General features: G+C 72.3%; 46 protein-coding genes and 1 pseudogene (2 of these 47 only partly in view). 19 read left to right on the top strand and 28 right to left on the bottom strand.

The features are described 5' to 3' along the window. Positions 1-749 carry the 3' end of an amino acid permease gene (locus CP975_RS27885; RefSeq protein WP_055532766.1) on the top strand. It extends 754 nt beyond the left edge of the window, so 749 of the gene's 1503 nt are visible here — the last part of the coding sequence; the start codon falls outside the window, past its left edge; the stop codon is at positions 747-749. A gap of 84 nt (positions 750-833) precedes the next feature. After that, complete coding sequence (locus CP975_RS27890; protein WP_055532772.1) at positions 834-2330, top strand: ArnT family glycosyltransferase; 1497 nt, start codon at positions 834-836, stop codon at positions 2328-2330. 27 nt (positions 2331-2357) lie between these two features. Here CP975_RS27890 and CP975_RS27895 read toward each other — a convergent pair whose 3' ends face one another. The 3 genes from CP975_RS27895 to CP975_RS27905 are packed head-to-tail and all read right to left on the bottom strand — an operon-like array spanning position 2358 to position 4598. Beyond that, on the bottom strand, positions 2358-3044 hold the full coding sequence (locus CP975_RS27895) for a GAF and ANTAR domain-containing protein (RefSeq protein ID WP_150477471.1): 687 nt from the start codon (positions 3042-3044) through the stop codon (positions 2358-2360). A gap of 52 nt (positions 3045-3096) precedes the next feature. After that, positions 3097-3825: a GAF and ANTAR domain-containing protein gene (locus tag CP975_RS27900; RefSeq protein ID WP_055531002.1), complete on the bottom strand. Its 729-nt coding sequence runs from the start codon at positions 3823-3825 to the stop codon at positions 3097-3099. Next, positions 3822-4598: a GAF and ANTAR domain-containing protein gene (locus CP975_RS27905; RefSeq protein ID WP_150477472.1), complete on the bottom strand. Its 777-nt coding sequence runs from the start codon at positions 4596-4598 to the stop codon at positions 3822-3824. The genes CP975_RS27900 and CP975_RS27905 overlap by 4 nt, the downstream gene beginning before the upstream one ends. Before the next feature lie 390 nt (positions 4599-4988). On the opposite strand from CP975_RS27905, the gene CP975_RS35155 reads away from it, so the two are divergent. Next, on the top strand, positions 4989-5582 hold the full coding sequence (locus CP975_RS35155) for an ANTAR domain-containing protein (protein ID WP_167532742.1): 594 nt from the start codon (positions 4989-4991) through the stop codon (positions 5580-5582). A 182-nt stretch (positions 5583-5764) separates the two neighbouring features. Continuing rightward, positions 5765-6121, top strand: a complete 357-nt coding sequence (locus tag CP975_RS27915) for an STAS domain-containing protein (protein ID WP_246201651.1) — start codon at positions 5765-5767, stop codon at positions 6119-6121. Between the two features lie 39 nt (positions 6122-6160). On the opposite strand, the gene CP975_RS27920 is transcribed toward CP975_RS27915, so the two are convergent. Then, on the bottom strand, positions 6161-7141 hold the full coding sequence (locus tag CP975_RS27920) for a hypothetical protein (protein WP_246201653.1): 981 nt from the start codon (positions 7139-7141) through the stop codon (positions 6161-6163). A gap of 26 nt (positions 7142-7167) precedes the next feature. Here CP975_RS27920 and CP975_RS27925 point away from each other — a divergent pair, with 26 nt between their 5' ends. From CP975_RS27925 to CP975_RS27945, 5 genes are all read left to right on the top strand, one after another. Then, a complete protein-coding gene (locus CP975_RS27925; RefSeq protein ID WP_055531010.1) occupies positions 7168-8370 on the top strand; it encodes a CapA family protein in 1203 nt (400 codons plus the stop codon). Positions 8371-8591: 221 nt separating this feature from the next. Further along, complete coding sequence (locus CP975_RS27930) at positions 8592-10829, top strand: HAMP domain-containing protein (protein ID WP_055531029.1); 2238 nt, start codon at positions 8592-8594, stop codon at positions 10827-10829. Between the two features lie 6 nt (positions 10830-10835). Then, positions 10836-12470, top strand: coding sequence for a poly-gamma-glutamate synthase PgsB (pgsB, locus tag CP975_RS27935; protein WP_055531012.1), 1635 nt, complete (start codon positions 10836-10838; stop codon positions 12468-12470). Beyond that, entirely contained in the window at positions 12467-12949 is a 483-nt protein-coding gene (locus tag CP975_RS27940) for a poly-gamma-glutamate biosynthesis protein PgsC/CapC (RefSeq protein WP_055531014.1), read from the top strand. Before pgsB ends, CP975_RS27940 begins: the two co-directional genes overlap by 4 nt. A gap of 16 nt (positions 12950-12965) precedes the next feature. After that, entirely contained in the window at positions 12966-14039 is a 1074-nt protein-coding gene (locus CP975_RS27945; protein WP_055531016.1) for a C40 family peptidase, read from the top strand. A gap of 71 nt (positions 14040-14110) precedes the next feature. Here the strand turns inward: CP975_RS27945 and CP975_RS27950 are convergent, their stop codons facing one another. Continuing rightward, on the bottom strand, positions 14111-14482 hold the full coding sequence (locus CP975_RS27950; protein WP_055531018.1) for a PIN domain-containing protein: 372 nt from the start codon (positions 14480-14482) through the stop codon (positions 14111-14113). A gap of 67 nt (positions 14483-14549) precedes the next feature. Here CP975_RS27950 and CP975_RS27955 point away from each other — a divergent pair, with 67 nt between their 5' ends. Beyond that, the gene (locus tag CP975_RS27955; RefSeq protein WP_055531020.1) at positions 14550-15620 is read left to right on the top strand and encodes a PLL family lectin; all 1071 of its coding nucleotides are present in this window, start codon (positions 14550-14552) and stop codon (positions 15618-15620) included. A 64-nt stretch (positions 15621-15684) separates the two neighbouring features. Here CP975_RS27955 and CP975_RS27960 read toward each other — a convergent pair whose 3' ends face one another. From CP975_RS27960 to CP975_RS27980, 5 genes are all read right to left on the bottom strand, one after another. Then, positions 15685-17817 (bottom strand): 3-hydroxyacyl-CoA dehydrogenase NAD-binding domain-containing protein, encoded by a 2133-nt coding sequence (locus CP975_RS27960; protein ID WP_055531022.1) that lies wholly within the window; start codon positions 17815-17817, stop codon positions 15685-15687. Then, on the bottom strand, positions 17814-19040 hold the full coding sequence (locus tag CP975_RS27965) for a thiolase family protein (protein WP_030779788.1): 1227 nt from the start codon (positions 19038-19040) through the stop codon (positions 17814-17816). Before CP975_RS27965 ends, CP975_RS27960 begins: the two co-directional genes overlap by 4 nt. A 180-nt stretch (positions 19041-19220) precedes the next feature. Further along, positions 19221-20495 (bottom strand): HRDC domain-containing protein, encoded by a 1275-nt coding sequence (locus tag CP975_RS27970; protein ID WP_055531024.1) that lies wholly within the window; start codon positions 20493-20495, stop codon positions 19221-19223. 78 nt (positions 20496-20573) lie between these two features. Next, positions 20574-21236 carry a response regulator transcription factor gene (locus CP975_RS27975; protein WP_150477474.1) on the bottom strand — a complete coding sequence of 221 codons (663 nt, stop codon included), beginning with the start codon at positions 21234-21236 and terminating at the stop codon, positions 20574-20576. 276 nt (positions 21237-21512) lie between these two features. After that, positions 21513-22175, bottom strand: a complete 663-nt coding sequence (locus tag CP975_RS27980; protein ID WP_055531779.1) for a DUF3000 domain-containing protein — start codon at positions 22173-22175, stop codon at positions 21513-21515. A 151-nt stretch (positions 22176-22326) separates the two neighbouring features. Between CP975_RS27980 and hemE the strand changes: the two genes are divergently transcribed. Next, the gene (hemE, locus tag CP975_RS27985) at positions 22327-23334 is read left to right on the top strand and encodes a uroporphyrinogen decarboxylase (RefSeq protein ID WP_425474336.1); all 1008 of its coding nucleotides are present in this window, start codon (positions 22327-22329) and stop codon (positions 23332-23334) included. 62 nt (positions 23335-23396) lie between these two features. On the opposite strand, the gene CP975_RS27990 is transcribed toward hemE, so the two are convergent. The 3 genes from CP975_RS27990 to CP975_RS28000 all read right to left on the bottom strand — a co-directional run bounded on the left by CP975_RS27990 (position 23397) and on the right by CP975_RS28000 (position 27273). After that, positions 23397-24323 carry an NAD-dependent epimerase/dehydratase family protein gene (locus CP975_RS27990; RefSeq protein WP_055531774.1) on the bottom strand — a complete coding sequence of 309 codons (927 nt, stop codon included), beginning with the start codon at positions 24321-24323 and terminating at the stop codon, positions 23397-23399. 535 nt (positions 24324-24858) lie between these two features. Further along, complete coding sequence (locus CP975_RS27995) at positions 24859-26265, bottom strand: FAD-dependent oxidoreductase (RefSeq protein ID WP_055531772.1); 1407 nt, start codon at positions 26263-26265, stop codon at positions 24859-24861. 117 nt (positions 26266-26382) lie between these two features. Beyond that, positions 26383-27273 (bottom strand): DUF4349 domain-containing protein, encoded by an 891-nt coding sequence (locus CP975_RS28000; RefSeq protein WP_055531770.1) that lies wholly within the window; start codon positions 27271-27273, stop codon positions 26383-26385. A 124-nt stretch (positions 27274-27397) separates the two neighbouring features. Between CP975_RS28000 and hemG the strand changes: the two genes are divergently transcribed. Both hemG and hemQ read left to right on the top strand, forming a co-directional pair. Continuing rightward, a complete protein-coding gene (hemG, locus tag CP975_RS28005) occupies positions 27398-28861 on the top strand; it encodes a protoporphyrinogen oxidase (protein WP_055531768.1) in 1464 nt (487 codons plus the stop codon). 4 nt (positions 28862-28865) lie between these two features. After that, positions 28866-29585 carry a hydrogen peroxide-dependent heme synthase gene (hemQ, locus tag CP975_RS28010; RefSeq protein WP_055531766.1) on the top strand — a complete coding sequence of 240 codons (720 nt, stop codon included), beginning with the start codon at positions 28866-28868 and terminating at the stop codon, positions 29583-29585. 24 nt (positions 29586-29609) lie between these two features. Here hemQ and CP975_RS28015 read toward each other — a convergent pair whose 3' ends face one another. The 7 genes from CP975_RS28015 to CP975_RS28045 form a co-directional block, all read right to left on the bottom strand. Then, a complete protein-coding gene (locus CP975_RS28015; RefSeq protein ID WP_055531764.1) occupies positions 29610-31223 on the bottom strand; it encodes an alpha/beta hydrolase in 1614 nt (537 codons plus the stop codon). Positions 31224-31332: 109 nt separating this feature from the next. Continuing rightward, positions 31333-32106, bottom strand: a complete 774-nt coding sequence (locus tag CP975_RS28020; RefSeq protein ID WP_055531762.1) for a TIGR04222 domain-containing membrane protein — start codon at positions 32104-32106, stop codon at positions 31333-31335. Between the two features lie 39 nt (positions 32107-32145). Further along, complete coding sequence (locus CP975_RS28025) at positions 32146-32985, bottom strand: DUF4142 domain-containing protein (protein ID WP_150477475.1); 840 nt, start codon at positions 32983-32985, stop codon at positions 32146-32148. A gap of 119 nt (positions 32986-33104) precedes the next feature. Further along, positions 33105-34208: a TIGR04222 domain-containing membrane protein gene (locus CP975_RS28030; RefSeq protein ID WP_150477476.1), complete on the bottom strand. Its 1104-nt coding sequence runs from the start codon at positions 34206-34208 to the stop codon at positions 33105-33107. A 19-nt stretch (positions 34209-34227) separates the two neighbouring features. After that, positions 34228-35850: an MbnB/TglH/ChrH family RiPP precursor modification enzyme gene (locus CP975_RS28035; RefSeq protein ID WP_150477477.1), complete on the bottom strand. Its 1623-nt coding sequence runs from the start codon at positions 35848-35850 to the stop codon at positions 34228-34230. A gap of 108 nt (positions 35851-35958) precedes the next feature. Then, on the bottom strand, positions 35959-36726 hold the full coding sequence (locus CP975_RS28040; protein WP_150477478.1) for a DUF4142 domain-containing protein: 768 nt from the start codon (positions 36724-36726) through the stop codon (positions 35959-35961). A 144-nt stretch (positions 36727-36870) separates the two neighbouring features. After that, entirely contained in the window at positions 36871-37602 is a 732-nt protein-coding gene (locus CP975_RS28045) for an aminoacyl-tRNA hydrolase (protein WP_055531561.1), read from the bottom strand. 74 nt (positions 37603-37676) lie between these two features. Here CP975_RS28045 and CP975_RS28050 point away from each other — a divergent pair. Continuing rightward, positions 37677-38531, top strand: a pseudogene (locus CP975_RS28050) (ABC transporter ATP-binding protein); the annotation flags it as partial. Positions 38532-39016: 485 nt separating this feature from the next. After that, on the top strand, positions 39017-39685 hold the full coding sequence (locus tag CP975_RS28055; RefSeq protein ID WP_055531563.1) for a hypothetical protein: 669 nt from the start codon (positions 39017-39019) through the stop codon (positions 39683-39685). A gap of 72 nt (positions 39686-39757) precedes the next feature. Here CP975_RS28055 and CP975_RS28060 read toward each other — a convergent pair whose 3' ends face one another. From CP975_RS28060 to CP975_RS28070, 3 genes are all read right to left on the bottom strand, one after another. Then, entirely contained in the window at positions 39758-40666 is a 909-nt protein-coding gene (locus CP975_RS28060; RefSeq protein WP_055531565.1) for a polysaccharide deacetylase family protein, read from the bottom strand. A gap of 673 nt (positions 40667-41339) precedes the next feature. Then, the gene (locus tag CP975_RS28065) at positions 41340-42032 is read right to left on the bottom strand and encodes an alpha/beta hydrolase (protein WP_055531567.1); all 693 of its coding nucleotides are present in this window, start codon (positions 42030-42032) and stop codon (positions 41340-41342) included. A gap of 93 nt (positions 42033-42125) precedes the next feature. Next, positions 42126-43391: an MFS transporter gene (locus CP975_RS28070; RefSeq protein ID WP_055531570.1), complete on the bottom strand. Its 1266-nt coding sequence runs from the start codon at positions 43389-43391 to the stop codon at positions 42126-42128. 292 nt (positions 43392-43683) lie between these two features. Here CP975_RS28070 and CP975_RS28075 point away from each other — a divergent pair, with 292 nt between their 5' ends. Genes CP975_RS28075 through CP975_RS28085 form a run of 3 tightly spaced genes read left to right on the top strand, consistent with a single transcriptional unit; the run spans position 43684 to position 49513 of the window. After that, positions 43684-44664 (top strand): ABC transporter permease, encoded by a 981-nt coding sequence (locus CP975_RS28075; protein WP_246201654.1) that lies wholly within the window; start codon positions 43684-43686, stop codon positions 44662-44664. Further along, positions 44661-47762, top strand: a complete 3102-nt coding sequence (locus CP975_RS28080; RefSeq protein WP_070321229.1) for a dipeptide ABC transporter ATP-binding protein — start codon at positions 44661-44663, stop codon at positions 47760-47762. Before CP975_RS28075 ends, CP975_RS28080 begins: the two co-directional genes overlap by 4 nt. Before the next feature lie 23 nt (positions 47763-47785). After that, positions 47786-49513 (top strand): ABC transporter family substrate-binding protein, encoded by a 1728-nt coding sequence (locus tag CP975_RS28085; protein WP_167532743.1) that lies wholly within the window; start codon positions 47786-47788, stop codon positions 49511-49513. A 10-nt stretch (positions 49514-49523) separates the two neighbouring features. Here the strand turns inward: CP975_RS28085 and CP975_RS28090 are convergent, their stop codons facing one another. Genes CP975_RS28090 through CP975_RS28100 form a run of 3 tightly spaced genes read right to left on the bottom strand, consistent with a single transcriptional unit; the run spans position 49524 to position 52623 of the window. Further along, entirely contained in the window at positions 49524-51446 is a 1923-nt protein-coding gene (locus tag CP975_RS28090) for an AMP-dependent synthetase/ligase (protein ID WP_150477480.1), read from the bottom strand. Beyond that, positions 51443-52015: a winged helix-turn-helix domain-containing protein gene (locus tag CP975_RS28095; protein ID WP_150477481.1), complete on the bottom strand. Its 573-nt coding sequence runs from the start codon at positions 52013-52015 to the stop codon at positions 51443-51445. The genes CP975_RS28090 and CP975_RS28095 overlap by 4 nt, the downstream gene beginning before the upstream one ends. Continuing rightward, on the bottom strand, positions 52012-52623 hold the full coding sequence (locus CP975_RS28100) for an ATP-binding protein (RefSeq protein WP_150477482.1): 612 nt from the start codon (positions 52621-52623) through the stop codon (positions 52012-52014). Before CP975_RS28100 ends, CP975_RS28095 begins: the two co-directional genes overlap by 4 nt. 197 nt (positions 52624-52820) lie before the next feature. Between CP975_RS28100 and CP975_RS28105 the strand changes: the two genes are divergently transcribed. Then, complete coding sequence (locus CP975_RS28105; RefSeq protein WP_070321232.1) at positions 52821-55676, top strand: ATP-binding protein; 2856 nt, start codon at positions 52821-52823, stop codon at positions 55674-55676. 37 nt (positions 55677-55713) lie between these two features. Here CP975_RS28105 and CP975_RS28110 read toward each other — a convergent pair whose 3' ends face one another. Beyond that, positions 55714-57162 carry an MATE family efflux transporter gene (locus tag CP975_RS28110; protein ID WP_055531588.1) on the bottom strand — a complete coding sequence of 483 codons (1449 nt, stop codon included), beginning with the start codon at positions 57160-57162 and terminating at the stop codon, positions 55714-55716. Positions 57163-57167: 5 nt separating this feature from the next. Further along, a protein-coding gene (locus CP975_RS28115; protein WP_055531584.1) for a cysteine synthase family protein crosses the window boundary here: on the bottom strand, positions 57168-57671 show its end. 528 nt of this gene lie beyond the right edge of the window; only the last 504 of its 1032 coding nucleotides appear in the window; its start codon lies off the right edge, out of view — the gene reads right to left on this strand; its stop codon occupies positions 57168-57170.

The raw sequence follows: 57671 nt of genomic DNA on the forward strand, positions 1-57671 counted from the left end.
CCGCCTCGGTCGTCTTCTTCGCCTTCATCGGCTTCGACATCGTGGCCACCGCCGCCGAGGAGACCAAGCTGCCGCAGCGCGACATGCCGCGCGGCATCCTCGGCTCCCTCCTCATCTGTACGGTCCTGTACGTCGCCGTGTCGATCGTCGTCACCGGAATGCAGCACTACAGCGAACTCTCCGTGGACGCCCCGCTGGCCGACGCCTTCAAGGCCACCGGACACCCCTTCTACGCCGGCATCATCAGCTTCGGCGCGGCCGTCGGCCTCACCACCGTCTGCATGATCCTCCTGCTCGGCCAGACCCGCGTCTTCTTCGCGATGAGCAGGGACGGGCTGCTGCCCCGGTTCTTCTCGCACGTCCACCCGAAGTACAAGACGCCACACCGGCCGACCATCCTGCTCGGTGTGCTCATCGCCGTGCTCGCGGGTTTCACCAGCCTGAACGAACTCGCCGAACTGGTGAACATCGGCACGCTCTTCGCCTTCGTCGTCGTCGCCCTGAGCGTCATCATCCTGCGCCGCACCCGCCCCGACCTGGAGCGCGCCTTCCGTACCCCGATGGTGCCCCTGGTGCCCATCCTCTCGGTGGCGGCCTCGGTGTGGCTGATGCTGAACCTGCCCGCCGAGACCTGGCTGCGGTTCGGCATCTGGATGGCGCTCGGCTTCGTCGTCTACTTCGCGTACGGGCGCTCGCACAGCCAGTTGGGCCGGCGCGGGAAGCAGCTCTCCACCGACGACGCACGGTAGTCGCCCGCCGTTCGCCAGGCATTCCTCACCGGCCCCGTATGTCCCGATCCGATCGGAACTGCGGGGCCGGATAGCGTGCACCGTATGCTCGCCGCGCCCTCCACCTCACTACGCTCCGTACGCGACCTTCGGGTGCCGGGCCCGCGCAAGGAGTACGTCCCCGAGCCCTCGGCCGCCTACTGGGTACGACTGCTCCCGCTGCTCGCCGCCCTGGCGTGCGTGACCCGCCTGCCCTCCTTCCGGTGGCCGCTGTGGAACCCCGACGAGGGCTATCTGGCCGTCCAGGCGCGGATGTTGGCCGACGGCGGCGAGCTGTACGAGACGGTGGTCGACCGCAAGCCGCCGCTCGTCCCCTGGCTCTACGCGGGCGCCTTCGCGCTCTTCGGCGACTCCTCGCTCCTGCCGCTGAAGGTCCTCGCGGTCGCCGCGCAGCTCCTGACGGCCGTACTCCTGGCCTCGCTGGCCCGGCGCCGCTGGGGGGACGGCGCGGGCCGCACGGCGGGCGTCCTGTACCTGCTGATCTCCGTCGGCCTCAACCCGGAGGACGCCCAGGCGGCCAGCTTCGAGGTCTTCACGCTGCCGTGCACGGCAGCGGCGATGTGGTGCGCGGACCGGCGCCGGTGGGGCGCGGCGGGGGCCGCGGTCGCCTGCGCCTTCCTCGCCAAGCAGACCGGGGGAGCGGTGCTGCTGCCGGTGGTCTGGCTGCTGTGGCGGGGCGGGCCTGCCCGGCGGGACGTCCTGCGCCTCGGCGCCGGTCTGTGCGCCCCTGTCCTGGCCGCGGCCGCCCTGACGACACCCTCGGGGTTCCTGTTCTGGACGGTGACGGGCTCGGGCGCGTACGCCTCCTTCACCGGCTCCGAACTCCACGTCCTGGCGCGGGGGTTGGTGAACGCCGCGGTCCTCGCGACGGCCTGCGCGGGCATTCTCCCGCCGGTCGTGCGCGTGCTGCGCATCGCCCGCACCGGAGCGGCGGAGCTGTGGCTGTGGCTCGCCTCGTCGCTGGCCGCGGTCCTCCTCGGCTTCCACTTCTTCGGCCACTACTACCTGCAACTCATCCCGCCCCTTGCCCTGTTGGGGACGGCGGCGCTACAGACCCTGCCGCGCGAGCGTACGACCCGCGCGGTGGCGACCTCGGGGTGCGCCTGTGCGCTCTTCCTGGCCTGGGGCCTCCTCGCGCCGCGCCCCGAACTGGCCCACGCCACGCGCCTCGCCGAGACCGTCAGGGCGCACACCGGCCCGCAGGACCGGGTGCTGCTCTGGGGGATACACCCGGAAGGGTACTGGCTGGCCGACCGCACCCCCGCGAGCCGCTTCCTCACCGCGGGTCTGCTCACCAACTACAGCGGCGGCCGCAACGGCCCGCAGGTGGGGGAGAAGTACGCGGTCCAGGGCGCCTGGCCGGCCTTCCGCGAGGAGTGGCGGGCCCACCCTCCGACGCTGGTGGTCGACGACTCGCGAGGCAAGCCGTACGCCCCTGCCCGTGTCCCGTCCCTGCGCAGGGCCCTGGCGGCGGGGTACGAGCCGGTGCTGTGGGTGGAGGGGGCGGTGGTGTACGAGCGGGTGGATCAGCGGGCGCGGTGAGGGCGGCGCGGGCGGCGCGGGCGCCCCTCAGTCGAGGGTGTGGTGGGTGAGGACGTAGTCGGCGGTCTGGTGCAGGGGCTGGTCGTGGCGGAACGCGTGGGCGCGCATCCGGGCCAGGGCGTCGTCCGGTAGCAGCTGGTACGCCTCGGCGAGGACGCCCGCGGCCATGTGGACACTGGGCGGGTAGCCCGGCGGGCCGGGCCGGGCGGGACGGTATTCGGCGGTGGCCAGGTGGGGGTGTTCGTCGACGGCGAGCAGGGCGAGGATACGGGCGTAGCCGCGTGCCAGGGCCTTGTGCCGGGCGGTGAGGAGGCCGGGCGCGGCGCGGTAGAGGTTCACGGCGCCGACGCGCAGGGGGCCGGTGGTCAGGGGGAGGGCGGTCACGGAGCGCAGGCGCTGCTCGGCGGCGGTCTGGGTGAAGGCCGGCCAGCGGCAGAACGCCCGCTCCAGGTCCGCCTCCTCTACCAGGGCGCGCCGGACGTAGGCCTCGGTGCAGGGGCCCTCGCCGGTGGTGAGCTGGGCGTCCTCCAGGCGCCGGGCGCGCTCGTCGGTGACGTGGGCCAACAGGCGCAGTTCGCCGCCGACGACCAGGGTCACACCGAGGCAGTCGATGTCCAGATCCGCCGCGCAGGCCCGGCAGGCCGTGGCGAGGGTGATGCTGCCGTCGGCCGAGCCGATCCTGCGCCAGGCGGCGGCGTGTTCGTCGTCATCCATGGGATGTCCCGGTGAGAGGTCGCGGAGAGCGGGGCCCGGGGGGGGGGCGGGGTCAGGCGTGCGCGATGGAGTTGGAGTCGAGGTGCCCGTCGATGAGCTGGCGGCACAGCTGGGTCAGGCCGAGCTGGTGGGAGCGGGCGTGGCGGCGCAGGGCGTCGAAGGCCTCGTCGACGCTGGTGCCCCAGCGTTCGGCGAGGATGCCCTTGGCCTGTTCGATGGTGACGCGGCTGGTCAGGGCCGCGTGCATCTGGGCGCGCTGCTGGTTGGCGTAGGCGACGGTGCGGTGCTGGAGGATGGCGATGGTCGCCACGTCCGCCAGTGCCTGCGCGACCCGCGCGTCGGCGGCGGAGAGGCTCTGCGGGCGGGTGTCGAAGAGGTTCAACGCGCCGATGACCGCCTCGCGCAGGCGCATCGGCAGTGCGTGGGTGACGACGAAACCGGCCTTCTGGGCCCGGGCCGCGAAGAGCGGGAAGGGGCCGGTCTCCACCGGCGAGGAGAGGTCGATGTTCAGCCGGACCGTACCGCTGCGGTGGCATTCCACGCACGGCCCCTCGTCGTGCTGGAGGGCGAACAGCTCCAGCAGGCGGGTGTGCTCGTCGGAGGCGGCGATCAGCTGGAGGTTGCCCTGCGGGTCTTCGAGCATCACTCCCACCGCCGACACATCGAGCAGCTCCGCACAGCGATCGCACAGCGTGTGCAGGAAGTCGATCAGATCGAAGTCGTCGACGAGCGTGTCGACCGCGTCGATGACGGCTGCCAGCAGGTGTTCTTCTCGAGTCATGGCCCTTCAGTCCCTCCGCCGGCCAAGCGCGCCCGGCCGTCCCCATCATCCTGACGAAAATGCACCCGCCGGGCCACCACGTCCTCGGCGACCTCGATCAACGGCCGGCCGTGGCGGAAGGCATGGGCCCGCAGCCGGACCAGCGCCTCGGCCAGGGAGACCCCGGCCTGCACACTGATCATCCCGGTCGCCTGGTGCACCGCGGCCCGGTAGAGGTGCGAGCCGTCCTCCGCGGCGGCGAAGGCGTCCCACTGCCCGCTGTCCCGCACCAGTGTGGCGGTCAGCGCGTGCGTGACGATCCACGCGTCGGCCAGGGACATCTCCTCCAGCGGGCCGGGTCTCGCGCGTTGCAGGGTCATCGTGCCGAGGCAGGCGGTGCCGGCCAGCAGCGGCAGGCAGAAGACCGCCCTGATCCCCAGCTCCAGGGCCTCGGGCAGCAGGGCTGGCCACCGGCTGGCCGGCTCACGCGCCAGATCGGGCACCGAGACGGCCGTACCGGACTCGGCGACCTGCGGGCCCGGCCCCTCGCCCAGGGTGAACTGGAGGTCTTCCAGCCGGGTGCTGACGCCCGGGGTGGCCCACAGCAGTTCGTTGAGGCGGCTGCCGACCGTCACGGACACCGCCACACCGTCGACCCCCAGCGCACGGGCGCACCGCGGCGCGTCCGCACCGAGCAGGCCGCCGCTGTCGGGCGCCGGGCGCAGGCTCTCCAGGACAGCGGCGAGGTCGCCCTCGGAGCCCACTGGTGTCACCTCCTGCCTGGCCGAATCCATCCGGGACTCGGCACGCTCAGTCTATGGGGCACGTTCATTCCGGGCATGGGCCGTGGTCGGCGGCGCCAGGAGCGTAGGGTGGAAGCAGGCCACCCGCCCCGAACGCTGGTTTCGTCTCGTACGGCAACCATGACATTGGCTTCCGATCATGGGTGGCATCGGCAGTTGAGTGCCAAAAATCGGAAGCACGGCCATGTGCACACTTCCCCGCGCGCTCTCCCTGTCCGCGCCCCACGTCTGTTCCCCGTGAAGGGCGCCCGGCCGTCGGCCGTCGAGCTCGCAGCCCTCCACGTCGACCGCCCCGACCCCGCGAGCAGTCTCGCGCGCGCGTGCAGGGCCGCACTGAGCCGACGCTGCTCGGTCGGACTGACGTTGGCTGCGGACGCGGCCTTGGCTCAACGCGTCTCCCTTGCCGCCGTCGGCCCGCTGGCCGGCCGGGGGGAGACCCTCCAGATAAACCTGGGCGAAGGCCCCTGCGTCCAGTCCCTGAGCCGTCTCGCGCCGGTCCTCGCCCCCGACCTCGACGACACGGACGTCACCGGGGCGTGGCCCGTCTTCGCCGCGCAGGCCCGAGCCGACGGGATCCGGGCCGTCTTCGCGATCCCCGTCGTCGGCGCCCGCCCGGCCGTTCCCCAGCCGGGGCTCGTGCTGAGCCTCTACCGCGACCGGCCCGGTGACCTGCCCGAAGCGGACCTGCGCACCGCCCGCACGCACGTACTAGCCGCGGAACTGCTGCTCCTGGCCGCTCCGGTGCCCGGCGAGGACTCCGCCGCCGACGCCTGGCTGCTGCCGACCGATGCCGTCGTCCACCAGGCCACCGGCATGATCAGTTACCGCCACGCCCTCACCACCGGCCAGGCCCTGGCGCTGCTGCGCTCGCACGCGCACATCCGCGGCACCGACCTGACCGACCTCGCCCACGCCATCGTCCACCGCGGCCTGCGCCTGCCCGATCCGCCCCCGCCCGACCCCGCCGGGCCGTGAGCCCCGGCCTCGTGACCCGGGCTCCTTACCAGCGCGGGGCCGGGCGCCGCAGGTGTTCTGCCGAACCGGCTCCACGGCGGGCGGGCCGCCCTACGGTGGAGTGTCGGCCAGGACCCCGTCGGCAGTCCGCTCCCCACGGGGGATCCGCTGCACTTCGCCGAGCGAGAGTCATGCCCTTCCCGTTGCCAGCAGCCCGCTGTATCGCGTCCGTACACACCCATGGCACCGGCGTCCTGGTCCGCCTGTGCGGTGAGATCGACCTTGCCACCGCACCCGACGTCACCGCCTATCTCGACACCCTGTCCCACGCCGGTTCCGGCGAGCTGCTGATCGACCTGCGTCAGGTGGAGTTCATGGACGGCTCCGGAGTACGCCTCCTGAACCGGGCCCGCGCCCGCGCCCGGGGCGACGGACGACTGCGTCTGATCTGCACGGATCCGGTCACCCTTCGGCTGCTCCGCCATCCGAGCCTGCACTTGTGGTTCGAGATCCTGGACCACTTGCCTCCGCCGACGGTTCCGCCGCGCACGGCGGCCTGAAGTCCTGAGGCGGGGGGCCGGGTCCGGGAGGTGGCCGGGCTATACGCCTCGCCGCCACGTCCGCGTGACATCGGCCAGCGCCTCCACCGCCTCCTGCGCGCGGTCGCGGTCCTCGCGGAGCATCGGGCCGAACTCAACGTGCAGGAACGGCACGTCGCGGGCCGTCGCCGAGCGGCCCTGGACGTTGGTGCGGCCCGCCAGGGGGCAGGACCTGGCCCAGGCGCGGCATACGTCGTAGCCGCGCTTCCTGAGGTCGTCCGCGAGGGCGCGGCCCTCGGTGACGGCCTCCCTGCCCCGGCCCGTCGAGGCGACCACATCGTGATCCGGAGCGGAGTCGTCCGCCATGCCGTGCAGCTGTACGCCGGGCAGCCCACGGCGCACCAGCTCGTCGCAGACGGCGTGGAAGACGCTGTCCCTGCGGTGCGCGACGTCCGCCTCGTCACCGCGGCCGGCTTTGCGATGTGCTCCCGCGATGATCAGTACGCCGCCGGGGGCGCGGCTGAGGAGCTGGGCGCCGAGCCGTTCCGTGTGCTGGTCGGCCACGGGGTGGGGGACCTGGACCGACCAGCGCGCGGGGGAGTCGAGGTCGACGTAGACACGCCCCCAGCCGCGCGGTGCGGCGCCGCTCTCGGCGCGGTCGGCGATCTCCGCGTACCGCCGCCCCGTGGCCTCTTCGGTGACGGTGCGGACCGCGAAGTCCACGTCGGCCAGGCGGTGTTCGGCCTCCGCCCGGCGGCCGTCAAGGAGCAGGCCGACGCCCGCGGCCACCGTGCTGCGGTCGGTGCGCGAGGGGCGGCGGTAGCCGGTGTCCTCGCCGAAATCGGCGGTGTAGGCCGTGATCTCCCGCTCCAGGCCGGGCCGGGGGGCCGTGGCGGACGGGCCCCGGTGCTCCCGCGAGGGCGCCCGGCCCTGGTCCGAGGAGCTGCCGGAGCACTGCGCGAGGCTGAGCACGCAGGCGGTCACGGCGGTGAGAATCCCGAGCTTCTTCGCTATCGCTACCGGCCGAGTGTGGGAGTTCATCATGGTTGTATAAAGATAGCCCTGTGATGACACGTCCCTCCCGCAGGCATTTCGTGACCTGTGCGGCCTCCGCGCTCCTGCTGCTCGCCACCGCCGCCTGCGGCCCTTTCGGCGACGACGACAAGGCCGCCGACGCCGGTCCCTCGTTCACCGTCGCCGCCGCGGGCGACATCCTGATCCACCCGCAACTCACCGACCAGGCCCGCAAGGACGCCAAGGTCACGGGCAAGGGGGAGAAGGGCATCGACTTCCGGCCGATGATGGCCGGGGTCAAGCCGGTCATCAGCAAGGCCGACCTCGGCATCTGCCACTTCGAGCCGGTGGTGGGCAAGCCCGGCGGCCCCTTCCAGAGCTACCCGGACTTCCTCGTGCCGCCGCAGATCACCACGGCCATCAAGGACATCGGCTACGACCAGTGCTCCACGGCGTCGAACCACACGCTCGACCACGGCCCCGCCGGCGTCACCCGCACCCTGAACGCGCTCGACAAGGCGGGCCTGCGCCACACCGGTTCGGCGCGAACCGCGGCGGAAGGCGGCAAGCCGCTCATCACCGAGGTGAAGGGCGTCAAGGTCGGCCAGATCGCCTTCGCCTTCGGGTTCAATGGCCGCGAGGTCCCCAAGGACAAGCCGTGGATCGTCAACCAGAACGACTTCGGCGCGATCGCCGCCGCCGAGAAGAAGGCGCGCAAGGCGGGCGCCGAGGTAGTGATCCTCAGCATCCACTGGGGCCGTGAGAACCAGCCCAACGCCAGCGCCCCCCAGATCAGGCTCGCCCGCCAGATCGCCGAGAAGACCGGCATCAACCTCGTCATCGGCCACCACGCGCACGTCGTCCAGCCGATGGAGAAGGTCGACGGCACCTGGATCGCGTACGGACTCGGCAACCAGGTCGCCCGGCACGACGTGCCCAGCGGTCTGACCGAGGAGGGCGTGATCGGCTGGTTCGAGTTCGTCAAGCGCGGTGGCGAGTGGGACGTCGACGCCAAGTACGTCCCCACGTTCGTGGATATCCCGCCGGATCCGGACGAGACCGGCGCCCTGCCCAAGGGGGCCGTCGAGGACCACCGGCTCCTCGATGTGGCCGCCACCCTGCGGGACGGCGAGGGCCTCAGCGAGCAGCAGCGCTCCCGCTACCGCCTCGCCTTCGAACGCACCCAGGGCACACTCCTGAACAGGGGTGCGAGCAAGGACGGCCTCGAACCGCTGGAAGAGCTGCCCGCCGACTGACCGGAAGGACCGCTTCCAGCTGATCCGAGGGGCAAACCCTCGATCGGTGCGAGCTAGCTCACATTTCGAGTACTTCGTACATCCCTCCGGACGAGTCGCGGGTCAAAGCTCTCCGGAACGCATCACCCTGCGCTTCCGTACCCCGCGTCATTCCAGGAGAGGAGCACCCCTTGGCCGCTTCGCGTTCGAAGCGGCGGCACAAGGTCCGCCGAAGGACCGACATGTCCCTGCTGGGTGGCATACGTCCCCCCATCGCCGTGCTGTCGGTCCTGCTCCTCGCCCTCGCGGGCATCACCGCCCTCACCCTCGGCCGCGTCGGACAGGAGGCCGTCCCCAAGGCGGTCAAGCTGTCCCAGCAGCACTTCGCCGAGGACGGCGCCATCGCGCTGCGCGCCTCCATCGACGAGTCCGTCACCGACCTGACCCGGACCGCCGAACTCTTCAGCGCGGGCGAACCGGTCGCCCCGGACGCCGTCCTCGACAAGATCGGCAGCGTCTACCAGAAGTGGATGGGCACCGCGGTCGTCGAGATCTCCTCCGGCAAGCTCCTCGCCGCCCGCGGTGAGAACCTGCCGCTGACCGCCATCGACCGCGGCGCGCTCGCCGACGAGGACGGCCTGGCCCCGCGCATGGTGCGCCTGGAGAACGGCGAGACCCGCCTGCTCTCCTTCGCCCTGCTCACCTGGAAGGGCCAGCCGCAGCAACTCCTCGTCGCCTCCAGCAGCCTGCGCTTCCCCGGCATCAGCCTCGGCAAGTTCCGCTCCATCGCCGTCGTCGGCCAGGACGGCCACGTGCTGAGCACCGACGGCATCCCGGAGCCCGAGCAGGTCCTCACCGACCTCCAGCGCGAGGAGGTAAAGCAGTCCAACAAGCAGCTCAAGGCGTTCGCGGAAGCCGCCGCGAAGAAGACGCGTACGCATCCGCTCATGTCCAAGGAGCCCGGCTCGGGCGGCTTCCTCGGGGTCAGCGGCCACCTCACCGGCGAGCGCTACCTCGGCGAGCGCGCCATCGGCGGCTACGCGAGCCTCGCCGGACCCGAGGCGGGCAAGCCCACCGTGGCGACCCGGCTCGGCCTCTCCGTCGTGGCGATGGTCCCGGTCGCCGAGGACCCGAGGGCGACCAACAGCTCGGCCTTCGGGCTGCTCGCCGCGGCCGCTCTGCTGCTCATCGGCGGAGTCACCGTCCTCCTGCTCGTACGGACCGTCCAGCGCCCGCTGATCCGGCTCTTCCTGGAAGGCCGCCGCCTGAGCCGGGGCGACCTCGACCGGCCCGTCCCCGTGCCGAAGTCCGGCGAGGCCGCCCGCATCGGCGCCGCCCTCGAACGCCTGCGCCGCCAACTGCTCGGCGAACCCGCGCGGAAGCAGGACGCCCCCGGCCACCGCCGCAGGTTCGGCAGCCGCACACTGATCGCCGTCTGCGGAGTGCTCCTGCTCGCCTGGTCCGCGCCGCTCATGCTGCTGCTCAACCGCGCGGGCGACACCGTCGTCGTACCGCAGCAGATGGTCAACGACCAGCGCGAGCGCACCGACACCCTCACCGACCGCGTCCGCCGCGCCCTCAACGAAGGCCACGCCGACCTCACCTCCGTCGCCTCCCTCATGGGCGACCGCACCGAGGCCTCGGACATGTCCAAGGTCCTCGAAAGCACCCTGAACCAACACCCCCGCTACCAGTCCCTGTACGTCCTGGACGCCCGGGGCAAGGTGCTGGCCAAGGCCGGCGCGGACCCCCGCAGCCCGTCCGGCAAGGGACCGTCCGACCAGCCCATCCGCGTCCTCGACGAGGGCGGCAAGGAGCCGGTCATCCTCGGCACCGCCGAGGTGCAGGGGCGCCAGGGCGCCGCCGTGGTGGGCGAGTTCCGCATCGACTTCCTCAACTCGCTGCTCAAGCGCCCCGGCCTCGGCGAGGTCCGCGTCGTCGACGCCAAGCGCAAGGTGATCGGCGCCAACACCGGCTACCGCGAGTTCGAGGGCCTGCCGAGCGGCCGCCTCGACGCGCTCGCCGAGGGCACGGGCCAGAAGGTCGGCCTCAGCCCGCGCCCCAGCGGCGTCCTCTACCGCCACGGCGACGACATCCAGATCGCGGCCGCCGCGCCCTTCGTCGGCGGCGGCGCCGCCCACGCGCTCGGCTGGACCGTGCTCAGCTGGCAGCCCGCGTCGGGCCTCGCCATCCCCGAGTACAGCCTCCAGAACCGCACCGTCCTCGCCGGCCTCCTCGGCATCACCGCGGCGGCGGCCTGCCTGGGCTGGCTGCACATCGTCGTCGTGCGTCCGCTGCGGCACCTCGCCGACCAGGCGGAGGCGCTGGCCGACGGGGACCGCCGCACCGTCCTCTACCCGCGCCACCACGACGAGGTCGGCGCGGTCACCCGCAGCCTGGAACTCATCAGGCAGCAGCTGCCGACGGGCACCCAGCGCAAGCGGGACGGCGTCACCGCCGGCCTCGCCGGAAGGAACTGAACCGCCGTGCTCTTCCTCTACACCGTGCTCGTGGTGTGCTGCGCCATCCTGCTGACGGCCGGCGTCGTCGAACAGCGTCGGCACTTCACCAACCTGGAGCACATCCCCACCCGGGTCCTCGTCAACGGCATCCGCGGCAAGTCCTCCATCACCCGCCTGTGCGCGGGCGCGCTGCGCGGCGGCGGGCTCACCACGGTCGCCAAGACCACCGGCACCGCGGCCCGCTTCATCCACCCGGACGCCACCGAGGAGCCCGTCTACCGCAAGTTCGGCATCGCCAACGTCGTCGAGCAGATCGGCATCGTGCGGCGCGCCGCCGCGTACGACCCGGACGCCCTGGTCATCGAGTGCATGGCGGTCATGCCGGCCCTCCAGGAGATCAACCAGTCCAAGCTGATCCGCTCCACCATCGGCGTGCTCTGCAACGTCCGCGAGGACCACCTCGCGGAGATGGGCCCGACCCTCGACGACGTGGCGCGGTCGCTCTCGCGCTCCATGCCCGAGGGCGGCATCTGCGTCACGGCGGAGAGGGACCGCTACGCCATCCTCAAGGAGGAGGCCGACGCCCGGGACTGCAAGCTGATCTACGCGGACCCGGAGTCGGTCACCGACGACGAGCTGCGCGGCTTCAGCTGGTTCACCTTCAAGGAGAACGTGGCGATCGCGCTGACCGTCGCCGAACTCCTCGGCGTGGAGCGGGAGACGGCCCTCAAGGGCATGTACGACGCCCCGCCGGACCCCGGTGTCCTCTCCGTCGAGCGGTACGCCACCGAGGACGGCAGGAAGCTCCGCTTCGCCAACGTCTTCGCGGCGAACGACCCCGAGTCGACGCTGATGAACATCAACCAGCTGCTCGACCTCGGCGCCATCCACCGCCCGCTCAACGTCGTCATCAACTGCCGCCCCGACCGCGTCGAGCGCAACGGCCAGATGGGCGAGATCATCCCCGAACTCCGGCCGGAGAAGGTCTTCGTCATCGGCCACCCCGCCAAGTCCGCGATCGACGCGATCCCCGCCGAGTGGCGCTCGCGCGCCGTCGACCTCGGCGGCGACCGGCGCGACCCCGAGGAGTTCATGCGCGAGATGCTCGGGCAGCTCGGCCCCGACTCCTCGCTCGTGGCGATCGGCAACATCCACGGCCAGGGCGAGCTGCTCCTGGAACACCTCGCGGAACTGCCGCCGGACGAGAGCGAGGAGCAGGCCGCGGAGGAGCCCGCGCCCTTCTACGAGCCGCACGTCGACCCGTACCAGCACTACCCCGAGGCGTACGAGACGCGGTACACGGGCACCGGCCAGCATCCGCAGGTCCACGTGCCCGCCCAGCGCACCACGGACCGGTCCTACGAGGCGTACGCGCCGCACGACGCGTACGCGCCCCAGCAGGCGTACGCGCCCCAGGAGACGTACGAGCCGTATGCGCCGTATGAGCCGTACGGAGCCCACGGGTCCTATGAGCAGCAGGCGCCCCAGCAGCACGTGTACACCCCGCAGGAGACGTACGCCCCGCAGGAGACGTACGCCCCCAGGGAGCCGTACGCAGAACCCCCCGCCCCCCGCGGTCTGTTCGAGCCGCGGGTGCCGCCCGCACCGCCCGCCGCAGACGACACCCAGCAGTGGCACAGCCCAGGAGAGCCCCGTTGATTCACTCCGTCCTCACCCCTGAGATCGCCGCGATCGGCATCGCGCTCGGGCTGCTCTTCTCCCTGGTCTGCTATCTGACGACCAACCTCTCGCCCGGCGGCATGATCACCCCGGGCTGGCTGGCGCTGACCCTCGTCGAGGACTTGCAGCGCGCGGCCATGGTGGTCGGCGTGACCGTCCTGACGTACGCCGGCACCCTGCTGATGCAGAAGTTCGTGATCCTCTACGGCAAGCGGCTGTTCGCCGCCGTCGTGCTGCTCGGCGTGACGCTCCAGGCGACCGTGATGATCGTGCTGTCCATGGAGTTCCCGCTCATGTACGCGAACCAGACGCTCGGCTTCATCGTCCCCGGCCTGATCGCCTACCAGCTGGTCCGCCAGCCCAAGGGCCCCACGCTGCTCGCCACCGGCTCGGTGACGCTCATGGCCTACGTCGTCCTCACCGCCGGGATCCTCCTCGGCTTCATGCCGTCCGCCTGATTCCCAGGAGTCATTCATGCCACCCAAGAAGAAGCGTCCCGTCCTGCACGCGGCGACCGTGCTCGCCCTGCTCGCCGGCAGCGCCTATCTGACCGTGGAACTGCGCGAGGACGAAGCGGCCAAGGCGCCCAAGGTGCAGGCCGTCACCGACACCCCCGAGCTGCACAACAGCACGGGCCAGCAGGCGAGCGGGAAGCAGACGTGGGAGCGCCTGAAGAACCCCGAGCGCTCCGTCCTGCGCACCGACGGCGGCAAGGTCCTCGCCACCTTCACCGACGGCGCCCGCACCGCGACGCTGACCGGCCCGAGCCGCACCTTCACCGAGCCCGCCAACACCAAGTCCCGGGTGGTGACCAACGACTGGGTGCGGCTGATGCCCGAGGTCTGGCGCGAGGGCGCGGAGAAGGAGAAGTGGTTCAAGGACTGGTACAAGGAGTTCTCCGGCAGCGAGGAGGACGACATCTTCGCGATGGCGTTCCAGTACGTGGAGGGCGCGCCGGTCAAGAAGGACGACGAGGGCATCGCGTACGCGGGCGACGCCAACTTCGGCCCGCTGAACCCCGACGGCAGCTCCGGCAACGACCTGCGCCTCGAACAGTCCGACTTTTTCGACTACCTCGGCATCCCGTACACCTTCCGCAACGGCACCACCGCGCAGCCGGAGAAGGCGCGCGCCCGCTCCATGGACTGCTCCGGCTTCATCCGGACCGTCTTCGGCTACCGCGCCCGCTACCCCCTGATGGCCGACGACCGGTCCGGCGACGGCCTGCCCCGCACCGCCAACGGCATGGCGCGCGGCAAGGCCGGCACGGACGTCATCGAGCTGAAGGGCGTGGGCGCGGCGGACCGCCCCAAGTCCATCGACGTGGTGCAACCCGGCGACCTGGTCTTCTTCAAGCTGGACGCCCGCACCAAGCAGCGCCTGGACCACGTCGGCATCTTCCTCGGCCACGACGCCGACGGCCACAAGATCTTCATCTCCAGCCGCGAAGAGGTCAACGGCCCGACGATCGGCGACAAGGGCGGCACGTCACGCCTCGACGGCAACGGCTACTACGCCACGACGCTGCGCAGCGCCAAGCGGCTCTAGCGCTCCGCGGGGCGGGGCGGTTCCCCACCCTGCGGGTCGGTGGGGGATGGTCGCGCAGTTCCCCGCGCCCCTCAAGGGGCGCGTACCGTCCTGGGGCCCGCGCACGCTGCGCCCACCTCGCCCACCCTGCGGCGCAGCTCGCGGTCGGCCGTGATCACTACGCACGGCCGGCCCGCCGCCCCGGCGGCCACCTCCACGATGTGGTCGTCGCCGCTGCCGGGCGCGCTCTCCACGCGTACGCCCGGCACGGACTCCACGCCACGAGCGGCCCCCTCGACGACGAGCACGACGTCCAGCGGACCCGGATGGTCCGCGATGCCTTCTTCCGCGTACGCGACGAGCGCGTCCCGCAGCCGTTCCGCGGCCCCGCGGCGGTCCTTCCACCATCCGTCGGGCACGGATCCGACGACGTTCGCGGCATCGACGACGACGAGAGTTCTCATGCGGCAAACGTAAACTAATAGGCAAAACGCTGTGCGTCCGTGAACGTGGAAGGGTTGGCGCCGAGTCATGCCGTCGAGGTCCACCAGCACCGGTGCCCCGGATACCGCCCGCTGGCTGCTGCGCGGTCACGACGGCCGCCTCACCGCCTACGCCCGCGCCGCGGGAGGCCTCCTGCGCTGGACGGAGACGCGGCCCGGCGGCCCGGAGTGGAGCGGCCCCGACTTCTTCGAGGCGCCCGACCTCACCTACCTCACGCTCGCCCAGGGCACCGACGGATACGTGCACTTCGTGGCCCGGCGGGAGCGGCCGGGGGACGACGGCAAGGCCGTCGTCGACCTCGTGCACTCCATCCAGTACCAGACGGGCCGCCCCCTCATGGACTGGCGCTCGCTCGGCAACCCGCACACCAAGCTCGTCGAGCGCGCCCCGTACCTCGGCGCGCCCGCCGCCGCGGTGGACACGGCGGGCACCGTCCACGTCTTCGTGCGGGACGCGGTGGGCAGCGTACGGATGCGCCGCGAGGGCAAGGGCGGCAAGTGGGAGGGGTGGAAGGACTTCAAGGTCCGCGACACCCTGGACGGCATGGCCGCGGTCGCCACGTCCACGGGCCGCGTGGAGGTCCTCGCTCCCTCGGGCAAGGCCACCCTGCGCTGGGCCCAGGAGCAGCGGGGCGGTGAGCCGCAGCGCGCCGACGACGTGCCGGTGGTCGCCGCCCCCTGCTCCGGCACGGCCCTGGAGACCGCCCCCGACCGCCTCACGTACTTCGCGGCCGACGCGCTCGGCGACGGCGTCGTCGCCCACCGCCCGGCGAGCGGCGGCCCGCCGCTGCCCCTCGGCGGCGCCCCGGGCCCCGGCCCCACGGCGGCGCTGCGGACGACCATAGACGGCTACGACTGCACGGTCCTCGCCCACCGCACGAGCAACGGCCGCCCGGCGCTCGCCGCCTTCCCCACCGAGGACGAGGACGCGGGCCTGTGGTGGGCCGAGACCGGCGAACCGTGCCTGGGCGCACCGGCCTTGGCGCTCGACGCGCGGGGCCGCGTCGTCATGGCGGCGATCGGCCTCGACGGCTCACTGCGCCTCGCCCGGCAGAAGGCCGAGCCGGGCCTCGCGCTGGAGGCGTGGACTCGCGTGTGAGCGCACGAAGACGGGCCGTACGGGACAAGTCCCGTACGGCCCGCCGACGTTGGTGCGCGAGAGGTTACGCCGGGACGCTCGCCACGCCCTGCGCGAGGAACCGCTTGCCGTTCACCCGCTCGCTGACGCCCTCACGGTCCAGGTACGGCGTGATGCCGCCCAGGTGGAAGGGCCAGCCCGCGCCGGTGATCAGGCAGAGGTCGATGTCCTGCGCCTCGGCGACGACGCCCTCGTCGAGCATGAGCCCGATCTCCTGCGCCACGGCGTCGAGCACGCGGTCGCGCACCTGCTCCTCGGTCAGGACGGAGTCGCCCTGCTTGAGCAGAGCGGCGACCTCGGGGTCCAGCTCCGGCTTCCCGGAGTCGTACACGTAGAAGCCGCGCTTGCCCGCCTTGACGACGGCCGCGAGGTTCGGCGAGACGGTGAAGCGCTCCGGGAAGGCGCGGTTCAGGGTCTCGGAGACGTGCAGACCGATGGCCGGGCCGACCAGCTCAAGGAGGACCAGCGGCGACATCGGCAGGCCGAGCGGCTCGACGGCCTTCTCGGCGACGGCGACCGGGGTGCCCTCGTCGATGACGTTCTGGATCTCGCCCATGAAGCGGGTCAGGATGCGGTTCACGACGAACGCCGGGGCGTCCTTCACGAGCACCGCGGTCTTCTTCAGCTTCTTGGCGACGCCGAAGGCCGTGGCCAGCGACGCGTCGTCGGTCTTCTCGCCGCGCACGATCTCCAGGAGCGGCAGGACCGCGACCGGGTTGAAGAAGTGGAAGCCGACGACCCGCTCGGGGTGCTTCAGCTTCGACGCCATCTCGGTGACCGACAGCGAGGAGGTGTTCGTGGCGAGGATGGCGTGCGCCGGGGCGACCGCCTCCACCTCCGCGAAGACCTGCTGCTTGACGCCGATCTCCTCGAAGACGGCCTCGATGATGAAGTCTGCGTCGGAGAAGCCCTCGGCCTTGTCCAGGACACCGCTGACCAGCGCCTTGAGGCGGTTGGCCTTGTCCTGGTTGATACGGCCCTTGCCGAGCAGCTTGTCGATCTCGGCCTGGACGTAGCCCACACCCTTGTCGACGCGCTCCTGGTCGATGTCGGTCAGCACGACCGGCACTTCGAGGCGGCGCAGGAAGAGCAGTGCCAGCTGCGAGGCCATCAGACCGGCGCCGACGACGCCGACCTTGGTGACCGGGCGCGCCAGGTTCTTGTCCGGGGCACCGGCGGGGCGCTTGCCGCGCTTCTGCACGAGGTTGAACGAGTAGATGCCCGCGCGCAGTTCACCGCCCATGATGAGGTCGGCGAGCGCCTTGTCCTCGGCGTCGAAGCCCTTCTGGAGGTCGCCGTCCTTGGCGGCCTCGATGATCTCCAGAGCGCGGTAGGCGGCCGGGGCGGCGCCGTGCACCTTGGAGTCCGCGATGGCACGGCCGCGCGCCACGGCGGCGTCCCAGCCCTCGCCGCGGTCGACCTCGGGGCGGGTGACCTCGACGGAGCCGTTCAGGACGGAGGCCGTCCAGATCAGCGACTGCTCAAGGAAGTCCGCGCCCTCGAAGAGGGCGTCGGCGATGCCCAGCTCGAAGACCTGCTTGCCCTTGAGCTGACGGTTCTGGTTGAGCGAGTTCTCGATGATGACCGAGACGGCCTTGTCCGCGCCGATCAGGTTCGGCAGCAGCGCGCAGCCGCCCCAGCCCGGGACCAGGCCGAGGAAGACCTCGGGCAGCGAGAACGCGGGCAGCGCCTTGGAGACGGTGCGGTAGGAGCAGTGCAGACCGACCTCGACGCCACCGCCCATCGCGGCGCCGTTGTAGTACGCGAAGGTCGGCACGGCGAGCCCGGAGAGCCGCTTGAAGACGTCGTGGCCGCCCTTGCCGATGGCCAGCGCGTCCTCGTGGCGCTTGAGGATCTCCACGCCCTTGAGGTCGGCACCGACGGCGAAGATGAACGGCTTGCCGGTGATGCCGACGCCGACGATGGCGCCCTCGGACGCCTCCTTCTCGACCTGGTCGATCGCGGCGTCGAGGTTCGCCAGCGAGCCAGGGCCGAAGGTGGTCGGCTTGGTGTGGTCGAAGCCGTTGTCGAGGGTGATGAGCGCGAAGCGGCCCGCGCCCTGGGGGAGGTCGAGGTGGCGTACGTGCGCCTGCGTGACGACCTCGTCGGGGAACAGCTCGGCCGCACCCTTCAGAAGCTCAGCGGTCGTGGTGCTCACTTGTCGCCTCCGGCGTCCTTGTGGTTCGGGTTCTCCCAGATGACCGTCGCGCCCATGCCGAAGCCGACGCACATGGTCGTGAGGCCGTAGCGCACCTCGGGCTGCTCCTCGAACTGCCGCGCCAGCTGCGTCATCAGACGCACACCGGAGGAGGCGAGGGGGTGGCCGAACGCGATGGCGCCGCCGTACTGGTTGACGCGCGCGTCGTCGTCGGCGATGCCGTAGTGCTCCAGGAAGGCGAGCACCTGCACGGCGAAGGCCTCGTTGATCTCGAAGAGACCCATGTCGGAGATGGAGAGCCCCGCCTTGGCGAGGGCCTTCTCCGTGGCCGGGATCGGGCCGTAGCCCATGACCTCCGGCTCGACGCCCGCGAAGGCGTACGAGACGAGGCGCATCTTGACCGGCAGGCCGTTCTCCCGCGCGAACTCCTCGGAGGCGATGAGGGAGGCGGTGGCGCCGTCGTTGAGACCCGCGGCGTTGCCGGCCGTGACGCGGCCGTGCGTACGGAACGGCGTCTTCAGCCCGGCGAGGTTCTCCAGGGTGGTGCCCGGACGCATCGGCTCGTCGGCGGTGGCGAGGCCCCAGCCGGTCTCACCGGCCTCCTCGTTCGTACGGCGTACGGAGATCGGGACCAGGTCGGCCTGGATCTTGCCGTCGGCGTACGCCTTGGCGGCCTTCTCCTGCGAGCGCACGGCGTACTCGTCGGCGCGCAGCTTGGTGATGCTCGGGTAGCGGTCGTGCAGGTTCTCGGCGGTCATGCCCATGAACAGCGCGGACTCGTCCACGAGCTTCTCGCTCACGAACCGCGGGTTCGGGTCGACGCCCTCGCCCATGGGGTGGCGCCCCATGTGCTCGACACCGCCGGCGACGGCGATGTCGTACGCGCCGAAGGCCACGCTGCCCGCGACCGAGGTCACGGCGGTCAGCGCACCGGCGCACATGCGGTCGATGGAGTAGCCGGGCACGGACTGCGGCAGACCGGCGAGGATGCCGGCCGTGCGGCCGATCGTCAGGCCCTGGTCGCCGATCTGCGTGGTCGCCGCGATGGCGACCTCGTCGATCTTGGCGGGGTCGAGGTCCGGGTTGCGGCGCAGCAGCTCCCGGATGGCCTTCACGACGAGGTCATCGGCACGGGTCTCGTGGTAGATGCCCTTCGGACCCGCCTTGCCGAACGGGGTGCGGACGCCGTCCACGAAGACGACGTCCCTGACGGTACGAGGCACGATGGCTCTCCTCCAGGGTGCGGTTGCGCCACACCTGCGGCGCGCTTCCTCCGCCCACCCTACTTGCCGGTAACTATGCGGCCAAGGGAGGTCTCGGCGAGGCGAAGGTCACACTTGCCGCACCGCTCGGCGCAGGGGCTCTCCCCGGGGCCCGGGGCGGGCACCTCCCGTCGGCCCGGGTCAGGAAAGGGCCGCCACCAGAGGGGCCGTCACCTGGGAGATCTGCCAGCGCCGCGCCCCGTGCGCGGCGAGCGCCGACGCCACCGAGTCGGCGTCCACCAGAGCCGGCGGCTCCCAGCAGACCCGGCGGACGGTGTCCGGGGTGATCAGGTTCTCCTGCGGCATGTTCAGCTCCTCGGCGAGCGAGGAGACCGCCGTCCGCGCGGCGGAGAGCCGGGCCGCGGCGGCGGGGTCCCGGTCCGCCCAGGACCGCGGCGGGGGAGGCCCGCTCACCGTCTGTCCGGGCTGCGGCAGCTCGGAGTCCGGCAGTGCCTTGGCTCGGTCCACCGAGGCCTGCCACTGCTCCAGCTGGCGTCGCCCCATACGGTGTCCGAATCCCGGGAGGGCGGCGAGCGCGTGCACGTTCGGCGGCAGGGCGAGCGCCGCCTCGACGATCGCGCCGTCGCTGAGCACCTTGCCCGGCGACACGTCACGCCGCTGCGCGATGCGGTCGCGCGCGGTCCACAGCTCCCGCACGACGGCCAGCTGCCGGCGCCGCCGCACCTTGTGCATGCCGGACGTCCGGCGCCAGGGGTCCTTGCGGGGCGGCGCGGGCGGCGCGGAGGCGATGGCGTCGAACTCCTCGCGGGCCCACTCCAGCTTGCCCTGCCGGTCCAGCTCCTTCTCCAGGGCGTCGCGCAGGTCGACGAGCAGCTCGACGTCCAGCGCGGCGTACCGCAGCCAGGGCTCGGGGAGCGGCCGGGTCGACCAGTCGACCGCGGAGTGCCCCTTCTCCAGTACGAAGCCGAGTACGCCCTCGACCATCGCGCCGAGCCCCACGCGCGGGAACCCGGCGAGCCGTCCCGCCAGCTCGGTGTCGAAGATCCGCGACGGAACCATGCCTATCTCCCGCAGGCACGGCAGATCCTGGGTGGCGGCGTGCAGGACCCACTCGGTGTCGCCGATCGCCGCGCCGAGGCCCGAGAGGTCGGGGCAGGCGACGGGGTCGATGAGCGCGGAGCCCGCGCCCTCGCGGCGGAGCTGGACGAGATAGGCGCGCTGGCCGTACCGGTATCCGGACGCGCGTTCGGCGTCGACGGCGACGGGGCCGGTGCCGCGGGCATAGTCGGCGATCATCGCGGCGAGGGACTCCTCGTCGGCGATCACCGGCGGAATGCCGTCGCGGGGCTCGAGCAAGGGGGTCGGCAGCCCTTCGGAAGCGAGGCCGTCGTCCGGAGGAGCGCCTCCGGTGGTTCGCAGTGAGCTGTCTGCTGCGGTCTCTTGGGCGTCGGTCACCTGTCAAGGGTATCTGTGGATGCACGGCGCCCGTCGACGGAACGTTCCGTCGACGGGCGCTGGAGGGTTGTAAATCAGTCAGTGGATGATTCCGGTGCGCAGTGCGACCGCCACCATCCCCGCCCGGTCACCCGTGCCGAGCTTGCGCGCGATACGGGCCAGGTGGCTCTTCACGGTGAGCGCCGACAGGCCCATGGAGACGCCGATGGCCTTGTTCGACTGGCCTTCGGCGACGAGCCGGAGCACCTCGACCTCGCGTCCGGACAGTTCGCGGTAGCCGCCGGGGTGGCTCGGGGAGCCCGGGGGGCGGCGGTGCATTCGGGCGGCGGCCGAGCCGATCGGAGCGGCGCCGGGGCGGGTGGGGAGTCCGACGTTCGTACGGGTGCCGGTGACGACGTAGCCCTTGACGCCGCCCGCGAGGGCGTTGCGCACGGCACCGATGTCGTCGGCGGCGGAGAGGGCGAGGCCGTTGGGCCAGCCCGCGGCGCGGGTCTCGGACAGGAGCGTCAGGCCGGAGCCGTCGGGGAGGTGGACGTCTGCGACGCAGATGTCCCGGGGGTTGCCGATGCGGGGACGAGCCTCCGCGATGGACGAGGCCTCGATGACGTCACGTACACCGAGCGCCCACAGGTGGCGGGTGACGGTGGAACGCACGCGGGGGTCGGCCACGACGACCATGGCGGTCGGCTTGTTCGGGCGGTAGGCGACCAGGCTTGCAGGCTGCTCGAGGAGAACGGACACCAGGCCTCCTGGGGGGAGCGGGTGGGGGAGGGGGGGAGCGGGACGGGACCGGCTCGGGGATGAAGCCGGGACGAACCATGCTTTTCAAGGTCACAAACCTCTTCGGCAGCAAACCCGTCAGCCTTTAGGAATGATCACGATTTGATGAGTGTCAATCGGGACAATTAGGACACGTACTCGACCACCCGAAGACCATTCCGAACCCTCACTCTCCCGAGGGACAAGAAAAGAGCCCCGCGGCACAAGGCCACGGGGCAACCGCCGTCTCCGGGAACGTCAGGGCGAAAGAGGACCCCGCCGCTGGGGCAGCGACACCACGGAACCGTCCCCGGCGGGCCCGGCCGGCGGCAGCCCGGCGATCTGGCAGAGCAACTCGCACCACGCCGCCAGATGCGCCCCCGTGTCCGGCACCCCGCCGCCCCCCTCCCGGGGAGTCCAGGACGCCCGGATCTCGATCTGCGAGGCGGGCGGGCGCTCCGAGAGCCCCCCGAAGTAGTGCGACCCCGCGCGGGTCACCGTGCCGCTCGCCTCCCCGACCGAGAGGCCGCGCGAGTGCAGTGCCCCGGTCAGCCACGACCAGCACACCTCCGGCAGCAGCGGATCCGCCGCCATCTCCGGCTCCAGCTCCGCCCGCACGAGCGTCACCAGCCGGAACGTGCCCTGCCAGGCGTCGTGCCCCGCCGGATCGTGGAGCAGTACGAGCCGCCCGTCGGCGAGGTCCTCCTCGCCGTCCACGACCGCCGCCTCCAACGCGTACGCGTAGGGCGCGAGCCGCTGCGGCGGCCGCGTCGGATCGATCTCGATCTCCGGCCGCAGCCGTGCCCCCCGCAGCGCCTCGACCGCCGCGCGGAAGGGCACCGGAGCCGAATCCGCCACCTTCCCCTCCGAACCGTCCATCTCTCCAGCGCCGTCCGACCGTTGTCCCTGAGCCGCAGCCATGCGGGGAAGGTTAAGGGGAACGGCGCCCTCGCGCAGGGAGAGACACCCGTGAGGGGGCTTCCGGTCAACGTGCGAGACTTTCCGCGTGAGTGCCAACAGCAGCCAGAGCCCCGCGGGCCGGCAGAACGCAGCGACGTACGACTCCCCCTTCATGAAGGCGTGCAGGCGCGAGGCCGTGCCGCACACGCCGGTCTGGTTCATGCGGCAGGCGGGGCGCTCACTGCCCGAGTACCGCAAGGTCCGCGAGGGCACGGCCATGCTGGAGTCCTGCATGCGGCCCGACCTCGTCACCGAGATCACGCTGCAGCCGGTGCGCCGCCATCACGTGGACGCGGCGATCTACTTCAGCGACATCGTGGTCCCGCTGAAGGCGATCGGCGTCGACCTCGACATCAAGCCCGGCATCGGCCCTGTCGTGGAGAACCCCATCCGCTCGCGCGCCGACCTGGCGCAGCTGCGGGACCTCACCCCGGAGGACGTCCACTACGTCACCGAGGCGATCGGGATGCTGACGGGCGAGCTGGGCGCGACGCCGCTCATCGGGTTCGCCGGGGCGCCTTTCACCCTCGCGAGCTACCTCGTCGAGGGCGGCCCGAGCCGCAACCACGAGCACACCAAGGCGCTGATGTACGGCGACCCGCAGCTCTGGGCCGACCTGCTCGACCGGCTCGCCGAGATCACGGCCGCCTTCCTGAAGGTGCAGATCGAGGCCGGCGCGAGCGCCGTGCAGCTCTTCGACTCGTGGGTGGGCGCGCTGTCGCCCGCCGACTACCGGCGCTCGGTGATGCCCGCGTCGGCGAAGGTCTTCGACGCGGTCGCCTCGTACGGCGTGCCCCGGATCCACTTCGGCGTCGGCACGGGCGAGCTGCTCGGGCTGATGGGCGAGGCCGGTGCCGATGTCGTCGGCGCCGACTGGCGGGTGCCGATGGACGAGGCGGCGCGGCGCGTAGGCCCTGGCAAGGCGCTCCAGGGCAACCTCGACCCGGCCGTCCTCTTCTCCACCCGCGAGGCCGTGGAGGCGAAGACGGACGAGGTGCTGGCCGCCGCGAGCGGCCTGGAGGGCCACATCTTCAACCTCGGCCACGGCGTCCTGCCGACCACGGACCCCGAGGCGCTGACCCGACTCGTGGAGTACGTCCATACGCGTACGGCTGTCTGAAATATGTCCGAAAAAGGTCCCTGCCCGGGTGGGCGGGGACCTTTTTCGGATCTCCTTCGAGATCACCGGGGGCTCCCGGTGATCGGCGCGAGGTGCGGCGCGCCGTCCGCGGCCCAGAGCGCGGCCAGCGACTCGCGCAGGGTGAACCGCGGCTGCCAGCCCAGCTCCCACTCCGCGGCGGTGACGTCGGAGCACTGCCAGGGCGCCGCGGCCGGACGGCCCGCCGCGGCGAGCACCTCCTCGACGTCCCCGGTGAAGCCCGAGGCGGCCACCAGGCCGTGTGCCAGGTCGCGCACCGGGACGGCACGGCCGCTGCCGATGTTGAGCAGCCGCGGCAGCCGCCCGGGCAGGGCCAGCGCGAGTGCCACGGCCTGCGCCACATCGCGTACGTCGACGAAGTCCCGGTGCGCCGAGAGGTCACCGACCCGCACCGCGCCGTGCGGGGTCCGGGCGACGGCGTGGCTCAGCTCGGCGGTGAGGCGGCCCGGGAGGGCGGCCGGGGGAGCGCCGGGCCCCACCGGATTGGTGACCCGCAGAACGATGGCGTCGAGCCGCGTGTCCAGGACGGCGAGGGTGCCGGCCAGTTTGGTAGCGCCGTACGGGGTGACCGGGCGGGCGGGGTCGTCCTCGGAGGTCCGCTCGCCGATCGCGCTCGGTCCGTACTCGGCGGCCGAGCCGAGGTGCACAAGTCGGGCGGTGGGCACCGCGGCCCGCAGGGCCTCGCACAGGACGGCGGGGCCGCGGGAGTTGACCTCGGCGAGGGTGAGCGGGCTGCCGCCGACGGCGCCGGCGCAGTTGACCACGGCGTCCGGCGCGGCCCGGCCCAGCTGTTCGGCGAGCGCGTCGGGCGTGATGGTGGCGAGATCGATCCGGTGGTCGTCGACGGGGGCACGGCCGCCGCGGAGCAGTCGCACGCCCGGCAGGGCGCGCAGCCGTTCGGCGATGTGGCCACCCAGGTATCCGGTGGAGCCAAGGACGAGTATGCGCACGGTCTCCTCACGCTTCCCTGAGGAGAATGCCGGTGTGATTCATGCGGTGTGTGGTCCCCTCCACGGTCGGGCCGATGGGGTCTGCACCCCATGGCCCGCCCCCCAAACAGCTGGTCACACGTCGCAGCGTGTGTCCGTGCCGCTCTGACGCGTCACATGGTGGGGCCCGTCTGTGGGATCTGTGCCGATCCTGTGAAAACCTGGCGGAAAAAAGATGGCACTCCTTCAGGGGTGCGGCATGCGATGCGCGGGACCCGTGAGGTACTCCCGGAGTCGAGGCTTCCGGTGGACCGTGGCCGCTCAGAGGGGTTGCCGGGTCTCGCCCCGCCGGTGGGTGGCGAATACACGCGCCGCCCGTGGGCGGGCTCCCACGGCACGCTGATCACGGGCGGCCGCGACCGCCCGGAATCAGCCAAACGGGAAACGTTACCCAGTGGTCACTTTTCTCTAGTAAGCGCGTACTGACCTGCGGGGGAAGCGCGTTCCCCGTCCCTTGAGGGGGTGCGGAACAGGTTGCGTACGCGGTGCGGCTGTTTCAGCTGGAGGCCGTGTCCGCCCGTACCGCCGCCACCGCCTTGCGCGCCGCCACCAGGATCGGGTCCCACACCGGGGAGAACGGCGGCGCGTACCCCAGGTCCAGTGCCGTCATCTGTTCCACCGTCATCCCCGCCGTCAGCGCGACCGCCGCCACGTCGACCCGCTTGCCCGCGCCCTCGCGCCCGACGATCTGCACGCCGAGGAGCTTGCCCGTGCGCCGCTCGGCGAGCATCTTCACCGTCATCAGGGCCGCGCCCGGGTAGTAACCGGCGCGGCTCGTCGACTCGATGGTCACCGACACGAACCGCAGCCCGGCCGCGAGGGCGTCCTTCTCGCGCAGCCCCGTACGGGCGATCTCCAGGTCGCACACCTTGCTGACGGCCGTGCCGACCACACCGGGGAACGTCGCGTAACTCCCGCCCACGTTCGAGCCGATGACCTGCCCGTGCTTGTTCGCGTGCGTGCCGAGCGCGATGTGCCGCTCGCGCCCCGACATCAGGTCGAGGACCTCTACGCAGTCACCGCCCGCCCAGATGTTCTCGTGCCCCCGCACCCGCATCGCGAGGTCGGTCAGCAGGCCGCCGTGCTCGCCGAGCGGCAGCCCCGCCTCGCGCGCCAGTTCGGTCTCGGGCCGTACGCCGACCCCGAGGATCACCACGTCGGCCGGGTACTCGGCGTTCTCCGTGGCCACCGCCCTGACCCGCCCGTCGTCGCCCGTGAGGATCTTGGTGACCTCGGTGTCGTTCACCATCTCGATGCCGAGGCCCGTCATCGCGTCGTGGACGAGGCGGCCCATGTCCGGGTCGAGCGTGGACATCGGCTCCTTGCCGCGGTTGACGACCGTCACGTCATAGCCGCGCTGGATCATCGCCTCGGCCATCTCGACGCCGATGTAGCCCGCGCCGACGACCACGGCGCGGCGGCCCTCGGTGCGGCGGTCCTCGGTGCGCTCCAGGGTGTCGATCAGGGCCTGGCCGTCACCGAGGGTCTGCACGCCGTGCACGCCGGGCGCGTCGATGCCCGGCAGCGACGGACGCAACGGCCGGGCACCGGTGGCGATGACGAGCTTGTCGTACGCCGTCCAGTACTCCTCGCCCCCTTCGAGGTCACGCGCGAGCACGCGCCGCCCCGGCACGTCGATGCGGCACACCTCGGTGCGCATCCGCAGGTCGATCGCGCGCTCCCGGTGCTCCTCGGGCGTGCGCGCGACCAGATCGTCCCGCTCGTCGACGGCGCCGCCGACCCAGTAGGGGATGCCGCAGGCGGAGTACGAGGTGAAGCGGCCGCGCTCGAACGCGACGATCTCCAGTTCGTCCGGGCTCCTGAGCCTGCGCGCCTGCGATGCCGCCGACATGCCGGCGGCATCGCCTCCGATGATGACCAGTCGCTCTTGTGTGCTGCTCATGTATTGACACGCTACGGCGCGGTGGCGCTGCGCCGGCGGAAGGGGGCCCATCTGCGGGTTCGTTCTGGCTGGGCGCGCCCTCGCGGCGGAGCCGCACATGTCGCAGCCCCGCGCCCCTTACGGGGCGCCCCGTCCGTGGCGGGGGAGTACGACTCGCAGCCACAGCAGCAGGAGCAGTGCGGCGACCGCGGCGAACGGCAGGACCGCCGCCAGTGCGATCACGATCCAGCGCAGTCCGGTGACGAACACGTCCCAGCCGCCCCCGAGCGCGTCCCCGAACGTCGGATCGTCGTCCCCGGCATCCGTCTGCCCTTGGTGTTCGGTCAGCGACAGCGTGATCGTCGCCATGGCCGTACGGTCCCTCAGCGAGGCCCGCTGCGCGAGCAGCGACTCCAGGTCGGCCTGACGGGTGCTCAACTCCCCTTCCAGGGTGACCACATCGCTCAGCTTCGTCGCCCTGTCCATCAGCTCCCGCACGCGCGCCACGCTCGCCCGCTGGGACTTGACGCGGCTCTCGACATCGATGACCTGGGCGGTGACGTCCTGCGCCTTGGCGTCGCGGTCGACCAGCTTGCCGGTCCCTTCCAGTGCGGTGAGGACGTCCTCGTACTTCTCCTGCGGAACGCGCAGCACCAGGCGGGAGCGCTCGCGGCCCTCGTCGTCGCGCGAGGTGCTCTCGTTCCCCACGGTGCCGCCCGCGTCCTCGGCCGCCGCGCGGGCCTCCTCCAGCGCCTTCGGTACGTCCCCGACCCGGACGGTGAGCCTCGCGGTGCGGATGATCTGAGGGCCAGTCAGTTTCGAGGGCTTACGCTTCGCCGACTTGCCGGACTGCGCGCCGTCCGCGTCCTCGGGCCCTTGCGGACCGGCGGCATGATCGGCCGCCGAGGCCCCCTTGGCGTCCCCGCCGCTGTCGCCGTCGCCGCTCGCGGTGCACCCCGTGAGCGCGAGCGCGACCGCCAGAAGCAAACCGGAGAGAGCCCGGACCGTGAGCCTGCTGGACGTGTGCATCGACGTACCCCCGAGGGTCGTGGCCAGTGATGCTCCTACGACGCCAGGGAGGGGCACAACGGTGGTTGCCGACCGGTCCCGATGCGGTCACGGTCGGGACTCGGCGGTCTGAGAGAGTGGAGACATGCGCGAAACGGACACACGCACGGGTAGCGGCCACGCCGTCGTCATCGGAGGCGGGATCGCCGGCCTTGCCGCCGCGCACCGCCTGCTCGCCACCGATCCGCGGACCCGCGTGACCGTCCTGGAGGCCTCCGACAGGCTCGGCGGCAAGCTGCGCGCCGGGGAGATCGCGGGGGTCCGCGTCGACCTCGGCGCCGAGTCGATGCTCGCCCGCCGCCCCGAGGCCGTCGCCCTCGCCCGCGAAACAGGTCTCGCCGACCGGCTCCGGTCGCCCGCCACCGCGACCGCCGCGATCTGGACCCGGGGCGCCCTGCGTCCCATGCCCAAGGGGCACGTCATGGGCGTGCCCGGTGCCGCCTCCGCCCTCTACGGGGTCCTCTCCGACGAGGGCCTGCGCCGCATCGAGCGCGACCGCGAACTGCCCCGCACCGAGATCGGCGACGATGTCGCCGTCGGCGAGTACGTCGCCGCGCGCCTGGGCCGCGAGGTCGTCGACCGCCTCGTGGAGCCCCTGCTCGGCGGGGTGTACGCCGGGGACGCCTACCGCATCTCGATGCGCTCGGCCGTCCCGCAGCTCTTCGAGGCCGCCCGCACGCACGCCTCCCTCACGGACGGCGTCCGTGACATCCAGGCCCGCGCCGCGCGGAACCAGCAGACCGGCCCGGTCTTCATGGGCATCGAGGGCGGCGTCGGTCGGCTGCCGCTCGCCGTCGCGGAGTCGGTACGCGCGCGTGGCGCACGAATCCTGACCGACACACCCGTCACAGAGCTGCGGCGCGCCGGTGACCGCTGGCGCGTGGTCACCGCGAGCGAGGTGTACGAAGCCGACGCCGTCGTCCTGGCCCTGCCCGCGCCCGCCGCCGCGAAGCTCCTGGACGCCGAGTCGCCCGCCGCGGCCGCCGAGCTGCGCGGCGTCGAGTACGCCTCCATGGCGCTGATCACGCTCGCGTACAGGCGCGCCGAGACCGACCTCCCCGAAGGCAGCGGTTTCCTCGTGCCGCCCGTGGACGGACGCACCATCAAGGCGTCCACCTTCGCTAGCCGCAAATGGGGCTGGATCGACCGGCAGGACCCGGACCTGCTGGTCCTGCGCACGTCGGTGGGCCGGTACGGGGAGACGGAGATCCTCGGCCGCGACGACGCCGACCTCATCGCCCTCTCCCGCCACGACCTGCGCGAGGCCACCGGTCTCACCGCCACCCCCGTCGCCTCCCGCGTCACCCGCTGGGACGACGGCCTGCCGCAGTACCCCGTCGGCCACCACGCGCGCGTGGCCCGCGTCCGCGCGCACGTCGCCGCGCTGCCCGGTCTCGCGGTCTGCGGAGCCGCGTACGACGGCGTGGGCATCCCCGCGTGCGTCGCGAGCGCCAACGCGGCCGTCGACCAGCTGGCGGGGGACCTCGCCGGTGTGGAGCAGCTCACCCGCGACCCGGTGCGGAGTCCGCGCGGCGGCGGAGGAGAATAGCCGCATGAGTGACGACGCCCCCGCCAAGACCCCGAACGCCGGCAAGAAGGCCAAGGACCTCAACGAGGTCATCCGCTACACCCTGTGGTCGGTCTTCAAGCTGCGTGACGTGCTGCCCGAGGACCGCGCCGGTTACGCCGACGAGGTCCAGGAGCTGTTCGACCAGCTCGCCGCCAAGGACATCACGATCCGCGGCACCTACGACGTCTCCGGCCTGCGCGCCGACGCCGACGTCATGATCTGGTGGCACGCCGAGACCGCCGACGAGCTTCAGGAGGCCTACAACCTCTTCCGGCGCACCAAGCTGGGCCGCGCCCTGGAGCCGGTCTGGTCGAACATGGCGCTGCACCGCCCCGCCGAGTTCAACAAGTCGCACATCCCGGCGTTCCTGGCCGACGAGACGCCGCGCGACTACGTCTCGGTCTACCCCTTCGTGCGCTCCTACGACTGGTACCTGCTGCCCGACGAGGACCGCCGCCGCATGCTCGCCGACCACGGCAAGATGGCCCGCGGCTACCCCGACGTGCGCGCCAACACCGTCGCCTCGTTCTCCCTCGGCGACTACGAGTGGCTGCTCGCCTTCGAGGCCGACGAGCTGTACCGCATCGTCGACCTCATGCGTCACCTGCGCGCCTCCGAGGCCCGGATGCACGTACGCGAAGAGGTGCCGTTCTACACCGGCCGCCGCAAGTCCGTCGCGGACCTCGTGGCGGGCCTGGCGTAACCCCCCGGGGCGGCTGCCCGCGGGTCAGAGCGCCCTGGGCCGTTCCGCCGCCCGCTCGGCGGAGTCCGGCCGGGGCTCCTGGTGCGGTGCGCACGCCGCGCGCCGCCCCGGGAGCCTGCCCTCCAGGAGGTACGCCTCCAGGTGTCCGTTGACGCACTGGTTCGCGCCGCCGCCGATGCCGTGGGTGCCGGCCTCCCGCTCGGTGACCAGGACCGAACCGCGCAGCCTGCGGTGCAGCTCGCGCGCCCCCTCGTAGGGCGTGGCCGCGTCGCGCTCGGCGGCGAGGATCAGCGTCGGGGCCAGCTCGTCGTCGTCCGCGCGCACGTCGAGCGGCTGCTGCCGGGGCGCGGACCAGTAGGCGCACGGCAGGTTCATCCAGGCGTTGTCCCAGGTCTCGAAGGGCGCTACGCGCGCGAGGAGCGTGTTGTCGCGGTCCCAGGTGGCGAAGTCCGTCGGCCACGGGGCGTCGTTGCACTCCACGGCCGTGTAGACGGCGTTGCCGTTCTCCTGTTCGACCGCCGCGCGCGGCTCGGGCGCGGCCTGCTCGATCAGCGGCTTCGGGTCGCCCTTCAGATACGCGGAGAGCGCTTTGGCGCGCATCGGCCAGTAGTCGTCGTAGTACCCGGCCTGGAGGTACGCGGACTGGAGCTGGCTCTGGCCGACCTTTCCGCCTGCGGGCTTGCGGCCCAGTTCGGCGCGCACCTTCTCGTAGTTGCGCAGGACCTCCTCCGGCGTCCTGCCCAGGTGGTACGTCTTGTCGTGCTTGGCCACCCAGGCGCGGAAGTCCGCCCAGCGCCGCTCGAAGGCCGCCGACTGGTCGAGGTTGTTGCGGTACCAGATCTGCGCCGGGGCGGGGTTGACCGCCGAGTCGAAGACCATGCGGCGCACGTGCGTCGGGAAGAGCGTCGCGTAGACGGCCCCGAAGTAGGTGCCGTACGAGGCCCCCATGAACGTCAGCTTCTTCTCGCCGAGCGCGGCCCGCAGCACGTCCAGGTCGCGCGCGTTGTTCAGGGTCGTGTAGTGCCGCAGGCCGGGGTTGCGGGCGGCGCACCCGCGCGCGTACGCCTGCGCCTTCGCGACGCGCTCCCGCTTGTACGCCTCGTCGGGGTGGGTCGGCGCCTGCGTGGGGGCCTTGCCGAACTCCTTGGGGTCCTGGCAGGACAGCGGCGCCGAGCGGCCCACACCGCGCGGGGCGTAGCCGATCAGGTCGTACGCGGCCGCGATGCGCTTCCACTCGGGCATGACGCCCGCCATCGGGAAGTACATGCCGGAGCCGCCGGGTCCGCCGGGGTTGAAGACGAGCGCACCCTGGCGCGCGACGGCCCGGCCCGCGGCCTTCCCCTTCGCCTTCGCCTTCGCCTTGGCGCGGCTGACGGTCAGTTTGATCTGCTCGCCATGAGGGTGGGCGTAGTCCAGCGGTACGGAGACCGTGCCGCATTGGAGGGAGGGGGGAAGGTGCTCGGCCTTGGCGCAGGTGCCCCAGCGGATCCCGGCGGCCTCGGCGCGCTGCGCGGCGACGGAGGTGCCGTGCGTCTCGGGGGTGGGCAGGGTGGCGCTCGCGCTTCCCGCGGGGGCGGCGACGAGGGCGGTCAGGACCAGGGATCCGGCGGTTCCATAGCGGGCGGCTGCTGCTCTCATCGCGCTTCTCTACCTCTTTTGTTCGGCCATGCGTTTCAGGCGATCTTCGAACAAAAGGGATGATTCGTGTGATATTCGGTGAAGTAAAGCACCGGGCGCCGGTGTCGGCTCAATGCCCCCCGTGCGCGGCCTCCCGCCGCCCCCGGCCGGAGAAGGCCTCCCGCAGTTCCGGGTCGGCGACCGCGCGGACCCCGCGCACGGCCACCGCGGTCAGCTGGTCGCCCCGCGTGCACAGCGCGCCCAGGAGCCGCTGACCGGCGGGGGACGCCCACCGCGTGTACGGATGGACCTCGACGCGGGCGATCACCAGGCAGCCCGCGCACAGGAGCAGCGGCAGCCCGAACCAGACCGCGACCGGCACCTGCCCTGGGGCCTCGCGCCCCTGTGCCGGCATGAGGACCGCCACGGCGCCGAGCGCGAGCACCGCCACCGTCGCCGCCCGCACCTGGCGCACGGCGGCTGCGACCCCCGAGGCGGAGCCCGCCGGGACGGCGAGCCCCGCGGTGACGAGCCCGTCCGCGAGCGCCCGCACGGCCTCGGTGGCCGCTGCCCCACGGCGTATCGGGGCTATCCGTGCCTGGCCCGCCGGACCGATCGCACCGAGCACGGAGCGCTCCATGTCGTCGCGGCCCACCGGATCGACGACGGTCGCCCACCCCGTGTGTGCGATCAGCAGCCGGCGCGCCCGCGCCATCGCCACGAGTGTGACGTCGGCGACGCGGGTGGGGCCACCGGAGAGGAACGCGGCCTCGTAGAGGTTGAGTTCGTGACCGGGCGGCGCCGCCCTCTCCTGGGTGGCGGCACGGCTCGCGGCCAGGCAGAGGCGGCCGCAGGCGAGGCCGGTGAGGGCCCAGGCGAGGAGGAGCAGCGGAACCCAGAACATGACGGTGTTCTATGCGAAGGCACCGCTCGGCGCCACGGCTTATTCACTATGCGGACGCGGGGTGACGGGTGGGTAACGTTCCGCTTGTGGCCGGGCGTTCGGCCTGTCTGGATACGGCCTCTCCGGATCAGACCCCTCCGGTTTCGGGCGGGACGCGGCGGGCGGCAGCGTGTATGTCGGTGACGGGGTGACCGGCGTGGCCGGGTCCGGGGACGTGGTCGGGCCCGGGGGCGCGGGGGAGCGGGTCAGGGGCGGCGGCCCCGCGGTGGCCGCCTCGCGGGCTATGCCCTCGAAGTCGACGAGGCCGGTGTCCTCCAGAACCGTGATGTGGTCGAGGACGGTGGTGTTCGCGTCGTCGGCGAGCGTCCGCACCAGCGCGTTGCGGGTGTTCGCGCGGACCTCCGCGACCACGGAGAAGACCTTGCCGTGCGCGCGGCGCAGAATGTTCGCGAACTTCTGGTTGTACGTCTCACCGCGCGCGCGGCTCAACTCGGCGAGCCAGCGCCGCTGCTGGGGGTTCGGCTGGCTGGGCAGTTCCAGGCCGAGCCGGGTGGCGACTTCGCGTACGCGCGCGTCCAGGAACGTATGGCCCTCGACGAGGTGCTCGCCCGCGGTCCGCACCGCCTTGGTCGTGCCGCGCGCCTCGGCCTGCTGGCCGGCGGGCAGCTCCCACAGGCCCGCGAGGCGGACCTTGGTGATGAAGTCCCGGTCCAGGGCGGACAGTGGCCCGAAGTCGGTCGACACCGTCTCGGCGTTGAGCCTGTCGAGGCCGGTGCCCGAGCGGTCCTCGTAGGACCAGAGGGGGAAGAGCAGAGCGGCCAGGGTCGCGACGAGTCCCGTGACGACGAGGCCGGTTCCGTTGATGGCTGGGGATCGCATGGTGCCTCCTGTTGCGGCACCGCACGTTAGTGCGCCTCGGGCGTGGGGCGGCGGGTTATGGCGGGGGGTACGTCAACTGCCGTACGCCTGAAGCGAAGTGGCGTCCTTGGTGGGTGCCGTCAGGTGGAGGAGGACGAGCTGCTGCAACTGGACCCGCCCCCTCCGCCCCCTCCGCCGGAACAGGAGGACCCACCGCCACCGCCGCCGCTGGAGCAGGCCGAGCCACTGGAGCAGGCCGAGCCGCCGCTTCCGCCGCTGGAGCAGCACGAGCCGCCTCCGCCTCCGGAGCAGGCCGAGCCACCGCCTCCGCCTCCGGAACAGACCGCCCCGCCGACCCCGCCTCCGGAACAGACCGCCCCGCCCCCGGAACCGGAGCTGCCCGAGCACGCGAAGCCGTGGTGCCCGCTCCAGGCGTTGGGGCCCGGGAAGGGAGCCAGGTGTGGGCCTGACGGAACCGGCACCCGACCCCGGACGCGGGCCGCGGTGATCAGCTGGGCCCGCAGATCGGGGTGGGCCGCCGCCAGGCCGCGGGTCGCCACGAGGTGCGCGGCGCCCGCGAGATGGCGTGACGAGGCGACGTACTCGTCGAGGGCGCGGCGCCCGGCCGAGGTGAGCTGTTTCTCGGTGACCGAGAGGCAGCTCAGGGCGACCGCGAAACCGACGATGCCCGCGGGGACCATGTGGAGGACGGCGTCGAGCGTCCGGTCGGCACCGCCGGGCACCACGGGGTCGTCCGCGTACTGCGCCAAGGTCAGCATGGAGGCCGCCAGGAATCCGAAGAGGCTCGCGAAGAGCTGTGCCCCGGCCCAGCGCCGCCATGTCTGCCGCGGCCCCGGCCGCATGAGGAGGCCGCGCGCCGCGAGCGCGTCGCCCGTCTCCCGTACCGGGCCGCTTCGCATCACGGCGGCCCGCAGCCAGTGCAGCGAGGCGTTGGGCGCCGCGCGGTGGGCGTCGACGACCGCCTGCTCGGCGGCGTTCCTGGCCGTCGGCCGGGGGATGCCGACGACGCCGGGCCCGGCCACGACCAGGCGACCGTCCTCGTGCAGGCCCGCGATCAGCGCGTCGGCCAGCCGGGCGGGGCCGCCGGAGAGGAACGCGGCCTCCGGTGTGCCGCGTACGAAGTCGCCGTGGTCGTCGCCGGTGGGCATCTGGGCGCGCCCGGCCGCCACCACGCCCCTGATCAGCGCGGCGGAGGAGACCACGACGAGGATCGTGTAGATCATGCCCGCGATGCTCACCGCGTCACCGCCCCGACAGGATGCGGCGGGTGGCCTTGAGCAGCCTGGCGGCGGGCCGCCGGGAGAGCGGCGCGGGGCCCGAGCGCTCCAGCCACCAGTCGCTCAGCCGCCGTCCGGCGTCGGTGCCTTCGAGCCGCCCGGCGAGCAGCAGGTGCTCGGCGAACCTCAGCGCGTCGAGGCGGTAGCCGCCCGTCATGGGCCGGGCGTGGGCGTAGGCGAGGAAGTCGGCGCGGTACGCCCCGCCGAGGATGTCCGGCAGCTCGGGCGCGACCTTCGCGACGACATCGGCCCGCTTGGCGGCCAGCGCGTGGCTCTGCACCTTCAGCCGCGCGCGGTCGAATCCTTCGGGGGCCGGGGTCCCCGCGACGAGCGCGGAGAGCAGGGCGGCCTGCGCGAGGGCGCTGCGCTGCCGGGCTTCGGCGGGCGCGGGAAGGTCCCCCGGGGGCGCGGGGAGGTCTTCGCGTGGTGCGTCGGGAAGGTCTTGGTGTGGCGCGGTGAGGGAGGCCTCGTGCGGCACGTCGGAGAATCCCTCGCGCGGAGTGCGCGGAGTGCGCGGACTGCTGGGGTTGCCCCCGGGCGCTGCGCCAGAGAGGTGGTCCTCACGCGGCCCGCCTGGGAGACTTCCGCGCTGCCCGTCTGGGAGTTCCCCGCGCCGCCCGCCCAGGAGTTCCCCGTGCTGCTCGTCTGGGAGTTCTCCGCGCCGCCCACCCGGAAGGCCCTCGTGCGATCCGCCCGGGAGGCCTCCACCGGCCCCCTTGGGGAGGCCCCCGCCCGCCTTCGTGCCAAGGTCCCCGGCCAGTTTGCCCGTCGTCTCCACCGTGGCCCTTATCGTGGCCAGCTCCCGCTCCAGCTCGGCCGGTTCGGGGAAGTTGTCGTCGCGCTCCAGGAGGACGCCCGGTGGGGTCGTCCGGGAGGCGAGGTCGGTCAGGATCGCGAGGACCGGTTCCGGTACGGGGTGCGCGTGGCTGTCGTGCCAGACTCCGTCCCGTTCGAAGCCGCCCGCCACATGGACGTACGCGATGGCCTCGACCGGCAGCTCGTCCAGGGCCTTGGCCGGGTCCTCGCCGCGGTTGACGTGGTTCGTGTGGAGGTTGGCGACGTCGATGAGCAGACGTACGCCCGTGCGCTCGACCAGCTCGTACAGGAACTGGCCCTCCGTCATCTCCTCACCGGGCCAGGAGATCAGCGCCGCGATGTTCTCCACGGCGAGCGGCACGGGCAGCGCGTCCTGCGCGATGCGGACGTTCTCGCAGAGCACGGCGAGCGCGTCACGGGTGCGCGGCACCGGCAGCAGATGACCGGCTTCGAGGAGCTGCGTCGCGGTGAGGTCGCCGCCCGCGCGCACGAACGCGATGTGCTCGGTGACCAGCGGCGAGCCGAGCGCCAGCGCCCGCTCGGCGAGCGCGGTCAGCCGGCCCTCGTCGGGGCGGTCGGCGCCGCCGAGGCCCAGGGAGACGCCGTGCGGCACGACGGTCACGCCGCGCTCGCGCAGCCGCAGCAGGGAGTCGGGCAGATGGCCCGGACAGACGTTCTCCGCGACCGCCTCGACCCAGTCGATGCCGGGCATCGCCTCCACGGCGTCCGCGATCTCCGGACGCCAGCCGATGCCGGTCCCCAGACGCCGCATGTCGCTCCCCCTTCACCCCTCGTCCCCCGAACCGGTCCCCCCGATCCCCGTCCCCGGGTCCTTCACCGGGGCGGGGTCGGCCGAACCCTCAGGGAGGGACGTTCAGAGCTACATTTGAGGTTCCGGCCGTCCGGTGTTGATCTGGCCCGGCGGGCCGGGCGAGGGCCGGGACGTGGTGGAGATGTCGCCGCTGGGCCGGGCGGGCACGGGCTCCGGGGGAGTGCCCCCGGACGGCGGGGGAGGCCCGGAAGGGCTGGCGGTCGCGTTCGACGCGGCGTCGTTCGCGATTCCGTCGAAGTCGACGAGGCCGGTGGCCTCCAGCATCGTGATGTGGTCGAGGACGGTCTGGTTGGCGTCCGTGGCGAGCTGCCGGATCAGGGAGTTGCGGGTGGTGTCGCGCACCTGGGCGACCACGCTGAACACCTTGCCGTGCGCGACCCGCAGCAGGTTCGCGAACTTGCGCTGGTACGTCTCGCCGCTCGCCTCCGTCAACTCCTTCAGCCAGCCCTGCTGTTGCTCGGTGGGCTGATTGGGCAACTCCACGCCCAGTTTCGCGGCGGTGGTGCGGGCCCGCTGGTCGAGGTCGGTGTGGCCGACGATGAGGTGGTCGCCCGCCTCCTTGATGGCCTCGGTCGGCGCGCGCTCCACGGCCTGTTGCCCGGCCGGTATCTCCCAGAGCCCGGCGAGCCGCACCTTCACCAGCAGATCCCGGTCGGCCGCCGAGAGAGGCCCCCACTGGGTGGACACGGACCCGGCGGCCAGATTGGCGGGCCCCGTGCCGGAGCGGTCGGCGTACGACCACATGGGGAACGCGAGCGCGCCGAGCGTGGCGACGAGTGCCGCGATGATCAGAGCCGTGCCGTTGACGCGCCGCAAGGTGCCTCCCGTAATGCTCCCGTGTCACCGGTGATACCGGGGAGTACGGAAGATACGTGCGGGGCGTTCAAGTGCGCGAGAGATTGTTCGGATCGGGGTGCGTGATCTTCCGCCTGGGAGGCGTGATCTCGCGCGCGGAGGCGGTCACGGGCGGGGCGCGCGCAGGGCCGGGTGGTCGGCGACCACCGTGCAGGACCCCGGGGCGATCTCGGTGAAGCCCGCGTCGCGGACCACCGGCAGGCCACTGGAGGTGAGTTCGCGCCAGAGGGCGGCATCGGGGGTGCGGACGGAGAGCGGGAACCCGGCGTCGCGCCAGGCCGTGCGGTCCTCCGCCGACAGCTCCCACCAGGCCAGTTGGGCACCGTGGCCCGCCTGCGCCATCGCCTTGCCCGCCGACATGTCGACGTCGGGGCTCATCCACAGGACGGGGTGGGTCGGGTCGGCCCCGGCCGGCGGCTCGGGATCGTCCAGGTCCGTGCCCGACACCTGGAGCCGCGCCAGATCCTTCGGCCAGCCGTCCAGCGGAACCGGCGGGAAGACGCGGACCTCCGCCGACTTGCCGGTGACCGTGATGCCGGGCAGCGCCTCGGCCCTTCGCCACTCGGCACCCCGCGCCCGGCGCACCACCTTGCGGATGCGGGCGTCCTGCCAGTCGCGCATCGCCCTCGCCCACTCGCCCTCGCCCAGGGAACGCTCGTCGCTCAGCATCACCAGGACGGCACGGGCCGCGGTCTCCAGCGCGTCGGTGCGGGCCGGGGGAGCGGCGCGCTCGATGCGGGCGACGAGGGGCAGTACGAACTGCGGGGCCTCGTCGCGCGAGGCGGTCTCGTGCCGGAAGGGGCTGTCCTGGGCGGTGGTGGTGTTCTCGTCGCTCACGCGTCCAGTCTGCCAGTGCGCCGGTTCGCAGGTCCGCCGGGCTTCCGGAGGGGGCGTACGCGAGGATGGCCCGCATGGAACGTGATCTCGTGGTGCGGCTGAGCGGGGTGGGGCGGCGCTACGGCGTCCGCGGGCCGTGGGTGCTGCGCGGTGTCGAGCTGGGCGTGCGGGCGGGCGCCCTCGTACGGGTCGAGGGCGCCAACGGCAGCGGGAAGTCAACCCTGTTGAGGCTTCTGGCCGGTATCGACGCGCCCTCCGAGGGGCGCGTGGCGGGGCGCCCGCGCACGGCGTTCGTACCCGAACGCTTCCCCGCCTCCATGCCGTTCACCGCGGTCGGCTACCTCACGCACATGGCGCGGGTCCACGGTCTCGCGCGGGGTGCGGCGGGCCGGAGCGCGGAACAGTGGCTGGAGCGCTTCGGCGCCGGGGGGTACGCCCGTACTCCGCTCAGCGAACTCTCCAAGGGCAGCAGTCAGAAGGTCGCCGTGGCGCAGGCGCTGCTGGCCGCGCCCGATCTGCTGGTCCTGGACGAGGCGTGGACCGGCCTGGACGCCGCCGCCCGCGCGGAACTCGACCGCGCGGTGGCCGAGCGCACGGCGGCGGGCGGCGCCGTCGCCTTCGTGGACCACGACCCGCGGCGGCTGCTGGGCGTGGTGGACGAGACGTACGGGGTGGTCGGCGCGGAAGTGAAGCGGCGGACAGAGCGAGGGAGTTCCGAGCCCCTGGCCGAGCGGGACGGGCCGACGGTCACCATCCTGACGCGGGGCCCGCGGGGCGCGGAGCTTCCAGCTCCGGTCACCGCCGCGGCGGCGACCGTCGTGACCGACGCGCCGGAGGGGGCCACGCGGCTCAAGGTCCCGGAGAGCCACTCGGACCTGGTCCTGCGTGAACTCCTGACGGCACGGCCGCCGTGGCACGTCGTGACGGTGGAACGGGCCCCGGCCTCGATCCCGACCCCGACCCCGGCTCCTGGCTCGGCCCCGGCCTCCGATCTGGCCCGGGCTTCTGATCCGGCCTGGGCTTCCGATTCGGCCTCGGCTTCAGCTCCGGCCTCAGTCTCCGATCCGACCGCGGCTTCTGATCCGGGCCCGGCTTCTGGTGCGGTTTCGGCCTCTGATTCGGTTTCGGCTTCCGATTCGGCCGCGTTTTCTGATCCGGCCTCGGCTTTTGATCCGGGCCCGGGTTCTGGCCCGGTTTCGGCTTCCGACTCGGTCGCTTTTTCTGATCCGGCCTCGGCTTTTGAACCGGGCCCGGCCTCAGCTTCAGATCCGGCCTCAGTTTCCGATTCGGCCTCGGCTTCCGATCCGTCCCCGGCGTCCGACTCGGCCGCGGCTTCTGATCCGGGCCCAGCCTCAGCCTCAGATCCGGCCTCAGCCTCCTACTCGGTCCCGGTCTCTGAGGGGCAGGCCCAGCGATGAGTGCTCTGCTCGCCTACCACATGGCCCTCCTGGGGCGGTCGCAGCGGTGGCTCGCCCCGGTGATCCTGTACGCCGTCTTCCTGGCCGTCGGCGTCCAGGGCGGGCAGCCCGTGCTGGACTCGCTCGCCTACGCCGCGGCCACGCTCCTGCCGGTCGCCGCCTGGCTGGTACGTATATGCGCGACCAACGAACCGCCCGCGGCGCGCAGTTGCTCCGCTGCCGCGGCGGGCCCGGGGCGAGCGCATCTGGCCTCGCTCCTGTCGGCGTTCCTTGTCGCGTCCGCGCTGGGGGTGCTGGCCGTGCTCGTGGTGACGGTCATCAGCGACGGGGCGAGCACCAACGGCCGCCTGCCGGTGGCCCGCGTCCCCGCGGGCGCCGCCGGCCTGATCGCGATGCTGGTCAGCGCGCTGCTCGGCACGGCGGTCGGCGCCCTCACCAACTGGCCCCTGCTGCGCTCGGCGGGCAAGTCCGTCCCCACGATGCTGCTGGCCGCACTGCTCCTCCTGGTCACGACAGGCTCCCCGGCCCAGTCGGTGCTGACCGACCTGACGACGGGCTCGCGGGAGGGTGTCGTGCCGTGGCCACTGGGAGCACTGGCGGGTGCGGTTGCCGCCGCGGTGGCGGCGGTGTGGACGGCCTGCGCGCTCAGCTCGCGGCGCGGTTGACTCTCCCACGGCTGTACGGCTGTACGGCTGTACGGCTGTACAGCTGGACCGCCGGTCTGCCGGCCGCCCAGCCTAGGGCGTGCCCGTGAAGTCCCGCCCGTCGGAGGCTCCCTGGCCCCGCGCCACCGCCACCCGGGTCGAACGGATCTGCTCCGACACCCGCACGAACCGGAAGCCCCGTTCCCGCAGCTTCGGGATGATCGTCCGCAGGGCGCGTTCCGTCGTCGGCGCCGCGCTGCGGGTGCAGTGCATGACGACGACCGAGCCCGGCCGCACCCCGTCGACCACCTGCCGGGCCACCGCATCGGCGTCCGTCGCGAAGGCGTCGCCGCTGACCACGTCCCACTGCACGGCGGTGACGCCGCCGGGCGCGAGCGCGCGCAGGGCCCGCTGGTCGTAGCAGCCCCCGGGGAAGCGGAAGTACGGCAGCGGACGCTCGACGCCCGCCTTGCGGAACGCGTCGTAGGCACGTTCCATGTCCGCGCGCATCCGTTCCGGAGGCACGGTCGGCAGGCCGTAGCAGTCGCTGGTGAAGGCATGGTGGCTGTACGAGTGGTTGGCGACCTCGAAGAGCGGGTCCTTGCCGATGGCCTTGGCCTGGGCCGGATACTCCTCCGCCCAGCGGCCCGTCATGAAGAACGTCGCCGGTACCTTCAGCCTCCGCAGCGTCGCGACCAGTTCGGGATGGTCGAACCGCTCACCGGCCGCGGCCCGCGTCCCCTGGTTCACGGTCATGTCCGCGTCGAAGGTGAGCGCGACGGTACGGCCCTGCGTCCGGGATCCGTTGCTGAACACGGGGGTGAGCCCCGAGGGGCCGGGTGCGAGCGTGGGAGGGGCGGGCGGCGAGGCGGTCGCGGCGGGCCCGGCCGGGCGGCCCGGGTGGCCGTTGCCCGTGGTGTCGCCGGATGAGCAGCCGGCGAGGACGGTGGTCAGGGCGCCCAGGGCGCAGAGCGCGGCGCGTCTCCGTGCGAGAGTGATCACGTGGTGACGATATGTGCGGGAATGCGATAATTAGGTTATCGGCCCGCATGTCCGTCCCGGCACCACCCATCTGGGCTGGGGCTCTGCGCTGGTCGGCGCGCCTGGAGCCGCCCTGCCGGGGGCCGCCCTGTCCTGCCCTGCACTGCCCTGCTGGGCCTGGCGCTGGCGCCCAACCTGGCGGCGACCCCAGAACTGTGGGCGGCGGTTCCCCGGCGGCGGCCCCCGGTTAGCGGCGGCAGTGCCTCCCCGAGCGGCGGGCCCCCCGGACGGCGGCGCGCTCCGGCGGCGTGACGGCGCCCGCGGGCGCGTTCCCTCCCGGGAGGAGGGAGCGGACCCGTCCCCCCGGGAGGCCGAGGTTGGCCGACCGCGGTACTCCGGGCCGAGGAGCCGAGGAGATGTGGAACGTACAGCCAACCCAACGCCCCAGGCGGTAGTTGAGCGAGAGGACCACCACGTCGTGGCGCTGCCAGCCTCGTCCGTGGCGATCCGCTCCTCGCTGACGACGCAGTCGCGTACGCCGTGCCGGTGCGACGGCCTGGCGGGCGGACGGAAGCGCAGCTGGCCCACGGGGTCCAGCGGCGTACGGGATGCCGAGAAACGGGGCACGGCACCGCCCGCGAGGTGTTCGCCACGGACCACGCCGCTCGTGGTCAGCGCGGTCGGGCCCCCGCGCTCACACCCACCCCTCCAGCGAAGCCATGAACGCCTCGAAGTCGTCGCGGTGGATGGTGTGCCCCGTGCCCTTGACCGTACGTACCTCGAACCCGCGCCCCGTCAGCTCCTCCTTCATCGCCTCGTCGACGAGGAAACTGGTCTCCGCGACCTGGACGAGCGAGGGGACGACCGCCTTGGCCGGGGTGCGGTCGACGGCGTTCGCGCCGGAGAGCGCGAGCGCGGTGTCCGAATCCCAGGCGGCCAGCGTGGCGAGTTCGATGTCGACGTCGGCCTCGTCCCAGCGCGGGTTGAAGTGCGCGATCACCTCGCGCCTGGCGCCCTTGAACTCCACGAACAGCGCGGGGTCCGCCGCCCCGACGCGGCCGAGCGCCCAGGCCGGATCGGAGTAGACGGCCCGCGCGGGCGCCAGGCGCTCGGCCGCGAGGGCCAGCGCGATCGCGCCGAGCGAGTGCCCTATCGCCAGCTCCGCGCCCGCCGGCAGCGTTTCGACGAGGTCGTCCGCGAACAACTTCGCGCTGTACGGCCCGCGTTCGCTCATCCCGTGCCCCCGCAGGTCGACGCCGATCGCGCGGTAGCCGCGGTCGGCGAGTTCGGGCCCCACGCGCCGCCACGTGCGGTGGTCCGACATGATTCCGTGGACCAGGAGCGCGACGCGGTCTCCTGTTCCCCATTCGTGGGTGTGCAGCTTCATGGTGGTGCCCTTCTTTCACGTGAGCCGGTCGGCACACCTCGATCTTGGACGATGCGCCGCGAGAGCCGTATCGGGGGCCGTGCTGGGGGCCGGTCAGCGCACCCCGCGGATCGGCCGTACGGCAAGCGCGCCCAGCAGGGAGAGCACCGCGCCGGCGAGGAACAGCGCGGTGTAGCCCCCGCCCTGACCGCCGCCGCAGAGCGAGACGATCACGGAGGCGGCGAACGGCGCCAGGATCTGCGGGCCCGCCTGCGCCATGTTGAGAACGCCCAGATCGCGCGCCGCGTCCTCGGCGCTCGGCAGGATCATCGAGACGAGCGCGTTGTCGACGGCCATGAAGCAGCCGAAGCCGAGACCGTTGAGCACGGCGAAGACGAGCATGGCGGGCCAGGTCGGCGAGACCGCGGGGACGGTCAGCGCGACCGCGGAGATCACCGCGGAGAGCGCGACGAACAGCTTGCGGCGGTCCAGACGGTCGGAGAGCACGCCGCCGACGACCGTGGAGAGGGCCATGGCGGCCGCGTTGACCGGGGCGAGGATCGCGATGGCGGCCTCGGGCCCGATGCCGGGCGGCAGGGCGATGTGGTCCTGGAGGATGTAGAGCTGGTAGCCGAAGACGCAGAAGTAGCCGAGGACGAGCAGCGCCCGCCCGATGAAGGCCCAGCGGAAGTCGTGGTGGCGCAGGGCGCCGAGGAACGCCGCGAACTGCCGCTTCAGCGGCACCTGTTCGACCCTGGCCACCACGGGCAGCGGCTTCTCCCGGGCGAACGAGGTGAAGAGCACGGCGGACAGCGCCACGAAGGCGCCGAGCACCAGATAGCCGGTGCCGACGCGGTCCGCGAAGGCCGAGCCGAGCAGCGCCCCGATGGTCGAGCCGATCGGCATGCCGAGGCCGACCGCTGCGGACGCCCTGCCGCGCGCGGAGAGCGGCACCCGGTCCGGGACGACGGAGGTGAGCGCGGCCTGGAAGACGTTCATGACGGCCTGGCCGACGCACCAGGCGATGGTCACGAGCAGCACCGTGTCGGCCCCGCCGAGCAGCGCCATCGCGCCGACCGCGGCGAGCCCGCCGCCGAGGATCCACGGGTTGCGGCGCCCCGACCGGTCCGAGAGAGCACCCGCGACCGGGTTGAAGAGGGTGGCGAAGACCGCGCTGACCCCGCTGACCAGGCCGAGCAGCGCGACCTTGTCGGCCTGGTCGATCTGCTCGATCTGGAGGGGGAGCAGGACGCCGCCGACGCCGATGTAGAGCGTGAACATCGCGGTGTTGCCGAGCATGAGCAGCGGCATCAGACCGCGCGGGACGCGGGCGGCATGATCCGACGGGGAGACCTGTTCCTGGCGAGCGGAAAGGGCCATGTTGCCCTCCTCCTCCGGTGGTCGGCCCTCAGGGCGCGGCAGGACCTCGGTGACACGTGTCAGTTGACGCGTATCGAGAATGTTTAGCAGTGAACGAACGGATCCACTAGGCCCCTGACGCGAGAAGGGGGACGTCGAGGTCCGGAGGGAGCGGCCGGTACGGACGCGCTCCCCGACTCGTGCTGAATCTCCGGCGAATACCACTAACGGGTATGCATTCCCGGTCAAGTGCCGGAAGCGGGGGAGAAGTCGGTACGTTCGCCGTACGGCGTCGGCTTGAGGGGGTCTCGACGTGTTCCTCCGATGCGCCCGACGACTGGGTGCCCATCTCGTACTGGTGATGGTGGCCGGTACCTGCACCTACTTTCTCGCGGCGCTGAGCCTGGACCCGCGGTCCACCTATGCCGATCGCAATCCACCGCCGTCCCCGGCGGAGATCGAGGCCGTCCTCAACGCCTACAACCTCAACCCCAAAACTCCGGCTGCCGAACGGTTCGTTCACTGGGCGCGAGGGGTCGCCAGGGGAGACCTGGGCTACACGGTGTCCGGTGCGCGCGTGAGCCCGGAGTTCCTGCGCCGCGCCGCGACCAGCGTCAGGCTGGTGCTGGTGGCCACGGCCGTCGGCTCGGCTGCCGGGATCCTGCTGGGGGCCTGGAGCGCCACCCGGCAGCGGCGCCGGAGTGACCGTGCTCTGACCCTGGCGTCCTTCACCGTCCTCGCCACACCGGTCTTCGTCATCGCGGCCGCCTTGCAGTTGTGGGCGAGGAACATCAACGACGCGGTGGGCATTACCGTTTTCGAATACACGGGTGAATACGCGCCAGGGGCGACGGGCACCTGGGGCAGACTGCTCAGCAGAGCCCAGCATTTCGTGCTGCCGAGTATCACGCTCATCGCTTTCCAAGCCGCGCTGTTCAGCCTCTACCAGCGCAATACGATGCTCGATGTCCTCCACGCGGACTTCGTACGCACAGCCCGGGCCAAAGGCCTTTCGCCACGCACTGCCCTGCGCAGACACGGGCTGCGAGTGGCGGTACTGCCGCTGCTTCCCCTGCTGACCTACAACACGGTGCTGACGTTCACCGGAGCCGTCTTCGTCGAGAAGATCTTCGGCTGGCACGGCATGGGCGAATGGCTCGTGGACTCCGTGCTCACCCAGGACGTCAACCCGGTGGCGGCGGTCGGGCTCTTCACCGCCGCCCTGGTCCTCGCGGCCGGTCTGATCGCCGACGTGCTGCACCTCGCCCTCGACCCGAGGAGCAGGGCCGCATGAGCACACTCCCCGACCCCGGCGCGCTCCTGGCGACGGACCGGACCGCCCTCACCCCGGGCGCGGTGAGGCGCCACCCGGCAGCGCTCACCGGTTCGGCACTGCTCACCGGGCTCGCCCTGCTCGCCTGCTGCGGGCCATTGTTCTACCCCTGGGACCACACCGCTCTCGACCCCCTGGCCCTGCGCCGGCCTCCGAGCGGCAGCCACTGGTTCGGCACCGACGGGGCGGGAGCGGACGTCTTCGCCCAGGTCCTGCGGGGGACCCGGAGATCTCTGGTCGTGGGCGTGCTCACCGCGATCCTCGGTACGACGGTGGCGGTCGTCATCGGGACAGCCGCGGGCTATCACGGAGGCCGACTGGACCGCGTGGTCCTCTCGTGCATCGGCCTCTTCCTGGTGCTGCCCGGGTTTCTGCTGGTCGCGGCGGTGTCCCCGGTCATCGAGGAGACGAGCTGGCTGCTGCTCGTCGTGTTCCTCACGGCATTCAGCTGGATGATCACCGCTCGGGTGGTACGCGACAGCACCCGGTCGCTGAGGGAACGCGACTTCGTGCGGGCGGCACGCTACCTCGGGGTGCCCGGCAGGACGGTGATCCGCCGGCATGCGGTTCCCTCGCTGGCCTCCTTCCTCATCATCGACGCGACCCTCCAGGCCGGGTCCGCCGTGATCGCCGAGGCGGGCCTCGCCTACCTGGGCTTCGGGGCGCGGCCCCCGGAGGTGTCCCTCGGGGCGGTCATCGCCACGGGCACGCCGAACGCGATGGCGTATCCCTGGCTCTTCTACTTCCCGGTGTGTTGTCTGCTGCTGCTGTGCCTGTCGCTCTTCCTGATCGGCGACGGCCTGCGCGACGCACTCGACCCGACGTCCGCGGGTACGAAGCGCCGACGAGGCACGTCCGCGGGCACGAGGCACCGACGAGACGCCCCGGCGGGCGGCACTCCCGTCGCAGGCGGCCGGCTCCGGGCGGAACCCCCTACCCCATCCGACCCGCCCGTCCTTGAGGTGCGGGATCTCCATGTCTCCCTGCCGAGTCCCGGCGGCACCGTACACGCGGTCCGGGGAGTGTCCCTTCAGGTGCGGCCCGGCGAAGTCCTCGCCGTCGTCGGGGAATCCGGGGCCGGGAAGTCGGTGACGGCGTCGGCCATCCTCGGCCTTCTGCCCGAACAGGCCGACGTCCGCGGATCCGTGCTGCTGAACGGACAGGACCTGACGGCCCTCGGCGAGGCCGGACTGTGCCGCATCCGCGGCAAGGAACTGTCCATCGTCTTCCAGGACTCGCACTCGTCGCTGACCCCCGTGTACTCCGTCGGATTCCAGCTCGCGGAGGCCCTGCGCGTACACAAGCGGCTGACCAGGACGGCAGCGCGGCAGCGGGCGGTCCAGCTCCTGGGGCTGGTCGGCATCGCCGACCCCGCGCGGCGGATCGACGCCTACCCCCACGAGTTGTCCGGCGGAATGCGGCAACGCGTCGCCGTCGCCATGGCCATCGCCCACGGCCCCTCGGTCATCGTCGCCGACGAACCCACGACCGCACTGGACGTCACCGCCCAGGCCCAGATCCTGGACCTCCTCGGCAGAGCCCGAACGGCCACCGGAGCGGCGGTCGTCATCATCACGCACGACCTGGCGGTGGTCGCGGGACTGGCTGACCGGATCCACGTCATGTACGCGGGACGCTTCGTCGAGGAAGGCCCCGTGGACGACGTCTACGAACGCCCCCGGATGCCGTACACGATCGGCCTGCTCGGTGCCGTGCCCCGCCCGGAGACCCGCCACCGCATCCTGACCCCCATCGAGGGCAGTCCACCGAGTCCGCTCCGGACGCCGCGGGGCTGCCCCTTCGTGCCGCGGTGCCCGCTGGCCTTCGACGCCTGCGGTGAGGAGGAGCCCGTACTGGAGGTCCGCGACGGCGTCGGCCACGCGACCGCGTGCCTGCGCAGCGCAGAGTTCGAGCAGAAGCACGGGCCGGCCCTCACGGCGGCCCTGTCGACACCCTCTGGACCCTCTGTACCCAGTGTGTACGCGCCGCCGCCGCCGCGCGTCGAGCGGCCCGTCGTCCTGCGGATGCGGCGGGTGTCCCGCCACTACCCGGCCCGCCGGACGTCCTCCGGACGGGCCGGGGCCGGTCCGGTACGGGCGGTGGACGACGTCAGCCTGGACATCCGGGAAGGGGAGACGCTCGTACTCGTCGGTGAATCGGGAAGCGGCAAGACCACGCTGCTGAGACAGGTCGTCGAGGCGCCGCCGCAGCGGGGGCACGCGGCCGGGACGGTGCTGGTCGCCGGTCGGGACATCCGCGGCGCGTCGCCGGGCGAGCGGCGACTGCTCTGCCGTGAGGTGCAGATGGTGTTCCAGGACCCGGTCGCGGCGCTGGATCCGCGCATGACCGTCGCGGACATCCTCACCGAGCCGCTGGCCACGCACGGCTGGACGCGCGACGCGAGCACCCGCAGGGCCGCCGACCTGCTCAATCTCGTCGGCCTCGGCGCGGAGCACCGGGACCGCTTCCCCGCCCAGCTCTCCGGAGGCCAGGCCCAAAGAGTCGGCATCGCGCGGGCGCTGGCCCTGCGGCCGAGGCTCCTGCTGCTCGACGAGCCCGTCTCCGCCCTCGACGTCTCGGCACAGGCGGCGGTGCTCAACCTGCTGCGAAGACTGCGGGCGGAGCTGGGCCTCAGCTGTCTCCTGGTCGCCCACGACCTCGCGGTCGCCGGCTACCTCGCGGACCGCGTCGCCGTCATGCACCTCGGGCGCGTCGTCGAGACCGGTGACGCCGACACGGTCCTCACCCGGCCCGGCCACCCGTACACCCAGGTGCTGCTCTCCGCCGCCCCGCGGCCCGAGCCGAGGCTGGAGCGGAATCGACCACGCCTGCCCCTGCTCGGTGAGCCCCTGGGACCGATGGACATTCCCACGGGGTGCCGCTTCCGCGGTCGATGCCCCCGCTACGCGGAGCTGCCGAGCGAGCAGCGACGGCGCTGCGAGAGCGAGGACCCCCTGCCGTCGGTCCAGGCGGCGGAACACACCGTGGCCTGTCACTTCGCCGGGCCTCACGAGGCCCGCGACGGAGACCCCCCACAGCCATGGCCGAGCAGTCAGTAGTCACGTCTTCAGGAGGCGGCATCTTGCGCTCTTCCCGCACGGCACGTACGGCACACACGGCTCGTACGGCACATACGGCACGCACGCCGGTGATCGCGGTCGTGGCCGCGGCCGCGGTCTGCGCGTCACTCGTCACCGCGTGTTCGACTCGCGACGACAAGCCCTCGTCGGCAGCGCCGCCCGCGAGCCGGATCAACCCCGTGGACCGCGCCGACCTGAAGAAGGGAGGCGTGCTCGACTGGCCCGTGGCTGTCATCCAGGAGAACCTCAACGTCCGGCACCTCGACGGCGGTCACGTCGACACGCGGCGCATCGTGGAGTCGATGCTGCCCGTCGTCATGAAGAGCGACGCCCGGGGCCGCGTCACCCCCGACCCCGACTACCTCGTGTCCGCCGCGTCCCGGACGAGGGCCGGTCGGCAGCGCGTCACCTACCGCGTCAACGAGAACGCGCGATGGACCGACGGGTCGCCGATCACCTACCGGGACTTCCGGGCGAACTGGAAGGCGCAGAACGGCCGGGACCCCGCCTTCCACCCGCTTTCCCGCACCGGCTACGAGCTGATCTCGAAGGTGTCCGCGGGGCCCGGGGGAGACCGGGAGGTCATCGTCGACTTCGCCCGCCCCTTCGGGGAGTGGCGATCACTGTTCACGCCGCTGTACCCGGCGTCCGTCATCGGTAAAGCCACCGGCTTCAACGCCGGATTCAAGGGCAGGGCCAGGGTCACGGCCGGACCGTTCAGGTTCGCCGGCCGGGACGAGACCGCCAAGACACTGACCGTGGTGCGCGACGAGAAGTGGTGGGGGGACACTCCGCTCCTGGACAGGATCGTGTTCCGCGCACTCGACCCGGCCGCCCACCCCGGGGCCTTCGGCAACGGCGAGATCGATCTCTTCGATGTCGGGACCAGGGCCGCCGCGTACCGCTCCGCCCAGGACACGCCCGGCGCACAGATCCTGCGGGCCGCGACGCCGAGCCACCACCAGATGACCATGAACGGGCAGAGCCGAATCCTCAAGGACGTCCGCGTCCGGAGGGCTCTGGCACAGGCTGTCGACCGCCGCAGGATCGCCCGGGTAGCGCTCCAGGGGGTCGACTGGAACGCCCGACCGCTCGGAAACCACTTCTTCCTCCCCCAGCAGGACGGCTACCGGGACAACGCGGGCCAGGTCGGTACGTACGATCCCGCGGCGGCCCGCGCGGCGCTCGCCTCGGCAGGCTGGCGCCGCGAGGGCGCATTCCGCAAGAAGGGCGGACGGACGCTCGAACTGGACTATGTGTCCGTCAGCGGTGAGGCGGAAGCGCAGAACGAGGGACGGGTCATCCAGGCCATGCTCCGCGAGGTGGGCGTACGGCTGAAACTCACGTTCGTGCCGCAGAACGTGCTTTTCGAGCGCTATGTCATTCCCGGCAACTTCGACCTCGCCGTCTTCAGCTGGACCAAAAGGCCTTTCCCGGTGTCGGTGAGTCGCAGCATCTACGTGAAACCCAAGGGGAAGGACATCCAGTTGAACTTCTCGCGGACCGGGACCTCCCGGATCGACGCGCTGCTCGACAAGGCGGCGACCGAGACGGACAGGGGGCGGGCCGTCGACGTCATCAATCGGGCCGACCGCCTGATCTGGCAGCAGGCGGCCGCCGTCCCCCTCTACCAGGAGCCCGGCATCGTCGCGTCGAAGCGCACCCTCGCCAACCTGGGGGCCCAGGGCTTCACCTCGGTCGTCTACCAGGACATCGGCTTCACCGGGTGAGCGGGCACGGTCACCGGTAGAGGGCGTCGAGTTCCTCGCGGAACCGCGCGTGCACCACATGGCGCGCGACCTTCATGGAGATGGTCAACTCCCCTTCGTCCAGCGACAGGTCGCGGTCCAGGACCATGAACGCCCGCACTCGGTAATACTCTTGCAGTGTGGCGTTCGCGCGTTGGACCGTCCGCGTCAGTTCCCGCAGCAGGATCGGGTCGCGCACCAGAGGGGCCATGCCAGTGGGCAGTCGGCGTTCGGCGGCCCATTTCCCGGCGTACGGCTCATTGAGCGTCAGCAGGACCACGAGGTGCGGTTTCCCCTCTCCGTAGGCGACCGCGTGGGAGATCAGGGGATTTCCGCGCAGTTCGCTCTCGACGGGATTCGGTGACACGGCCACACCGTGGGAGAGCTGGATGAGTTCCTTCTTGCGGCCGGTGAGCGTCACGTACCCGTCGGCGTCGATGCTGCCGAGGTCGCCGGTGTGCAGCCAGCCGTCGCGTACGGAACCGAACTCGTCCTCGTGGTAGCCCCAATAGCCGCGGAACACGTTGGCGCCCCGGATCAGCACCTCGCCGTCGGGCGCCGTGGCGACCTCGACGCCGGGCAAGGGCCTGCCCACGGTCCCCAGCCGGTAGGCGTCCGGGGTGTTGGTGGTGGCCGCCGCCGCTGTCTCCGTCATGCCGTAACACTCGACGAGGGGAACCCCGCAGCCCAGGAAGAAGACGAGGATCTCCCGGGACACCGGCGCGCCCGACACCGTCACCCTCCGCAGCGCGCCACCGAAATGGTCGCGGACCTTGGCGAACAGGGACTTCTCCGTGGCGTCGAACCACTCCTGGAGGCGGGGCGGCAGGGTCTCGCCGCGCCTGACGCGTTCCCGCGCGTCCAGTCCTGCCCGTGCCGCCTCGACGACCAGGGACACGTCCTCCTCGGGCCAGGAGGCGAGGACCGAGCTGTAGATCTGTTCGAGCGCCAGCGGGACGAGCGGCAGGATCTGCGGCCGTGCGGCGCGGATCTCGTCCACCAGGCTGTCGTCGGGGCCGCCGCGCCGGAAGACGAGCGTGTACCGGGACCACCAGGCGAGGACCTGCATCAGCATCGCGATGGTGTGCGGACCGGTGACGACGAAGACGGTTCCGTTGGTGTGCTCCTGACCGCCCTCCGGCCGGGGCGGTGGCTGCGGGTGCGCCCGCAGGACGCTCACATAGTTGCCGTGGCTGAGCGCGCAGCCCTTCTTGGGGCCCGTGGTGCCCGAGGTGTAGATGATGGCCAGCAGGTCCTCCGCCCGTACCGCGTCCGAGCGCAGCCTCAGCTCCGCCGCGTCCACGTCACGTCGCCCCCGGGCCCGGAGTTCGTCGAGGCTCAGCGTCCGCACGGGGTGCTCGGCGGAGTCGGGGGACGAGCCGGCGGAGTCGGGCGGTGAGGCAGCGGCCGGAGCGTCGATCAGCACGGTGTGGCGCAGGTGCGGCAGACGGGGCCGGGCGGCTTCGACCTTCGCCAACTGCTCCGCGTCCTCGCACACCACCACCCGGGCCTCGCAGTCACCGAGCACATGGACGATCTCCTCCGGAACCGTCGAGGGCAGCAGGGACACCACGACGAGTCCAGAAGCCGCGGCCGCCAGCAGCGTCGTCGTCCACTCGGGCCGCAGTCCGCTGAGCACCGCCACCCGGTCACCCGGCGCAAGGCCCAGCGAGAGCAGGCCGCGCGCCGTGCCCTCACTCGCCTCCCAGGCCGCTGCGTACGTCATGTGGCACGGCTCGTCGGCGGGGCCGCGCCAGCGGATCGCGGCCGCCGTCGGCCACCGCTCAGCGTTCCGTCGTGCCAGGTGAGCCAGCGTCTCGCCGGTCCCGGGAGGGCCGCAGGGGCGGGCGCCCGGGGCGGCTCGGCCGTCCCTCGCGACCGGGGTGTCGCCACCCACGCTCAAACGGACGTTCATACCGCTCCTTCGTCGACATCGGCGTGGAGCAGATAGCCCCGCTGCCGCACCGTTTTGATGAACAGGCCGAGGGGGGCGACCCTGCGGCGCGTGCGCAGGATCCTGACGTCCAGCGCGTTGCGCCGACCGCTCCTGTCCTCGGGCCACACCCGCGCCGCCAGCACGTGCCGGCTGACCACCGAGCCGTAGGACTCGATGAGCAGACGCGCGATCTCGGCCTCGCCCGCCGCCAATGGCAGGTGCCGTCCGGCGAAACGCAGCACGTTCTGTGTGTCGATCGCCGGTCTGCGCTGCGCCGCTCTCGCCCGCAACGTCTCGCAGCGCACCCGCAACTCCCGCTCGTCGACCGGCAGTCGCACCCAGTCCTCCATCGGATCCAGGGTCGTCGGAGGCTGCTCGCCGGGGTGCACCAGGAGGAGCCGAGGCACCTTGCGAAGACGCAACTCCTCCACGACGTCGGCCTGTTCGGGCCAGCGCAGGGCCGGAACGCCACCGGTCGCCCGGTGGGCGCCTCGACGACCCGGCGGAGGCGGGGACGGGGACGGGGGTGGAGCGGGAAAGCGGATCATGCGTCTTCCTGAGAGCTGGGGGACGTGTGTTCTTCGAGGGCGAACCAGGTCCTGGTGCCCTCCCGGGTCCGGTCGCAGCCCCACGCGGAAGCCATCGCCTCCACGAGGAGCAGCCCCCGGCCGCTCTCCGCCAGCTCCTCCGCGGGGGAGCCGGCGACCACCGGAATGCCCTCGCACCCCGGGTCGTCGACCGCGACGACGAGCGATGCGGGCCCCTGCCGGATGCTGACCTCGACGCTCTCCTCGGCCCGGGGGCCGGCCGCCGCATGCGTGACGGCGTTGGACAGCAGTTCGCAGAAGAGGAGTTCCACGGTGTCCACCTGGTCGCCCCACCCCCACTCGATCATGGAGCGGCGTACCCGATGGCGGGCGCCGGGCACCGCCCGGACCGACGCCGGAACTCTGAGCCGCAGGGCGCGGAAGTCCCTCGGCCGCCGCGTCTCATGGCCTGGCCCGGGCCGCAGTGCGACTGGGCCGGCGGTCTCGGATAAGGGAGCCATCTGCGCCTCCTGTGGTCCGCTGGACAGAGCCTCACGGGCTCGCCCCTGTCGACTCCCAGAGGACCGCGCGGATGGATACGCATTCAATGCGGGACGCCACCTAATCATCCGGCGGAAAGCATGCGTACCGAGGCCGGGCGGGGCCGTCAGTGGACCTGTCGACGGACTGTCAGCGGGTCGCGCGAAGAGGGGCAGAACGCCTAAACTGCGTATCTGGCTGATGTTCCGGTGGGTGTGACTCGGTCACACCCTTCAGAGGGCGAGAACCGGTGGTTCAAGCGGTGACTTCCACGGACATCTCGTGGATGCGGCGAAATGGTTTCACTCTGGTCGGCCGCGAGCGGCAACTCGAAGACCTCGTCACCCCGCTGCGGGCTCTCCCCTCAGTGGTCATGGTCGAGGGCGAGGCGGGATCCGGCAAGTCACGGCTGGTGCGCGAAGCGGAGCAACTCCTCACGGCCGACGGTACGCAAGTGGCGACAGGCCTGTGCTGCCCACTGCGCGAGCCGTTCCCGTACGGCCCCGTTCTCCAGGCGGTCGGCCAGGCGGCGGAGCGGCTCCCCGCGGACTGTCTCCTGACCCCCGAGACCCGGACGCTGGCCTCCTTCCTCCCCGGCCTGGCGCCGCACGTCGACGACTCACGGCAGGCGGCCGGCGCGATGCCCGAGCGGCACCGGCTCCTCCTCGGCATCCGAGACGTGCTGCGCGCGGTCGAACCGGTGGTGCTGGTCATCGAGGACATGCACTGGGCGGACGAGGCCACCCGGGAACTCCTGTTCCTCATCGCCCGGGAACCCCCGCCCGGCCTCGGCCTCGTCCTGACGTACCGCGCGGAGGACCTGCCGCCCACCGAGCCGGTCCTGGGCAGCGCGTACCGCAGGCCGATCGGTGTGTCGGGCGGCGAGATCCGGCTCCAGCCGCTCAGCGAACAGGAGGTCACGACCCTGGCGTCGGGAGTCGTGGGGCGCGTCGCGGGCCGCGCTCTGGGGCAGGTCCTGCACCGGCGCAGCGCCGGTCTCGCCCTGGCGGTGGAGGAGGACCTGCTCACGCTCCTGGACCGGCGCAAGAAGAACGCGCCGCAAGGGCTCGAACAGGAGACGGAGGCCCTGGGCCGGTCACCCGTGCCGCGCTCCCTGCGGGAAGCCGTCCACGAGCGGCTCGCCGTGCTGCCGGAGCCCGCCGCCCGCGTCGTGGAGGCCGCGGCCGTCCTCGCGGTGCCCGCCACCCAGGACGTCCTGGCGGAGGTGGCCGGCCTTGAGGCCGATCAGGCCACCACCGCGCTCACCCAGGCCCTGCACCGAGCGCTCCTGCACGAGCCGGAACCCGCCAAGTACGCCTTCCGCCACGTACTCGCGCAGCAAGCCGTGTACGGGGACCTCCCCGGCCCGAGGCGACTGCAACTGCACCGGCGGGCACATGGCGTACTGCGCGGACAGCAGCGGCCTCCGCTGGTCCAGATCGCCCACCACACCAAGGCGCTGGGGGACAAGGAGACGTGGCTGAGGGAGGCCGAGGAAGCGGCCCGCGAAGCCGTCGCCGTGGGGGACGACGGCGTCGCCTCCCAACTCCTGCACGGCATCCTCGGCGCGGAGGGAGTGCGACCGCAGGCCCGCTCACACGCCGCCCTCGCCCTCTCCGACATCGCGCACAAGTTCACCCGCTTCGCGCACCATCTGGCCATCATGCGGCGGCTCGTGGACGACCCCACGCTCCCCGCCCTGACCCGCGGCCGGGTCAGGCTCACCCTCGCCGCGGTCCTCATGAACCACGCGGGTGACGTGGCCTCGTTCCGAGAGCTGATGAAGGCCACGGAGGAACTCGAACCGTGGCCCGCTCTCGCCGCGTCCGGCATGCTCAACGCGATCTTCTACGAGCGCGTCCAGACCCCCGCCGAGATCGCCCTGTGTGTGGACCGGGCCGAGACGGCCCTGCGGGGCTGCCGGGACGAGGGGCGGCTGGCCGAACTGGAGGGCGCCAAGCTGTTCCTGATGGCCAGGGACGGTCACCCCGCACTGTGGGAACGGGTCGACGCCCTCCCGCGCACCTCGCCGCACCCCGAGGCACGAAGGCAGCGGCTCATCGCCCTGTACAACGTCGGAACGAACGCGCTGAACCGGGGGGAGGACGCGCGCGCCGCCGCGCTGCTGCACGAGACCGTCCGGCTTACCACCGATGGTGTCAACCCGTCCCTGGAGTGCTTCGCCCGGGCCCAGCTCCTGCGATACGACTGGCTCTCCGGCGCGTGGGACGGCCTTGAGGAGCGCCTCGACGAACTGAACACGTCGTGCCCCGACATGGCGATCGCACAGCGCGAGCAAGCACTTCTCGGCGGGAGCCTGGCGGCGAGCAAAGGGCAGTGGGCCAAGGCGATGGAGCACTTGGAGTTCGCCCGCGGCGCGGGGGAACGCATCGGCGGGACGCTGTGCGCCCTGCACGCGGCGGCGGCCACCGCCGAGGTCCATCTCGCCCGCGACGAGCCGGACAGGGCCTGGGAAGCGCTCGGTCCCGCGATCCGGCTGCTCCAGTCCTCCTCCAGTTGGTACAAGCTCCTGGGGGTGGTGCAGGCGGCGGTCCGAGCGGCCCTGAGGACCGGTCACCGCGCGGCGGCGCAACAGGTGGTGGAGCAAGCGCTGGCAGCACAGGAGAGCTACATCGCGCCGGCCGCGGACGCCGAACTGTGCGTGGCTCGCGGCCTACTGGAACAGGACTCCGACCCCGACGGCGCGGCCCGGTGGTTCCGGCGGGCCCGCGACATGTGGCGTGCCATCGGCCGGCCCTACCCCGCTGCCCGGGCCGTCGAGCTGCTCGCCCACTGCCACGACGGTCCGCGGGCCCACGTGGACACCTCCTCCCTCGGCGAGGCGCTCGACACCTACAGCAGGCTCGGGGCCACCGCCGACCTCGCCCGGTGCCGGCACGCCCTGCGGGAGGCGGGCGCGAAACGTCCCGCCACCCCCGGACGGCGCGGCTACGGCGAGGGTCTCTCGCCGCGGGAGGCCGAAGTGGCCCGGTTGCTCGCCGAGGGCGCGAGCAACCGTGACATCGCCCAGGCGCTCTGCCTCTCGGTGCGCACGGTCGAGCACCACGTCGCCCGGACGCTGAAGAAACTCCGGGTCGACCATCGCGCCGAGGTGTCCGCGGCGCTGCGGCGCGGACCATAGCCGTCCCGCGCCCTTGGCGGGGGCGGCCCGCGGTACGTCAGGCTGTGGGCGCCGCCGCCTCTCTCGCCGCGAGCGAGGAACCGTACCGCCGCAGCAGCAGGACCGCCGTCGTGGCGAGGCCGGTGAGGAGGCCGAGCCAGATGCCGACCGTCTCCAGGCCCAGCGGGTGGGAGAGGAGCCAGGCCGCGGGCAGGCCGACGGCCCAGTAGCCGATGACCGTGATGCGGAAGCCGCTCTTGGTGTCGTCGAGACCGCGCAGCAGGCCCACGCCGATGTTCTGCGCGCAGTCGAAGAACTGAAGGAACGCCGTGACGATCAGCAGATGCGTGGCGATCGTCAGCGCGCGGTCGGAGCCGGAGTCCATGAAGGGGGCCAGGACCAGGCGCGGCACGGTGAGGTAGGCGATGCCCACGACAGCCATGACGGCCGCCGCGCACGCCAGCGCGGTGTTCTTGATGCGCCGCGCGTCGTCGAAGCGGCCGAGCGCCAGCTCCCGGCTGACGTTGATGGACGCGGCGTGCGAGAGGCCGACGGCGACCTGGAAGACGATGTACACGAGCTGGTTGACGGCCGTGTGCGCGGCGAGCGCCGCCGGCCCGAACGCGCCCGCCATCAGCGCCGTCACGGAGAAGAACCCCGCCTCCGAGCCGTACGTCGCGGCGATCGGCACCCCGAGCCCGATCAGCCGCTTCACGGCGGCGGGATCGGCCTTGGCGGCGTTCAGCGTGAGCAGCGGCGCCAGGGCGGCGTCGCGCTTGGCGGAGGCGTACAGCGCGAGGAACGACAGGAGATAGACCGTGGACGTGGCCACGCCGATGCCGGTCAGGCCGAGCTTCGGAAGGCCCCACGTGCCGTGGATGAGCACCCAGTTGAGGCCGGCGTTGACCGCGATCGAGGCGATCGTGATGCGCAACAGGGCCTGCGGGCGGCGCATGCCGACGGTGAACTGGCGGATCGCCTGGAACCACAGACACGGCAGCAGGCCGGGCGCCAGCGCGATCAGCATCGTCTGCGTGCGGTCGACGACGGCGGCGTCCTGGCCGAGCCAGGTCAGGCACTGGCCGATGAGGACCATGAGGACGGCACCGACGAGCCCGGCGAGCGTGGCGACGGCCATGCTCGCGCGGACGATCCCGCGGACCTCCTCGTGATCGCCCCCCGCACCCTCCTCCCCGGCCTTCTCGGCGCGCGCGGCGGCCGCGGCTATCTGGTTGCCGACCGAGGTGACCAGGCCGACACCCATCGTGCGGAGCTGGTTGAAGATGACGATGGCGAGGCCGCCCGCGGCCAGCTCCTGGGTGCCGAGCAGGCCCATCATCACCGTGTCGGTGGTGGTCAGGGCGACCTGGGCGAGCTGGGTGAGGATGAGCGGAACGGCGAGCGTGGCCAGCGCGCGGCTGTCGCCGAGCAGTGTGGCGAGCGCCGAGGGCGGCGCGTCCCGGTGGGGGGCTTCGGGAGCGGCGGGCGAGTCGGGCTTGGGGGGCATCGAGGTCATCGGTTCCTGCGGAGCTTGGTGAGGAGCTCGTCGATCTCGCGTTCCGCGTCGGGATCGAGGAGGTTGCGGGCGTTCATCCAGGCGTCGTCGAAGACGGTGTCCAGGTACTTCTCGCCGCCGTCGTTGATGAGGGCGACCATAGTGCTGCCCGGGGGGAGCGTGCCCAGGCGGGTCAGTGCCTCGTACACCACACCGCCCGCCGAGCCGCCGATGAGCAGCCCGGTGCGGGCCACGGCGCGGCAGGTCGCGAACGCCTCGACGTCCCCGACCTTGACGCCCTCGTCGATGAGGTCGAAGTCGACGAGCGCCCCGATCTCGGCGCCCTCCGGCGTACCCGTGCCGGACTGGTAGTAGTCGTGGGCGGGCCCACCGAACGCGATCGACCCCTTGGGCTCGACCCCGACCGTCGCGAAGTCCGGTACGAGCTTGCGCAGTTCACGGGTGGTGCCGCACAGGGCGCCGCCCGTGCCGACCGCCCCGATGAGCACGTCGATCCGGCC

It is taken from the genome of Streptomyces alboniger, from assembly GCF_008704395.1.
Classification (GTDB): domain Bacteria; phylum Actinomycetota; class Actinomycetes; order Streptomycetales; family Streptomycetaceae; genus Streptomyces; species Streptomyces alboniger.

What these genes read in the sequence shown, in the direction of transcription:
- CP975_RS28055 (WP_055531563.1), top strand. Translation starts at nt 39,017, where the DNA reads ATGAGTGCTCTGCTCGCCTACCACATGGCCCTCCTGGGGCGGTCGCAG.
- CP975_RS28000 (WP_055531770.1), bottom strand. Translation starts at nt 27,273, where the DNA reads ATGCACACGTCCAGCAGGCTCACGGTCCGGGCTCTCTCCGGTTTGCTT.
- CP975_RS28020 (WP_055531762.1), bottom strand. Translation starts at nt 32,106, where the DNA reads ATGTTCTGGGTTCCGCTGCTCCTCCTCGCCTGGGCCCTCACCGGCCTC.
- hemQ (WP_055531766.1), top strand. Translation starts at nt 28,866, where the DNA reads ATGAGTGACGACGCCCCCGCCAAGACCCCGAACGCCGGCAAGAAGGCC.
- CP975_RS28070 (WP_055531570.1), bottom strand. Translation starts at nt 43,391, where the DNA reads ATGGCCCTTTCCGCTCGCCAGGAACAGGTCTCCCCGTCGGATCATGCC.
- CP975_RS28090 (WP_150477480.1), bottom strand. Translation starts at nt 51,446, where the DNA reads ATGAACGTCCGTTTGAGCGTGGGTGGCGACACCCCGGTCGCGAGGGAC.
- CP975_RS27955 (WP_055531020.1), top strand. Translation starts at nt 14,550, where the DNA reads ATGCCGTCGAGGTCCACCAGCACCGGTGCCCCGGATACCGCCCGCTGG.
- CP975_RS27895 (WP_150477471.1), bottom strand. Translation starts at nt 3,044, where the DNA reads ATGGATGACGACGAACACGCCGCCGCCTGGCGCAGGATCGGCTCGGCC.
- CP975_RS28015 (WP_055531764.1), bottom strand. Translation starts at nt 31,223, where the DNA reads ATGAGAGCAGCAGCCGCCCGCTATGGAACCGCCGGATCCCTGGTCCTG.
- CP975_RS28095 (WP_150477481.1), bottom strand. Translation starts at nt 52,015, where the DNA reads ATGATCCGCTTTCCCGCTCCACCCCCGTCCCCGTCCCCGCCTCCGCCG.
- CP975_RS27905 (WP_150477472.1), bottom strand. Translation starts at nt 4,598, where the DNA reads ATGGATTCGGCCAGGCAGGAGGTGACACCAGTGGGCTCCGAGGGCGAC.
- hemG (WP_055531768.1), top strand. Translation starts at nt 27,398, where the DNA reads ATGCGCGAAACGGACACACGCACGGGTAGCGGCCACGCCGTCGTCATC.
- CP975_RS28025 (WP_150477475.1), bottom strand. Translation starts at nt 32,985, where the DNA reads ATGCGATCCCCAGCCATCAACGGAACCGGCCTCGTCGTCACGGGACTC.
- CP975_RS27995 (WP_055531772.1), bottom strand. Translation starts at nt 26,265, where the DNA reads ATGAGCAGCACACAAGAGCGACTGGTCATCATCGGAGGCGATGCCGCC.
- CP975_RS28065 (WP_055531567.1), bottom strand. Translation starts at nt 42,032, where the DNA reads ATGAAGCTGCACACCCACGAATGGGGAACAGGAGACCGCGTCGCGCTC.
- CP975_RS27925 (WP_055531010.1), top strand. Translation starts at nt 7,168, where the DNA reads ATGACACGTCCCTCCCGCAGGCATTTCGTGACCTGTGCGGCCTCCGCG.
- CP975_RS28030 (WP_150477476.1), bottom strand. Translation starts at nt 34,208, where the DNA reads ATGATCTACACGATCCTCGTCGTGGTCTCCTCCGCCGCGCTGATCAGG.
- CP975_RS27980 (WP_055531779.1), bottom strand. Translation starts at nt 22,175, where the DNA reads ATGGCTGCGGCTCAGGGACAACGGTCGGACGGCGCTGGAGAGATGGAC.
- CP975_RS27900 (WP_055531002.1), bottom strand. Translation starts at nt 3,825, where the DNA reads ATGACTCGAGAAGAACACCTGCTGGCAGCCGTCATCGACGCGGTCGAC.
- CP975_RS27930 (WP_055531029.1), top strand. Translation starts at nt 8,592, where the DNA reads ATGTCCCTGCTGGGTGGCATACGTCCCCCCATCGCCGTGCTGTCGGTC.
- CP975_RS28035 (WP_150477477.1), bottom strand. Translation starts at nt 35,850, where the DNA reads ATGCGGCGTCTGGGGACCGGCATCGGCTGGCGTCCGGAGATCGCGGAC.
- CP975_RS28105 (WP_070321232.1), top strand. Translation starts at nt 52,821, where the DNA reads ATGCGGCGAAATGGTTTCACTCTGGTCGGCCGCGAGCGGCAACTCGAA.
- CP975_RS28100 (WP_150477482.1), bottom strand. Translation starts at nt 52,623, where the DNA reads ATGATTAGGTGGCGTCCCGCATTGAATGCGTATCCATCCGCGCGGTCC.
- CP975_RS28080 (WP_070321229.1), top strand. Translation starts at nt 44,661, where the DNA reads ATGAGCACACTCCCCGACCCCGGCGCGCTCCTGGCGACGGACCGGACC.
- CP975_RS27950 (WP_055531018.1), bottom strand. Translation starts at nt 14,482, where the DNA reads ATGAGAACTCTCGTCGTCGTCGATGCCGCGAACGTCGTCGGATCCGTG.
- CP975_RS27920 (WP_246201653.1), bottom strand. Translation starts at nt 7,141, where the DNA reads ATGAACTCCCACACTCGGCCGGTAGCGATAGCGAAGAAGCTCGGGATT.
- CP975_RS27890 (WP_055532772.1), top strand. Translation starts at nt 834, where the DNA reads ATGCTCGCCGCGCCCTCCACCTCACTACGCTCCGTACGCGACCTTCGG.
- hemE (WP_425474336.1), top strand. Translation starts at nt 22,327, where the DNA reads ATGAAGGCGTGCAGGCGCGAGGCCGTGCCGCACACGCCGGTCTGGTTC.
- CP975_RS27945 (WP_055531016.1), top strand. Translation starts at nt 12,966, where the DNA reads ATGCCACCCAAGAAGAAGCGTCCCGTCCTGCACGCGGCGACCGTGCTC.
- CP975_RS28110 (WP_055531588.1), bottom strand. Translation starts at nt 57,162, where the DNA reads ATGCCCCCCAAGCCCGACTCGCCCGCCGCTCCCGAAGCCCCCCACCGG.